The organism is Streptomyces sp. NPDC100445 (assembly GCF_044759735.1).
In the GTDB taxonomy this organism is placed as follows: domain Bacteria; phylum Actinomycetota; class Actinomycetes; order Streptomycetales; family Streptomycetaceae; genus Streptomyces.
Genome location: NZ_JBIVZV010000002.1, coordinates 57672 through 115342, shown reverse-complemented (window position 1 = coordinate 115342; position 57671 = coordinate 57672). Strand labels below are relative to the sequence as shown.

Genomic DNA, 57671 nt, shown 5'->3' with positions numbered 1-57671 from the left:
CGGTTCGGTACGACGCGGGCGATGCGGCCGTCGGGGAGGTACTCGACGTCGTAGAACGCCGGGATGTACACCCCGCCCGTCCTCGCCAGGCGGAGCAGCACCTCCTCGCGCCCGCCGGGGCGGCCCTCCGCCTTCCACTCGCGGACGACGCGGGTCATGTCCAGCACGGCCTGCTCGCCGTCGCCGATCACGGCCGCGTCGATGAAGTCGGCGATCGGCTCGGGGTTGAAGGCGGCGTGGCCGCCGGCCAGGACGATCGGGTCGTCGACGGTGCGGTCCTTGGACTCCAGCGGGATACCCGCCAGGTCGAGGGCGGCGAGCATGTTGGTGTAGCCCAGCTCCGTGGAGAAGCTGATGCCGAACACGTCGAAGGCCTTCACCGGGCGGTGGCTGTCCACCGTGAACTGCGGGACCCGGTGTTCGCGCATCAGCGCCTCCAGGTCCGGCCACACGCTGTAGGTGCGCTCGGCGAGGACGCCCTTCTGCTCGTTGAGGACCTCGTAGAGGATCATGACGCCCTGGTTGGGCAGACCGACCTCGTACGCGTCGGGGTACATGAGCGCCCAGCGGACATCGCACTCGTCCCACGGCTTGACCGTGGAGTTGAGCTCGCCGCCGACGTACTGGATCGGCTTCTGCACGTGCGGGAGCAGAGCTTCGAGCTGCGGGAAAACCGACTCGACAGGCATCTCGCGAACCTTCATGAGCTGACAGGGGGGACCCTTCAGCGTAACCCGCCCGGGCGCCCGGCCCGCACGCTCAGCCGGACGCCCCGGTCCCGGTCCGGCGCCACCGCGCGGGCAGCTCGGCCTCCGCGGCGGCCGCCCGCGCCTCCTCCCCGCCGTACAGCACCCCGTAGGTGAACGCGTTCTCCCCCGCCGCGTGGGCCACCGCGGCCAGTTCGCGCAGGGCGCGACGGGCCATGACGCTGTCGTGGTGGTCGCCGAGGAGGGTGGTGAGGGACTTCATGTCCTTGGCCAGGGTGCGGGCGGGCGCGCCGAGGGCGGCGGTGGCGGCCTCGGCCGCGTAGCGGGTGCGCTTGGCCTTCTTGCGGGCCTCGTGCAGGGCCAGGTCGCGTTCCTCGCCGGGTGGCAGGCGCAGCGCGTCCCGCACGGCCCGGGTCACCTTCTTCTCGTCCTTCGCCACACCCCTGGCGAGGACCTTCGCCGGTTTCCTCCCGGCCGCCTCCAGCAGCGGCGGATCGGCGAGGAGGGCGTCCAGGCGGTCGAGCAGGGCGAGGTGGCGGCGGGAGTCGAGGATGCCGGTCAGGTGGGCGTGGGTGCCGGTGCGGCGCGGGTCCGCCCAGACGGCGAGGCGTTCGGGGACGGGGCCCGCGACCAGGCCGGTCGGCAGGGCGGCGAGGGCGGTCGTCAGGCGGTCGGCCAGCACCTCCTGGTCCCGGCCGGTGCCCAGCTCGTCCGCGAGCCACTTCAGCTCGCCGCCCAGGGGGCCGGTGACCGCGCTGTCCAGCACGTCGCGGAAGGAGCGCAGGGTGCCGCGGGCGCGCCGGGTGGCGACGCGCATCCGGTGCACCGCGTCGGGGAGGCCGCGGCGCACGGCGGGGTCCAGCCCGACCAGGGCGTCCCGCTGGGCGCGGAGGTAGGCGAGGACGTGGTCGCCGGCCGTGCGGGGGGCCGGGGGCGCGCCGGTGTCGTTCCGGTGGCCGCCGGTGCGCTCCAGGGCGTGGGCCAGTTTCGACGGCGAGCCGGAGGGGCGGACGCCGGCCTTGCGGAGCTTCTTGTCCACCCGGTCGAGGAAGGCGGGGTCGCCGCCGTCGGCGAGTTCCACCTCCGTCTCGGTCCAGCGGGCGGTGCCGCCCGCGCCGGTGAGGCGCTCGGCGGTCACGGTGTCGACGCTCGCCTCGGCGAGCAGGGTGCCGTCGGCGTCGACGAGGTGGCGCACGTCGCGGACGGAGCGCAGCCGCACGAGGGGGATGAGCTCCCGGTCGCGGACCCGGGAGCGGACGAGGGCGGCGATCTCCTCGGGGACGGTGTCGGAGAGCGGTGCGCGGATCTCGTCGCGGACGCCGGGGGCGACCGGGAGCTTGAGGTGCCAGCCGGCGTCGGAGCCGCCGGTGCGGCGGCGCAGGGTGATCGAGGCCGCGGCGAGGCGTTCGTCGGCGGTGTCGTAGTAGGTGGCGTCGAGTTCGGCCGGGCCCCGGTCGAGGACGGCCGCCACTCCGGCGACACCGGTCAGGTCGGGCAGGTCGTCGCCGTCGGATTCGTACTTGCGCTCGTTCTCGCGCTTCGTGTCCGCCATGACCCGAATCTAGTGCCCGGGGGCCCCGGCCCGGCAGGGGGCCGGGGCTGCCCTAGGCGGACATCGGCCGTTGCACCTTGATCGACTGCAACAGGCCCAGCGCCACCCACACCGCGAACATCGACGAGCCGCCGTACGACACGAACGGCAGCGGCAGGCCGGTGACCGGCATGATGCCGAGGGTCATCCCGATGTTCTCGAAGGCCTGGAAGGCGAACCAGGCGACGATCCCGGCGGCGACGATCGTGCCGTACAGCTCCGTGGAGTCCCGAGCTATCCGGCAGGCGCGCCACAGGACGACACCGAGCAGGAAGATGATCAGGCCCGCGCCGACGAAGCCCAGCTCCTCCCCCGCGACCGTGAAGACGAAGTCGGTCTGCTGCTCGGGCACGAACTGGCCGGTGGTCTGGGAGCCGTGGAAGAGTCCGGCGCCGGTGAGCCCGCCGGAGCCGATGGCGATGCGGGCCTGGTTGGTGTTGTAGCCGACGCCCGCCGGGTCGAGGTCGGGGTTGGCGAAGGCGGCGAAGCGGTTGATCTGGTACTCGTCCAGGATGTGCAGCTGCCAGATGGCGACGCAGCCGATCGCCCCGGCGATGAGCAGGCCGAAGACCCAGCGGTTGGAGGCGCCGGAGGCGAGCAGTACACCGAGGATGATCGCGACCATGGCGAGCACCGAGCCGAGGTCGGGCATGAGCAGCAGGATCAGGATCGGTACAGCGGCCAGGCACAGGGACTGGAACGCGGTCCGGTGGTCCGGGTAGGGCTTGTCGCCGGCGTCGACCCGGGCGGACAGCAGCATGGCCATGCCCAGGATGATCGCCACTTTGAGGAACTCGGCGGGCTGGAGCGAGAAGCCGCCGATGACGAGCCAGTTGCGCTGGCCGTTGATGGTGGCGCCGAGCGGGGTGAGGACCACCAGGGCGAGGAGCACCGACAGGCCGTAGAGGATCGGCACCGCGTTGCGCAGGGCGCGGTGGCCGAGCCAGACGGTGGCGGTCATCAGGGCGATCCCGATGCCCAGGTTCATCAGGTGGCGGAGCAGGAAGAAGTACGGGTCGCCCTGGTTCAGCTCGGTGCGGTTGCGGGTCGCCGAGTACACCAGCAGGGAGCCCATGAGGGACAGGGCGGTGGCCGCGAACAGGATGGGCCAGTCCAGGCGGCGGACCAGCGAGTCGCGGGCGAGGAACCTGGTCCAGCCGGCCCGCTCGGGGCCGTACCCGGAGACGGAGAAGCTGTTCGTGCCGGTCATGAGCACATCCTCCGGCTTCCCTTGCCGCGGGGCCGCCTGCGGGCCCTGCGGGTGTCGCGGTTGCCCGTGGGGGGCGGGGACGCGGTGCCCGCGGGCTGTTCGTCACCGCCGTTGGTCGGGTTGTTCTTCTGGGCGGCCTCGGCCTCCTTCGCCGGGTCGCCGGTGACCTTGGGGGCGGCGATGGTGCCGTCCGGGCGGACCTTCGGCAGGCCCTTCTGCGGCTCGGACAGCATGGCCCGCTTCTTGTCGATCGTGCCGTCGGCCTGGACGCCGTAGAGGGCGCTGTAGATGTTGCGGACGGCCTCACCGGAGGCTCCGGAACCCGTACCGGCCTGGGCGATCGTCATGATCACCGTGTAGTCCTTGGAGTACGTGGCCAGCCAGGACGTGGTCTGCTTGCCGTAGACCTCGGCCGTACCGGTCTTGCCGTGCAGCGGGATCTTGTCCTGCGGCCAGCCGCCGAACTTCCAGGCGGCCGTACCGCGCGTGATGACGCCGGCGAAGGCGTCGTCCATGCCCTTGAGGGTGGCCTGGCTGACCGGCAGCCTGCCGCGCTTCCTCGGCTTGATCTCCTTGACGGACCTGCCGTCGGCGCTGACGACCGCCTTGCCGATGGTCGGCTGGTACATGGTGCCGCCGTTGGCGACGGCGCCGTAGATCACGGCCTCCTGGATCGGCGTGACGAGGGTGTCGCCCTGGCCGATGGAGTAGTTGATCTCGTCGCCCTCACGCATCTTGTTGCCCTCGAGGCAGTTCTCGTAGGCGATCTTCTCGACGTAGCTGCCGTCCTTCTTGCCGGACTTGCACCAGGCGTCCTTGTTGGCCTTCCAGTAGTTCAGCTTCCACTGGCGGTCCGGGACCCGGCCGGTGACCTCGTTGGGCAGGTCCACGCCGGTCTCGGCGCCGAGGCCGAACTGGTGGGCGGCCTTGAAGAAGTAGTCCTTGGGGCGGCCCTTCGCGGGGTTGATGCCGCCGTCGCGCTTCCACTCCCGGTCGGCGAGTCCGTAGAAGACGGTGTCGCAGGAGACCTCCAGGGCGCGGCCGAGGGAGATCGGCCCGAAGTTCTCGCCCTCGAAGTTCTTGAAGACCTGGCCGCCCACCGAGTAGGAGCTGGTGCAGGGGTAGCGGCCGTCGAACGCGTAACCGGCCTCGACCGCGGCGGCCGTGGAGACCACCTTGAACGTCGAGCCGGGGGCGGCCTGACCCTGTATGGCCCTGTTGAGCAGCGGGTAGTCCGAGCCCTTGCCGGTGAGGGCCTTGTAGTCCTTGCCGGAGATGCCGCCGACCCACACGTTCGGGTCGTAGGTCGGCGCGGAGGCCATGGCGACGATCCGGCCGGTCTTGGCCTCCATCACCACGACGGCGCCGGAGTCGGCCTTGTAGTTCTCGCCGGTGATCTTGTCGTACTGCTGGCGGGCGACCTTCATCGCCTTGTCCAGTTCGTACTCGGCGACCCGCTGGACCCGGGAGTCGATGCTGGTGACCAGGTTCGAACCGGACTCGGCCGCGTCCGACTTGGCCTTGCCGATGACCCGGCCGAGGTTGTCCACCTCGTAGCGGGTGACGCCGGCCTTGCCGCGCAGCACCTTGTCGTACTGGCGCTCCAGGCCGGAGCGGCCGACCATGTCGGAGCGCAGGTAGGGCGAGTCGGTGTGCTGGGCCTGCTGGATCTCGGAGTCGGTGACGGGCGAGAGGTAGCCGAGGACCTGCGCGCTGTTGGACTTGCCCGGCGCCGGGTAGCGGCGGACGGCCTCCGGTTCGGCGGTGATGCCGGGGAAGTCCTCGGAGCGCTCGCGGATCTGGAGGGCCTGCTTGGCGGTGGCCTCGTCGGTGATGGGGATCGGCTGGTAGGGCGAGCCGTTCCAGCAGGGCTGGGGGGTCTTGGCGTCGCACAGCCGGACCTTCTGCATGACCTCGGCGGGCTTGATGCCGAGGACGCCGGCCAGCTTGGTGAGGACGGCCCTGCCGTCGTCCTTCTGCTTGAGCAGGTCGGTGCGGGAGGCGGAGACGACCAGACGGGTCTCGTTGTCCGCGAGGGGCACGCCCCGGGCGTCCAGGATGTCGCCGCGCACGGCGGGGTCGACGACCTGCTGGACGTGGTTGCCGGAGGCCTCCTTCTGGTACGCGGCGCCCTCCCGGATCTGGAGGTACCACAGCCGGCCGCCGAGCGTGCCGAGGAGGGAGAGGACGAGGATCTGGATCACGACGAGCCGGATCTGGACCCGTGGGGTCCGGCCGGTCTCGGGAATGTTGGTCACTGCGGTGTCTCCCCCTCCCCCTGTGCGGACGTGTGCGCGCGAGGCGCCCGGACGCCGGACGCGCGGCCGTGCGACGCGGCCGCGCGGACCGGCCGCGGGCGTACGCACGATGAACGGTCGGCCGGTGCGCCCGCGTTCCGCGCGAGCCGACCCGTTCGGGTGAACTTGCGGGCGGTCACAGGCGCTTGACCCCCTTGATGCGGCCGACCCGGGCGGACCGTGTGCGGGCCTTGGCCTTCAGGGCGCCCACTCCGCCGCGCCGGTCGCCGACGCGCAGGCCGGTGCCGGAGGAGAGCCAGCCCGAGGAGATGTCGCCGGCCGTCGCCGCGGGGCCGGTCTCGGTGAGCGGGTCGTTGTCGGCGCGGCGGGCCAGCCACATCACCCCGGGGACCACGAACGGGGCGAGCAACAGGTCGTACAGGGCGGCCGAGAACAGCAGCCCCGGCAGGCCGACATGGCGGGCGGCGGTGTCCCCCACCAGGGCGCCCACCCCGGCGTACAGCAGGGTGGAGCCGACGGCGGCGGCGACCACGACGGCCATCGGTCCGGTCGCCGACTTCAGCCGGCCGTTCTCCGGCCTGATGAGTCCGGCGGCGTACCCGGTGACGCAGAGCACGAGCGCGTAGCGGCCCGCCGCGTGGTCGGCGGGCGGCGCCAGGTCGGCGAGCAGTCCGGCGCCGAACCCGACGAGGGCGCCGCCGACATGGCCGTACACCATCGCCAGGCCCAGGACGGTGAGCAGCAGCAGGTCGGGGACGGCGCCGGGCAGGTGCAGCCGGGCCAGGACGCTCACCTGGATCACCAGGGCCACCACGACCAGCGCGCTGGAGAGCAGGATCCGGTTGACACGCATGGGATTCAGCTCCTACTGCTGGTCGGTGAGGGGAGCACCGGCGGACGGGGTGACCGTGACGGTCACCGTGGGCGTCGGGTGCGGCTTGGGCCGGGCCGGGAGCACGGTGTCCCGCGGGTCCTTGCGCGGGGCCGACACGACCACACCGACGACGTCGAGCTTGGTGAAGCTCACGTACGGGGTGACGTAGAGGGTGCGGGTGAGGCCGCCGCCGGAGGGGTCGACGCGGGAGACCACGCCGACCGGGACGCCCGGCACGAACGGCTTGTCGGCCTGCGAGCCGAAGGTGACGAGCCGGTCGCCCTTCTTCACCTCCGCCTTGCCGTTGAGCAGTTCCACGCGCAGCGGACGGTCACCCTGCCCGGAGGCGAAGCCGAGTTCGTCGTCGCCCTCCATGCGCGTGCCGACGGTGAAGTCCGGGTCGTTGGCCAGCAGCACGGTGGAGGTGCTGGGCCCGACGGTGGTGACCCGGCCGACCAGGCCGTCGCCGTTGAGGACGGTCATGTCCCGCCTGATGCCGTCGTCGGCGCCGGCGTCGATGGTGATGGTCCAGGAGAAGCCCTGGGCCGAGCCTATGGCGATGACCTGGGCGCCCTTGACGCCGTACTGGCCCTCGCCGGCGGTCTTCAGCAGGCTGTCCAGCTGGCGGAGGCGGCTGCGGTTGCGGTCGTCGCTGCCGAGCTTCGCCTTGAGGGCCGCGTTCTCCTTCTCCAGCAGGGCGAGCCGGTCGTGCCGGCTGCCGGAGTCCCGGATCGCGGAGACGGCGTCGCCGACCGGGTCGACCGCGGAGGACAACCCGTTCTCGACCGGGCCGAACACCGTGGCGGCGCCCTGCCGGGCACCGTCGACCGGGGAGTTCCGGCCCCCCCGGATGTCCACCGTGATCAGCGCGAACGCGATGGCGACCAGCAGGACCAGGAGCAGCCGGCTCTCTTTCGTGTCCCTCACGTGCGGCGGCCGTGCCCTTCCTCAAGTAGGAATGCGGGGGCCCCTGGAGAACGCGTGTGGCGCGGCGTCGGCCCGGGGGGCCCATTCGTCGGAGCTTATGCCTCTATGTCAACGATCCGCCGCACGAGAGGAGAACGTCTCGTACGGCGGACCGAAGGAGTCGCGTCATCTGCGCGGCTGGGCGTCCAGGACCTGCTGGAGCGCCTCGAACTCCTCGACGCACTTGCCGGAGCCGAGCGCCACGCTGTCCAGCGGGTCCTCGGCGATGTGGATCGGCATGCCGGTCTCGCGGCGCAGCCGCTCGTCGAGTCCGCGCAGCAGCGCGCCGCCGCCGGTCAGGACGATGCCCCGGTCCATGATGTCGCCGGACAGCTCCGGCGGGCACTTGTCGAGGGTCGTCTTGACGGCGTCGACGATCGCGTTGACCGGCTCCTCGATCGCCTTGCGGACCTCGGCGGCCGAGATGACGACGGTCTTCGGGAGCCCGGACACCAGGTCCCGGCCGCGGACCTCGGTGTGCTCGTCGGCCTCGAGTTCGTACGCCGAACCGATGGTGATCTTGATCTGTTCCGCCGTCCGCTCACCCAGGAGGAGGCTGTACTCCTTCTTGATGTACTGGATGATGGCGTTGTCCAGTTCGTCGCCGGCGACGCGGATCGACTGGGCGGTGACGATGCCGCCGAGCGAGATGACGGCGACCTCGGTGGTGCCGCCGCCGATGTCCACCACCATGTTGCCGGTGGCCTCGTGGACCGGCAGACCCGAGCCGATGGCGGCGGCCATGGGCTCCTCGATGATGTGCACCTGGCGGGCGCCGGCCTGGGACGACGCCTCGATGACCGCGCGGCGCTCGACGCCCGTGATGCCGGAGGGCACACAGACGACGACCCGCGGCCGGGCCAGGTACCGCCGCTTGTGGATCTTCAGGATGAAGTAGCGGAGCATCCGCTCGGTGATCTCGAAGTCGGCGATGACGCCGTCCTTCAGCGGGCGGACGGCCACGATGTTGCCCGGCGTCCGGCCGATCATCTTCTTCGCTTCGGCACCGACCGCGAGGATCCCGCCCGTATTGGTGTTGATCGCCACGACGGACGGCTCGTTCAGTACGATCCCGCGACCCCTGACGTACACCAGCGTGTTGGCGGTCCCGAGGTCGACAGCCATGTCACGGCCGATGAACGACATTGAGTTCCCCATCCGGATTCATCTGGCCTTCCCGAGCTTTTGAGGGCATGTCAGGAGGGCGAGGCGGGTGCTGTGACGTGAAGGGTTCCATCGTAAACGCGCCTGCGCGAACACTGCGCGAGGGTCTCCGCCATTGTCACCAGATGGCGTGCCGCCCCGCTTGTGGAGACGGGCGTTCGGGGACGCTCGTTCCCTCGATCGCCGGTACCCGGTCCGCGGGTGTTACGCGCGACCCGGGAAGAAGATCTTCACCTCGCGCTCGGCGGACTCCTCGGAGTCGGAGGCGTGGATCAGGTTCTCGCGGACGATCACCCCGAAGTCACCCCGGATGGAGCCGGGCGCGGCGGCGATCGGGTCGGTCGGGCCGGCCAGCTGCCGCACGCCCTCGATGACCCGCTCGCCCTCGACGATCAGGGCGACGACCGGGCCGGAGGCCATGAACTCCACCAGCGGCTCGTAGAACGGCTTGCCCTTGTGCTCACCGTAGTGCTGCTCCAGCGTGTCCTGGTCCAGGGTGCGCAGCTCCAGCGCGGTGATCTGCCAGCCGGCCTTGCGCTCGATTCGGCTGATGATCTCGCCGGTCAGGCCTCGACGGACGGCGTCGGGCTTGAGGAGGACAAGGGTGCGCTGGCTCACGAAGGGCTCCTTACGCGACGGACGGGTGCGGTGGGACGAGGTTACAGGGCGTGTCGGAGCCCCTGTCACGCAGCGTCAGCCCCGGCGGAGACCGACTCGGCCTCCGCCGCGAAACGGGCCTTCGCCTCGTCCACCTTTCTCCCGAAGTGCACCGATGCCCACCACAGGGCGGCGAAGACCGCGCCCATGAAATACATGGTCGGGACGAAGACACCCGAGGCGATCAGGGCGATCTGGAGGGCCCAGCCGAGGGCCACCCCGCCGGGCCGGGTCACCATGCCGCACAGCAGCAGGCACAGCAGCATGGCGATGCCGCTGACCAGCCAGACCGTCGTCATGGACAGGTCCGGGTCCTTCATGGCCACCAGCCCGGCGAAACCGATGATGAAGAACTCGCCGATCAGCGTCGATGCACAGAGCGTACGCACGGGATCCTCAGCCCCTTCCCAGCAGCAGCCGGGCCTCGCCGACCGTGATGACGGAACCGGTGACCAGCACACCGCCGCCGGAGAACTCGCCCTCCTCCTCGGCCAGCGTGATCGCGGCCTCCAGGGCGTCCGGCAGCCGCGGCTCCACCTGGACCCGCTCGTCGCCGAACACCTCGACGGCGATCGCGGCCAGCTCGTCGGCGTCCATGGCCCGGTGGCTGGAGTTCTGCGTGACGACGACCTCGGCGAAGATCGGCTCGAAGGCCTCCAGCAGCCCCCGCACGTTCTTGTCGCCGCTGGCGCCGACCACCCCGATCAGCCGGCTGAAGTCGAACGCCTCGCGCACCGCCTCCGCGGCGGCCTCGGCGCCCGCCGGGTTGTGCGCGGCGTCCAGCACGACCGTCGGGGAGCGCCGTACGACCTCCAGCCGGCCCGGCGAGGACACAGCCGCGAACGCCTTGCGCACGGTGTCGATGTCCAGCGGCTCGGCGCGCTGGGCGCCGACGCCGAAGAACGCCTCGACGGCGGCGAGCGCGACGGACGCGTTGTGCGCCTGGTGGGCGCCGTGCAGCGGGAGGTACACCTCGGGGTACTCGCCGCCCAGGCCGCGCAGCGTGACCAGCTGCCCGCCGACGGCGACCTGCCGGGCGACGATCCCGAACTCCAGTCCCTCGCGGGCGACCGTGGCGTCCACCTCGACGGCCTTCTTCAGCAGGACCTGCGCGGCGTCCACCGGCTGCTGGGCCAGGATGACGGTCGCGCCCTGCTTGACGATGCCGCCCTTCTCCACGGCGATCTCCCCGGGGGTCTCCCCGAGCCGGTCGGTGTGGTCCAGGTCGATCGGGGTGATGACGGCGACATCGCCGTCGATCACGTTCGTCGCGTCCCAGGAGCCGCCCATGCCGACCTCGACCACGGCGACGTCGACGGGCGCGTCGGCGAAGGCGGCGTACGCCATGCCGGTCAGGACCTCGAAGAAGGACAGCCGGTACTCCTGCTGTCCGTCCACCATCTCCACGTACGGCTGGATGTCCCGGTACGTCTCGACGAACCGCTCGGCGGAGACCGGCGCGCCGTCCAGGCTGATCCGCTCGGTGACCGACTGCACGTGCGGGCTGGTGTAACGGCCGGTGCGCAGCTCGAAGGCGCCGAGCAGGGCCTCGATCATGCGGGCGGTGGAGGTCTTGCCGTTGGTGCCGGTGATGTGGATCGAGGGGTACGCCCGCTGCGGCTCCCCCAGCACGTCCATCAGCGCGGCGATCCTGGCGACCGACGGCTCCAGCTTGGTCTCACCCCAGCGGGTGGCCAGCTCCGCCTCGACCTCGCGCAGGGCCTTGTCGACCTCCGGGTCCGCGGGGCGCCCGGGTACGTCGGCCTGCGGGGAGCCGGCGCCCTGGGTGCGCAGGGTGCGGCTGCCGGCCTCGATCACCGCGAGGTCGGGGTCGCGGTCGGTCTCTTCCGCGATCAGCTCCTCGAAGGCGTCGAGGGGATCGGGGGTGTCACTGGTGCCGGGGTGGTCGCTCACGGTGCCAGTCTACGGAGCGGGCGGCGGTTCGCGGCGCCGGTGGGGGGTGGCCCGCCCGTGAGCCGGGGCACGCGAAGGCTCCCGGGCCTCGCGGCCGCGGGAGCCTTCGACGCGCTACCGGTGGCTACGCCTGCGGGAGGCGGTCCAGCTGGGCCCGGAGGCGGGCGATGTCCTCGTCCGCCTTGGCCAGGCGGGCGCGGATCTTGCCGACCACGTTGTCCGGGGCCTTGGCGAGGAACGCCTCGTTGCCGAGCTTGGCCTCGGCCTGCGCCTTCTCCTTCTCGGCCGCGGCGAGGTCCTTCGCGAGGCGCTTGCGCTCCGCGGCGACGTCGATCGTGCCGGACAGGTCGAGGGCGACCTCGGCGCCGGCGACCGGGAGGGTCGCCGTGGCCGTGAAGGCGTCGCCCTCCGGCTGGAGGCGGAGGAGCTGGCGGATGGCGGCCTCGTGCGGGGCGAGGGCCGTACCGTCCAGCGTCAGCCGGGCCGGGACCCGCTGGCCGGGCTGGAGACCCTGGTCGGCGCGGAAGCGGCGGACCTCGGTGATGACGGACTGGAGCGTCTCGATCTCCCGCTCGGCGGCCTCGTCCCGGAAGCCCGAGTCCACGGGCCACTCGGCGATCACGACCGACTCGCCGCCGGTGAGGGTCGTCCACAGGGTCTCCGTGACGAACGGGACGACCGGGTGGAGCAGGCGGAGCGTGACGTCCAGGACCTCGCCCAGGACGCGCTTGCCGGCCTCGGCCGGCTCGCCGCCCGCCTGGAAGACGGTCTTGGACAGCTCGACGTACCAGTCGAAGACCTCGTCCCAGGCGAAGTGGTAGAGGGCGTCGGAGACCTTCGCGAACTGGAAGTCCTCGTAGAACGCGTCGACGGCGGCGACGGTCTCGTTCAGGCGGGACAGGATCCACCGGTCGGTGGCGGACAACCGCCCGGCGTCCGGCAGCGGGCCTTCGACCGTGGCGCCGTTCATCAGCGCGAAGCGGGTGGCGTTCCAGATCTTGTTGGCGAAGTTCCGCGACGCCTGGACCCAGTCCTCGCCGATCGGGACGTCGGTGCCGGGGTTGGCGCCGCGGGCGAGGGTGAAGCGGACGGCGTCGGAGCCGTACTTGTCCATCCAGTCCAGCGGGTCCACGACGTTGCCGAAGGACTTGGACATCTTCTTGCCGCGCTCGTCACGGACCAGGCCGGTCAGGGCGATCGTCTTGAACGGGACCTCGCCGTCCATGGCGTAGAGGCCGAACATCATCATCCTGGCGACCCAGAAGAAGATGATGTCGTGGCCGGTGAGCAGGACGTCCGTCGGGTAGAACTTCCGCAGGTCGTCGGTCCGCTCCGGCCAGCCGAGCGTGGAGAACGGCCACAGGCCGGAGGAGAACCAGGTGTCCAGGACGTCGGTGTCCTGGTGCCAGCCCTCGCCGGTGGGGGGCTCCTCGTCCGGGCCGACGCAGACGACCTCGCCGTCCGGGCCGTACCAGACCGGGATCCGGTGGCCCCACCACAGTTGGCGCGAGATGCACCAGTCGTGCATGTTGTCGACCCAGTCGAAGTACCGCTTCGACATGTCCTCGGGGTGGATGCTCACCCGGCCGTCGCGGACCGCGTCACCGGCGGCCTTGGCCAGCGGGGCGACCTTGACCCACCACTGCATGGACAGGCGCGGCTCGACCGTGGTGCCGCAGCGCGAGCAGTGGCCGACGCTGTGGACGTACGGCCGCTTCTCGGCGACGATCCGGCCCTGCGAGCGCAGCGCGGCCACGATCGCCGAGCGGGCCTCGAAGCGGTCCAGTCCCTGGAAGGGGCCGTGCGCGGTGATGACCGCCCGCTCGTCCATGACCGTGATCGACTCCAGGCCGTGGCGCTGGCCGATCGCGAAGTCGTTGGGGTCGTGGGCCGGGGTCACCTTGACCGCGCCGGTGCCGAACTCCGGGTCGACGTGGGTGTCGGCGACGACCGGGATGGAACGGTCGGTCAGCGGCAGCTTGATGCGCCGGCCGACCAGGTGCCGGTACCGCTCGTCGTCGGGGTGGACGGCGACGGCGGTGTCACCGAGCATCGTCTCGGCGCGGGTGGTGGCGACGACGAGCGTCTCCTCGCCCTCGCCGTAGGTGATGGAGACCAGCTCGCCGTCGTCCTCCTGGTACTCCACCTCGATGTCCGAGATGGCCGTCAGGCAGCGCGGGCACCAGTTGATGATGCGCTCGGCGCGGTAGATCAGCTCGTCGTCGTGGAGCCGCTTGAAGATGGTCTGGACGGCCTTCGACAGACCCTCGTCCATGGTGAAGCGCTCACGCGACCAGTCGACGCCGTCGCCGAGGCGGCGCATCTGCCCGAGGATCCTGCCGCCGTACTCCTCCTTCCACCGCCAGACCCGCTCGACGAACTCCTCACGGCCCAGGTCGTGGCGGGACTTGCCCTCCTCGGCGAGCTGCTGCTCGACCTTGTTCTGGGTGGCGATGCCGGCGTGGTCCATGCCGGGCAGCCACAGGGCCTCGTAGCCCTGCATGCGCCGGCGGCGGGTGAGCGCGTCCATCAGCGTGTGCTGGAAGGCGTGGCCCAGGTGGAGCGATCCAGTGACGTTCGGCGGCGGGATGACGATGGTGTACGGCGGCTTCTCGCTCTTGGCGTCGGCCTCGAAGTAGCCCCGCTCCACCCAGCGCTCGTACAGCGGCCCCTCTACATCGGCCGGCGCGTACTGGGTCGGCAGTTCGGAGTCGGGCGCGGGTGGCTGCTGCTGAGCGTTCTCGGTCACGGGGCTCAGTTTAGGGGTGTCACGGGGCGGTCCCGAAACGCGTTTCTTCTGTAACGGTGCGGCCCCGGTGCCGTGGGTTTCCCGGGCCTGGGCCAGGATGTCGTGAACACATAAGCTCCTGGAGGGGATCCCAGCAATGAGCAACGACCAGCCGGGCCCGTACGGCCAGCCGCCCCAGCAACCGGGCCCGTACGGCCAGCCGGGGCAGCCTGGGCCGTACGGCCAGCCGGGCCCCTACGGCCAGCAGCCGCAGGCTCCGCAGCCCGGCTACGGCTACCCCCAGCAGGCCCCTCCGGCCCCGCAGCCCGGCTACGGCTACCCCCAGCAGGCCCCTCCGGTCCCGCAGCCCGGCTACGGCTACCCCCAGCAGGCCCCTCCGGTCCCGCAGCCCGGCTACGGCTACCCCCAGCAGGGCGCGCCGGCCCCGCAGCCCGGCGCCTACGGCCAGCAGGCCCCCTACGGCCAGCAGCCGACCTACCCCGTGCCCCAGGTCTCGCAGCAGGGCGGCGGCAAGAAGAAGACGGGCCTGATCGTCGGCGCGGTGGCCGTGGTGGCTGCCGTGGCGGTGGGCGCGTACCTCGTGCTGAGCGGCAGCGGTGGCGGCATAACGGACGACGGCCCGCACAAGCTGACGACCCCGCCGACGGTGCTCAGCGAGTACAAGAAGTCCAAGAGCGAGTCGGACAGCATGACGTCGAGCGACCTCAAGGACGCCGAGACATGGGGCGTGCACGACCCCAAGGACGTCTCCGCCGAGTACGAGTCCGGCGACGCGGACAACCCGCTGAGCAAGAAGCAGATCAAGTTCGGTGGCGTGTACGGCTCGATCGACGACCCCGAGAAGGCCGTCGACGCGATGTTCGCGTACATGAAGAAGGAGAGCACCAAGGACGCCGGGAAGGGCGTCGGTCTGGTGGGCGAGCCGAAGGAGTACAAGCCCGCCTCGGCGAAGGGCGCCGTCCTGAAGTGCCAGCAGATCAAGAGCCAGAACCCCAGCAGCTCCTCGGGCGGCCCCAAGGAGATCACGTTCGGTTTCTGCATCTGGGGCGACAAGAGCACGCTCGGCATGGTCATGCCGATGGACATCGCCACCCTCGCGTCGGGCCGGAGCAGTGACCCCGCGGCCGACGCCGAGCTGACGGCCAAGTTCCGCAGCGAGGTCCGCGTCAAGGCCTGACGCCGCCGCACGACACGCGAAGGGGCCCCGGCCGGTCGGCCGGGGCCCCTTCGCGTGTCGGCGGCTACGCCGTCTTCTGCTCCCCCGGGCCTCGGCCGCGGGCGTCGCGGGGGATGAGGGTCGGGTTGACGTTGGAGAGGACCACGTCGGCGGTGATGACGACGCGGGCGACGTCCTTGCGGGACGGGACCTCGTACATCACGCCCTGGAGGACCTCCTCCATGATGGCGCGCAGGCCGCGGGCGCCGGTCTGGCGGAGGATGGCCTGGTCGGCGATGGCCTCCAGCGCCTCACGCTCGAAGTCCAGCTCGACACCGTCGAGTTCGAAGAGCCGCTGGTACTGCTTGACGAGCGCGTTGCGCGGCTCCACCAGGATCTTCAGCAGCGCCTCGCGGTCCAGGTTGTGCACGCTGGTGATCACCGGGAGGCGGCCGATGAACTCGGGGATCATGCCGAACTTGACCAGGTCCTCCGGCATGATGTCCTCGAAGACGTCCTTGGCCTCCAGCTCGCGCTTGGACAGGATCGTCGCGCCGAAGCCGATGCCCTTGGCGCCGGCCCGGGACTCGATGATCTTCTCCAGACCCGCGAAGGCGCCGCCCACGATGAACAGCACGTTCGTGGTGTCGATCTGGATGAACTCCTGGTGCGGGTGCTTGCGGCCGCCCTGCGGCGGGACGGAGGCCGTGGTGCCCTCCAGGATCTTCAGCAGCGCCTGCTGAACGCCCTCGCCGGAGACGTCGCGGGTGATCGACGGGTTCTCGCTCTTGCGGGCGACCTTGTCGATCTCGTCGATGTAGATGATCCCGGTCTCGGCCTTCTTGACGTCGTAGTCCGCCGCCTGGATCAGCTTCAGCAGGATGTTCTCGACGTCCTCGCCGACGTAGCCCGCCTCGGTCAGCGCCGTCGCGTCGGCGATCGCGAAGGGGACGTTGAGCATGCGCGCCAGGGTCTGGGCGAGGAGGGTCTTGCCGGAACCCGTGGGGCCCAGCAGCAGGATGTTGGACTTCGCCAGCTCGATGGCGTCGTCCCGGCCGCTCCCGCCGCCGTTCTCGCCCGCCTGGACCCGCTTGTAGTGGTTGTACACCGCGACGGAGAGGGCTTTCTTGGCGGCCTCCTGGCCGACCACGTAGCCCTCGAGGAACTCGTAGATCTCGCGGGGCTTGGGCAGTTCCTCCCAGCGCACCTCGCTGGTCTCGGCGAGCTCCTCCTCGATGATCTCGTTACAGAGATCGATGCACTCGTCGCAGATGTACACACCGGGCCCTGCGATGAGCTTCTTGACCTGCTTCTGGCTCTTGCCGCAGAACGAGCACTTGAGCAGATCGCCGCCGTCACCGATGCGTGCCACGGTGTGCTTCCCCTTCGCCTGGGAGACGCCTGGACGCTTACGAGTCCAGCGGCTCCTGGTGCTGCCTTATGTCCGACGGTACCTTGCCGGGCCGGGTGTTCGGGCCCCCCTTGGCAGGGTTCACTTTGACGTGCACCGTGCCAAGAGGGGCTCAGAGTGCCGCGTTCCGCTTCAGCGGACGGCGCTGTTGTTCAGCTTGCGGGTGGAGATGATCTGGTCGACGAGGCCGTACTCCAGCGCCTCGTCGGCCGTGAGGATCTTGTCGCGCTCGATGTCCTCGCGGATCTTCTCGATCGGCCGGCTGGTGTGCTTGGCCAGCATGTCCTCCAGTTGCTCACGCATCCGGGTGAACTCGTTGGCGATGATCTCCAGGTCGGAGAGCTGGCCGCGGCCGGTGGAGCCGGCGGGCTGGTGGATCAGCACGCGGGAGTTCGGCAGCGCCATGCGCTTGCCCGGCGTACCGGCGGCGAGCAGGATGGCCGCGGCGGAGGCCGCCTGGCCCATGCAGACCGTCTGGATGTCCGGCTTCACGAACTGCATCGTGTCGTAGATCGCCGTGAGGGCGGTCATGTCGCCGCCGGGGCTGTTGATGTAGATGGAGATGTCGCGGTCCGGGTCCATCGACTCCAGGCACAGCAGCTGCGCCATGACGTCGTTGGCCGAGGCGTCGTCGATCTGGACGCCCAGGAAGATCACGCGCTCCTCGAAGAGCTTCGCGTACGGGTCGTACTCGCGGATGCCCTGGGAGGTGCGCTCGACGAAGCGCGGAATGACGTAGCGGTTGTCGGGGCGGGGCCCTTCGTACATGCCGCTGGCGGCGCCGGGGAAGTTGCTCATGGGGTGTTCACCGTCCTGATGGCGTTCTGGGGGCTGGGGTAACGGCGGTGCGTGGCGTGGCCGGGCCGGTCAGGCACCGGTGCCGCCGCCTCCCGGAACACCCGAGGCGTGCGTGATGATCTCGTCGATGAGACCGTACTCCTTGGCTTCTTCCGGGGTGAACCAGCGGTCGCGGTCGCCGTCACGGATGATCGCCTCGACCGACTGGCCCGAGTGCCGCGCGGTCAGCTCGGCCATGCGCCTCTTGGTGCGCAGCAGGTACTCGGCCTGGATCTTGATGTCGGAGACCGTACCGCCGAGGCCCGCGGAGCCCTGGTGCATCATGATGTCGGCGTGCGGCAGCGCGAAGCGCTTGCCCGCGGCGCCGCCGGTGAGCAGGAACTGGCCCATCGAGGCCGCCATGCCCATCGCGATCGTGACCACGTCGTTCGGGATGTACTGCATGGTGTCGTAGATCGCCATGCCGGCCGTCACCGAGCCACCGGGGCTGTTGATGTAGAGGTAGACGTCCTTCTCCGGGTCGGCGGCCAGGAGCAGCAGCTGTGCGGTGATCTTGTTGGCGATGTCGTCGTCGACCTGCTGGCCGAGGAAGATGATCCGCTCGCCGAGCAGCCGGTTGTAGACCTGGTCGCCGAGGCCACCACCGAAGGAAGGCTCGCCGGCGGCGGAGGGCATCAGATTCGTCACGTATCCACCTGCTCGTCTTACGACGGCGCCGGGCCGTCTCACGTCGTCCTGCCGGAGGCTTGCGGGGGGGGCTTCAGGAGACTCCCCTGCCCCCGTATTCATGGACCCTAACGCTCAGGTCCCCCCGGGGAATCCCGGAGACGGGGGTGTTCGCCGGGGGCGTAGAGGCTCCACCCCGGCGACCGGTGCGGTTCCCGGGCGTGGCGCGGCCGCCGTCGCGGCGCGGGGCCGGACGGCCGCCCCGGTACGCCGACGGGCCCCGGGGAAGCTCCCCGGGGCCCGTCGTGCGTGTGTCAGAGGCGCCGCGGGACTCAGCCCTCGGTCTTCTCGTCCGACTTCTCGTCCGCCTGCTCCTCGGCGGCGGCCTCGGTGGTACCGGCCTCGGCCGGCGCCTCCTCGGTCTCCTCCTCGTCGTCCAGGTCGACGATCTCGCCGTTGGTGTCCTTCACCGTGGCGGACTCGACCACGACGGCCAGGGCCTTGCCGCGGGCGACCTCACCGACGAGGAGCGGAACCTGGCCGCCCTCGACGACGGCCTGGGCGAACTGGTCGGGGGACATGCCGGAGGAGGCGGCGCGCCGCATGAGGTGCTCGGTGAGCTCCTCCTGGTTGACGTTGAGCTGCTCCTTCTTGACCAGCTCGTCCAGGACGAACTGGGTCTTGATGCCCTTGACCGCGGCCTCGCGGGTCTCGGTCTCGAACTCCTCGGCGGTCTTGCCCTGGATCTCCAGGTACTTGTCGAGGGTCAGGCCCATCTGGCCGAGCTGGTGGTGCTCGAGGTTGTGCTTACGGGTGTTGATCTCGTCCTCGAGGAGCTTCTCGGGGACCGGGACCTCCACCAGCTCCAGCAGCTTCTCCAGGACGCGCTCCTGGGCCTGCGTGGCCTGGTCGAACTGCTTCATGTTCGCGAGGCGCTTGCGGCTGTCGGCCCTCAGCTCCTCGAGGGTGTCGAACTCCGAGGCGAGCTGCGCGAACTCGTCGTCCAGCTCGGGCAGTTCGCGGGCGGCGACCTGGGTGACCTTGACGGTGACCTCGGCCTCCTTGCCCGCGGCGGAGCCGCCCTTCAGCTCGGAGGTGAAGGTGGCCTCGCCACCGGCCTCCAGGCCCTTCACGGCGTCGTCGATACCGTCCAGCAGCTCACCGGAGCCGATGGTGTAGGAAACACCGTCGGCGATGCCGTCCTCGAGGACCTCGCCGTCGACCTTGGCCTCCAGGTCGATGGTGACGACGTCACCCTCCTCGGCGGCGCGCTCGACCGGGGAGGTCGAGGCGAAGCGCTCACGGAGCTGCTCGACCGACTTCTCGACGTCCTCGTCGGTGACCTCGACGGCGTCGACCTCGACCTCGATACCGGAGTAGTCCGGGATCTCCAGGGTCGGGCGGATGTCGACCTCGGCGGTGAAGTTCAGCGTCTCGCCGTCCTTCAGCTCCGTGATGTCGACCTCCGGCTGGCCCAGCGGGTTCAGGTCGGCGCCGTTGACCGCCTCGGTGTAGAACTTGGGCAGCGCGTCGTTGACGGCCTCCTCCAGCACCGCACCACGGCCGAACCGCTGGTCGATCACGCGGGCCGGGATCTTGCCCTTGCGGAAGCCCTTCACCGTGACCTGCTGGTTGATCTTCTTGTACGCCGCGTCGAGGCTGTCCTTGAGCTCCTCGAAGGGCACCTCGACAGTGAGCCGAACCCGGGTCGGGTTCAGGGTCTCCACGGCGCTCTTCACGGTTCGGTCTCCTTGTGGCTGACTTCTTGGTTTCTGCCGGAGCCAGACTGGTCCCGGCGGATCTAGCCGCCCGGAGGAGTTCGTAGGCCGACTGGGCCGGGACACACGGGCGCGCAGCTTGCATAGTAACCGCAGCCGGTCAGCGCCCCCAAAAGGCGGGCATCGCGACGTCATGAGCCATTGGTCGGGGTGGCGGGATTTGAACCCACGGCCTTCCGCTCCCAAAGCGGACGCGCTACCAAGCTGCGCCACACCCCGTCTGGTGCGACACGTAGGGTACATGCCCGGGCCCCGCCGGGCGGCCGCATTCGCCCCGCCCGGACGGCGCGCCACCCCGGGCGCGCAACTCGTTGGCCTCGGCGGCGGACGACCCGCTACGATGCCTCCAGTGCCGGGGTCACCGACCCGCGGCGCGCCACTGCGGGCGTAGCTCAATGGTAGAGCCCTAGTCTTCCAAACTAGCTACGCGGGTTCGATTCCCGTCGCCCGCTCTTCATGACTCAGGGCCAGGTCGGAGGATCACTCCTCGACCTGGCCCTGAGTCGTCGGCCCTGACGGTTCGCGGAGCCGTGCCCGGTCCGCCGCGCGCGGTTCCCCGTTCCTCTCCCCGGCGCGGGAGCCGGCCGGACGCGGTGCGGGGATGATCCGCTCATGCGAATGAAGGAGAGGGCCCGCTGGGTCCTGTGGGGGTTGTGGCTCGCCTGCCTGCTGTTCTGCCTCTGGTTCTTCGCGGAGGTGGTCACGCTCTTCCGGCAGGCGGAGTCCTGGTGACCCGCCGGGGCGGGCGGGCGGTCGGCCCGGGGCGGGGCGGAGGTGGAGCCTCCGCCCGGACCCGAGCGCGCCCGGCCCCCGGGGAGGTCCGGGGTCAGAATCTGATCGAGTTGATCGACTCCGCTATCGAGTGCATGAAGCGGTTGATGGACGGCGCCATGCCGGTCGAGGCGAGGAAGAAGCCGAAGAGGATCGCGACGACGGCGGGGCCGGCCTTGATGTTCCCCCCTCGGATCAGCACCACGAGGATGATCGCCAACAGCAGCACCACGGACAGTGAAATGGCCACAACTGATCCCACCCTCGGTCGGTCGCTCTCCCGGCCCGGAGGTACGGCCACGCACCCCCGCCAGGACCATCGTGCCACCAACCCGGCCTCCTTATGCGGCGAGTGACAGAACGTCGGGCGGCGGACCGGCGCGGGCGACGCGCCGCACGGCAATTCGAGTGCTCCCGGGCACCCGACTCCCGCCGTAATTCGACGACTTCGTTTCCGTGTCCACACATCACATGTACAGGTAATTCGAATTGGGGACGCCGGAGCGTCGTATGCCCCAATTAGTCGGCATGAATCGGGACATCACGGGTGAACAACCGGCATCCACAGGACCGTCAGCACGCGGACGCGGGTGGCACGTTCCGCCAATCAGGGGGTACACGGGGGTGATAACCAGGAATGACCGCGGGCGTTTCACGGAATGCCGCGGACGACGCTAGGGTGCCTGAGATGTTTGAAGCCGCCTCGTCCCACGGCCAGAACCGCAGGCCACTCCCCCCGGCACAGCCGCCGGCGGGCGGAGTGCCCGCCCCGCGTACCCCGGTGAACGCGCGGGAGGTGCGGCCAAGGGCGGACAGAGCGGACAGACCCGGGCGGCAGCGGGACGCGTTCTTCGACAACGCCAAGTACCTGGCCATCGTGCTCGTCGCGATGGGGCACGCCTGGGAGCCGCTGAAGGGCGACAGCCGGATCCTGGAGGCCGTGTACACCGTCGTGTACTCCTTCCACATGCCGGCGTTCATCATCATCTCCGGCTTCTTCTCGCGCGGGTTCGACATGCGCCCCGACCGGCTGAAGCGGCTGGTCACCGGGGTCGTCGTGCCGTACGTGCTGTTCGAGTCGGCGTACCCGCTGTTCAAGAACCTCGTCACCGGCTCGCACGAGGAGATCACCCTCCTCGACCCCTGGTACCTCACCTGGTTCCTGGTCGCCCTGTTCGTCTGGCGGCTGACGACGCCCCTGTGGAAGCTCGTGCGCTGGCCGCTCCCGCTGGCCCTCGGCCTCGCCATGCTGGCCACCGTCTCCCCGGCCATCGGCGACGACCTCGACCTCCAGCGCGTCCTCCAGTTCCTGCCCTACTTCGTGCTCGGCCTGTGCATGCGGCCCGAGCACTTCCACCTGGTGCGCCGCCGCTGGGTGCGGGTCGTCTCGGTGCCGGTGTTCGCGGCGGCGCTGGTGGTCGGCTGGTGGGCGGTGCCGCGGATGAACACCGCCTGGTTCTACCACCGGGACGCCGCGCAGGAACTGGGCGCCCCGTGGTGGTGCGGCCCGGTGATGACGCTCGCGCTGATGGGCTGCTCGCTGCTGCTGACGGCCTGCTTCTTCGCGTGGGTACCGGGCCGGAGGACCTGGTTCACCGCCCTCGGCGCGGGCACCCTCTACGGCTATCTGCTGCACGGCTTCCTGGTGAAGCTCGGGGACTACCGCGGCTGGTTCGAGCAGCCCTGGCTGCACCGCCCGCTCGGTGAGATCGCGGTGACCGTGCTCGCCGGTGCCGTCGTCACGGCGCTGTGCACGCGGCCGGTGCGGCGGGTGTTCCGCTTCGCCATGGAGCCGAAGCTGGAGTGGGCGTTCCGGCAGGACCCGGCGGCGCAGGCCCGCGAGCGGCAGAAGCAACGGGAGACGGTCGGCGTCTGACGCGGCGTGCGCGGGCCGGCATGCCCGGGCCGGCGTCCGCTCACCGCTCCGCTTCCGGCTCCGTCCCGCGTTCCGGTTCCGTCCCGGCACCGGCGTCCGGCCCGGTGTCCGTGCCGAGGAGGGCGCGCATCCGGGCGTACTTGGCGGTGAGCCGCGCGCGGGTCGGTCCGTCGAGGGCCGCGAGGCGGCGGGGGTCGGCGTTGTGCGCCAGGTCGGCCTCCTTGACCAACCGCGCGCCCGGCGTGGCGAGGACACGGCGCGCGTAGGCCTCCGGCGGCTCCCCGGGCCGTCGGGTCAGCGCGCGCACGATGAGCTTGGTCCGCGGGGACAGCGGGGCGTGCGCCAGCCACTCCTCGCTCAGCGCGTCGTCCTCCACGGAGTCGTGCAGCCAGGCCGCCGCGACCTGGTCCGGGTCGCCGCCGCGGGCACGGACGCCCTCGGCGACGGCCGCGAGGTGTTCGGCGTACGGCCGTCCCGCCTTGTCGGTCTGGCCCGCGTGGGCGGCGCGCGCGAGGGCCTCGACCTCGGCCTGCGTGAGCTGGGTCATGGCCCCAGTCTCCCCGAGGGCCCGCGCGAGCCGGTGCGGGGGCGGGGTTCAGCCGCTGCTCGTCGCGGCCTCGTGGCAGATGAGCAGCAACGCCCGGTCGTCGTTGACGTCCTTGGCGACCGCCTCGATGAGGTGCCAGGCGGCGCCGTGGAAACCGCCGGCGACATAGCGGTCGGCCTCGCCGGTGAGCCGGTCGATGCCCTCGACGATGTCCCGGTCGGCGGTCTCCACCAGGCCGTCCGTGAACAGCATCAGCACGTCGCCGGGGCGCAGCGAGCCCTTCACGGGGTCGAACCGGGCGGCGTCGTACACCCCGAGCAGGGGGCCCTCGGCGGTCTTCTCCTCCCAGCGTCCGCTGCCCGCGCTGAGCTGGAGCCCCGGCGGGTGGCCGGCGGAGTACAGCTCGTAGTCCCCGGAGTCCAGGTCGAGGACGAGGTGGATGGAGGTGGCGAAGCCCTCCTCCCAGTCCTGGCGCAGGAGGTAGCCGTTGGCGGCCGGGAGGAAGGCGTGCGGGGGCAGCGAGCCGAGGAGGCCGCCGAAGGCGCCGGACAGCAGCAGGGCGCGCGAACCGGCGTCCATGCCCTTGCCGGACACGTCGGTGAGCACGACCTCCAGGGTCCGGCCGCCGTTGGTGCGGGCCGCGACGACGAAGTCTCCGGAGAACGACTGGCCGCCGGCCGGGCGCAGCGCCATCTCGTGGTGCCAGCCCCGGGGCAGTCCGGGCAGCTTGCTCTGTACGCGGATCCGCTCGCGAAGGTCGAACAGCATGGTGCCGCCGCGCCGCCAGGGCACGCCGACCCGGCTGCGGAACTGGGCGGTCAGCAGCCCGAAGAAGCCGCACGCGGCGACCACCAGGACTATGCCCGGGGTGACCCGGGAGGGTCCTTCGGTGTACGGGCCGAGGCGTACCGACTCCACGATCAGCGCGGTGGCCGCCGCCGCGTACAGGCCGAGCAGGCTGGCCGGGCGCAGCAGCAGGCCGCCCGCGACGATGGGCAGCACCAGGGTGGCCGGGGAGCACCACACCGAGTCGACCAGGGTCACGGCCGCGAGGAGGGGGATGGTCAGCAGCAGTCCGGCGAAGGCGATCCAGTCGGAGCCGTCGCCGCGGAAGTAGTCCACGGCGCTCCGGCGCAGCCCGACGCGGGCCCGGTGCCACTGCATCTTGCACCGGGCCGTGAACGTCTCGGCCTTCGCGCGCCGCGCTCGTCCTGCTGCCATTAGTCCGGGACCCTATCCAGCGGACCGGCCGCTTGGCACGGGAGGTCCCACTTGTCCCCCGTGCGGGGCTCCGCTTCGCCGTCGTGCCGTGTGGTGCCTGCCCGGAGGATATTCGCTGGCCCGGCCCCTGACGCCCTGATAGGCATGGTCCATGGGGAACGAGTACGGGACCGGGCCGAGGGTGTTGCGCGAGGACGAGTGGGACCGGTGGCACGACGCCCTGTACCGGTCCTTCGGCGCCGGGCCGGCGCCGGCCGAGGAGCGGGCACTGGACCGGTCCGTCACCGAGTTCGAGCGCTCGCTCGCCGTCTGGGACGGGGACGCGATCGTCGGTACGGCGGGGGCGTTCAGCTTCCGGATGACCGTGCCGGGCGGCGCCGCGGTGCCGGCGGCCGGGGTGACGATGGTGGGGGTCGCGGCCACCCACCGCCGGCGCGGGGTGCTGACCTCGATGATGCGCCGCCAGCTGGACGACGTGCGGGCGCTGGGCGAGCCGCTGGCGGTGCTGACCGCCTCGGAGCCGGCGATCTACGGCCGGTTCGGGTACGGCGCGGCGACCTTCCGGGTCGGTGCCGAGATCGACACCGCCCGGGTGACCCTGGCCGTGCCGCCCGGCACCGACGAGGTGCGGCTGCGGTACGCCGAACCGGCCGACGTCCTGGACGCCTGCGAGGCCGTGTACGCGGCCCTGGTGCCGCTGCGGCCCGGCATGCTGGTCCGGCAGCCCGGCTGGGAGCGGGCCGGGCTGCTCGACCCGGAGAGCGGGCGCGAGGGCGGGTCGGCGCTGCGGTGCGTGGTCGCCGAACGGGACGGTGCGGTCAGCGGTTACGTCCGCTTCCACACCCGTGGCGGCTGGAGCGAGAGCGGTGCCGACGGCACGGTGCACCTGCGGGCGCTCGCCGCGCTGGACCCGGTGACCGAGGCCGCGCTGTGGCGTTTCCTGTTCGGCATCGACCTGATGACGACGCTGTCGGTGCGGTCCCGGCCGGTGGACGACGCCTGGCGGTTCCTGGTCTCCGACACTCGGCGCTGCAAGCCGCGACTGGGTGACGACGCCTATGTGCGGCTGGTGGACGTGGGGGCGGCCCTGTCGGCGCGCACCTATCTGGCGCCGGTGGACGTGGTGTTGGAGGTGGCGGACGCCTTCTGCCCGTGGAACGCGGGGCGTTGGCGGCTGACCGGCGACGCGAAGGGCGCGTCCTGCGAGCGGACGGCGGACGCGGCGGAACTCTCGCTGTCCGTGCGGGAGCTGGGCGCGGCCTACCTCGGCGGGGTGAGCCTGCTGTCGCTGGCGGCGGCCGGGCGGGTGCGGGAGCTGCGGGCGGGGGCGCTGGCGCGGGCGTCGGTGGCGTTCGGTTCGGCGGTGGCCCCGTGGCTGCCGCACGGTTTCTGACGTCAGCGGCGCTGGCAGCCGGGGCACCAGAAGAGGTTGCGGGCGGCCAGTCCGGCGGTGCGGATCTCCGTGCCGCAGACGTGGCAGGGGCGGGCGGCGCGCCGGTAGACGTACACCTCGCCGCCGTGGTCGTCCACGCGGGGCGGGCGGCCCATCGCCTCGGGGGTGTGCTCCGGGCGGACGGTGTCGATCCGGTTGTTCCGGACGCCTTCGCGCATCAGCGCGGCCAGGTCGGCCCAGAGGGCGTCCCACTCGGCCGGGGTGATGTCCCGGCCGGCCCGGTAGGGGTCGATGCCGTGCCGGAAGAGGACCTCGGCGCGGTAGACGTTGCCGACGCCGGCGACCACCGCCTGGTCCATGAGGAGGGCGGCGATCGTCGTACGGCTGCGGGAGATCCGCCGGTGGGCGGCGGCCGGGTCGGCGTCCTCGCGCAGCGGGTCCGGGCCGAGCCGGGCGTGGACGGCCCGCTTCTCGTCGTCCGTGATCAGGGCGCAGGTGGTGGGGCCGCGCAGGTCGGCGTAGGCACTTTCGTGGGCGAGCCGGAGCCGGACGGTGTCCGCCGGCGGGGACGCGGGGCCGTCACCGAAGCCGACCTTGCCGAAGAGGCCGAGGTGGATGTGGACCCAGTCGGCGTCCCGGAAGCCCAGGAAGAGGTGCTTGCCGTGGGCTTCGGTGGCGGTCAGCGCGGTGCGGTCCAGGAGGGCGGCGGCGTCGGAGAACTTGCCCTGGGGGCTGGTGACCCGGGGGGCCGTGCCCGTGAAGCGGGCGGCGTACTCCCGCGCCAGCCGGTGGATCGTGTGCCCCTCTGGCACGGTCGCCGTTCCTTTCCCTGCCGCGCTCTTCCCCGCTGCTCCCGGGCGGTCGCTCAGTCCTGCCGCGGGTGGTGGGCGGGGATCGGCGGGAGGTCGCCCGTGGTCTCGTACGCCGCCAGCATGTCGATCCGGCGGATGTGGCGCTCGTCGCCGGAGAACGGGGTGGCGAGGAAGACCTCGACGAACCTGGTCGCCTCCTCGGTGCTGTGCATGCGGGCGCCGACGGCCACCACGTTGGCGTCGTTGTGCTGGCGGCCGAGCGTGGCCGTCTCCTCGCTCCAGGCCAGCGCGGCGCGCACGCCCTTCACCTTGTTGGCGGCGATCTGCTCGCCGTTGCCGGAACCGCCGATCACGACGCCGAGGGCGTCCGGGTCGGCCGCCGCCTTCTCCGCGGCGCGCAGACAGAACGGCGGGTAGTCGTCCTGGGCGTCGTAGATGTGGGGCCCGCAGTCGACGGGCTCGTGTCCGGCGGCCTTCAGCCACTCGACGAGGTGGTTCTTGAGTTCGTAGCCCGCATGGTCCGAGCCGAGGTACACGCGCATGCCACGAGTGTGACACGCCCGTTCCGGGGCGGCAGCCCCGGGTGCCGGCGCGTGCACGGCGCGTGGACGATGCGTGGATGGTGCCGGAAAGTGTGAGAGAGACCATAGAACCTCAAGGAAACCTCAGGTAACAATCCGGATTCAGAGGTTCCCGAATTGGTTGGCCTCAGATTCACTGGACCGACTCGTACACCGCTCGTACGGGCAGCTCCACCTGGCGCAAAGGAAATCCGTCCATGACCCCTGGTTCGGGCCTCCAAGCAGGACTCAAGAACCGCCACCTGACGATGATCGCGATCGGTGGTGTCATCGGGGCCGGCCTCTTCGTCGGTTCCAGTTCCGGTATCGCCACCGCGGGACCGGGCATTCTCCTGTCCTATGCCCTCGTCGGCACGCTCGTCGTGCTGGTGATGCGCATGCTCGGCGAAATGTCCGCCGCCAATCCGACCTCCGGCTCGTTCTCCGCGCACGCCGACCGTGCGCTGGGCCGCTGGGCCGGGTTCTCCATCGGCTGGCTGTACTGGTTCTTCTGGGTCGTCGTGCTCGCCGTCGAGGCGACCGCCGGCGCGAAGATCCTCGAAGGGTGGGTGCCGAGTGTCCCGCAATGGGGCTGGGCGCTCATCGTGATGACCGTGCTGACCGCGACCAACCTGGTCTCCGTCGGCTCCTACGGCGAGTTCGAGTTCTGGTTCGCCGGTATCAAGGTCGTGGCGATCGGCGCGTTCATCGTCATCGGTCTGCTCGCCGTGTTCGGCGTGCTGCCGGGCGTCCACGCCGACAAGGCCTCCTTCGGCAACCTCACCTCGCACGGCGGTTTCCTGCCGCACGGGCCCGGAGCCATCCTCACCGGTGTCCTGCTCGTCGTCTTCTCCTTCATGGGCAGCGAGATCGCGACCCTGGCGGCCGGCGAGTCCGAGGACCCGCGGCGGGCGGTCACCAAGTCGACCAACAGCATCATCTGGCGGATCGGCGTCTTCTACCTGGGCTCGATCCTCATCGTGGTCGCGCTGCTGCCGTGGGACGACGCCTCCATCGCCAAGGAGGGCTCCTACGTCGCCGCCCTGAACTCGCTGGGCATCGCGCACGCCGGCGAGATCATGAACGTCATCGTGCTGACCTCGGTGCTGTCCTGCCTCAACTCCGGCCTCTACACCGCCTCCCGGATGGCCTTCTCGCTCGGCGAGCGCGGTGACGCCCCGAAGGCGTTCGCCCGGGTCAACGGGCGGGGCGTGCCGATGACGGCGATCCTCGCGTCGGTCGTGTTCGGCTTCGTCGCGGTCTTCTTCAACTACCTGTCCCCGGACAAGATCTTCCTGTTCCTGGTGAACTCCTCCGGTGCGGTGGCCCTGTTCGTGTGGCTGGTCATCTGCTTCTCGCAGCTGCGGATGCGGAAGATCATCGAGCGGGAGGCACCGGAGAAGCTGATCGTCCGGATGTGGCTGTACCCGTACCTGACCTGGGCGACGGCCACGCTGATCGTGGGCGTCCTCGTCTACATGCTGTTCGACACCGAGCACGACGGGCGCGAGACCGTGCTGCTGTCGCTGCTGGTCGCGGCGGTGGTGCTGGTGATCGCCCTGGTGAAGGAGCGGCTCGCGGCGCGCCGCGGGCCCGCGGCGGCCGAGGCGCCGGTCGACAAGGTCTCCATCGGCTGACCCGTCCCCACGAGCGGCAGGGCCGCACCCCCGGCATCCACCGGGCGGTGCGGCCCTGCGGCGTTCCGCGCCCACCCGACGCCCCCGGTGGCGTCGGCCGGGGGGGGCGCCCGCCGGTGACCTCCGCCGGGGGCAGCGGGGTGTGGCCGGCGCGTGTCGGGCGGGGGCGGCAGCGGGGGCCGGAAGTGGCCGGTCGGCCGGCCGCGGGCGGCAGGGCCGCACCTGCCCGGCTTCCGTCCGGGTGGTGCGGTCCCGGAGTTCGGGGTGAGTCGGCACTCACCGGCCGGCTTCCGGGTGGTGGGCAGGGCGCCTGCGGTCAGAGGCTGGGGCTTCGCCGATCAGGGACAGCGGTACGACCCCGACGGCGGCGGCGTGCTGATCGGCGGCCGTGGCAGCGGCGTGTGCGGCGGGGCAACGTCGGCGCCGGGTCGGGGTGTCGGGCAGGCGACAGGGCCACGTGCCCGGCTCCGTCGGGATGCGGCCCTGTGGGGTCGGTGTTCGCCGGTGGGGTTCCGGGCCGTGGGCGGCGTGCCTCACCGGGCATCGGCGCCTCTGTCTTACGCAGCGGGCTGCGGTTAGCGGCGCGGGGGCCTGGGGCCCGTCAGCGTTCGTCGGTGGGTTCCCGACTGCGGGTACGGCGCTCAATGGGAGGCAGTACCCGGCGACGGCCGGGGCAACGGGCTGCGCGGGCGGGGCAGCGCGGCGCCGGGTCGGGGTGTCGGGCAGGCGACAGGGCCGCGTCCCCGGCATCGTCGGGATGCGGCCCTGTGGGGTCGGCGTTCGCCGGTGGATTCCGGGGCGTGGGCGGGGGCGCCTGCCCGGTCGTGCGGCCGGGTCGGGTCAGTGGTCGGTGGTGAGCTTCCAGGCGGTGGGCAGCGCGCCCATGGCCAGGGCCGCCTTGAGGGCGTCGCCGATCAGGAACGGGGTGAGGCCGGCCGCGATCGCCGCGGAGGCGGACAGGTGGGCCGCCAGGGCCAGGTAGGGCACGCCCACGGCGTAGATGACGGCCTCGCCGAGGATCATCGTGCCCGCCATCCGCAGCGGGGAGCGGTCGGCGCCGCGCCGGGCCAGGGCGCCGACGAGGGCGGAGGCCAACACCATGCCGAGGACGTAGCCGAAGGAGACGAGGCCGGTGCCGGAGCCGCCCTGGGCGAACCACGGCACGCCCGCCAGCCCGGCGACGGCGTACAGGGCGAGGGAGAGGAAGCCGCGGCGGGCGCCGAGCGTGGTGCCCACGAGCAGCGCGGCGAAGGTCTGGCCGGTCACCGGCACCGGGGAGCCGGGCACCGGCACCGACAGCTGGGCCGCGAGGCCCGTGAGCGCGGCACCGCCGAGGACGAGGGCGGCGTCGCGGACGCGGGACGCGGGGAGCAGGTCGGCGAGGACTGCGCCGGGGCGGGCGGTGGCGGTGGCGGTGCTCATGGGGACTCCGCGGAGTGGTGTGGACATGTCGGGACACCGCGACGCTATCCCAGCGCCCGGACGGCGATCACCGTCGGCGCTCGACAAAGGGGGGAACGGCCGCTTGGTGCCCTTCGCACAAAGGAGGCCACCGACACCTCCACGGGCGTGATACCGGTCACTGAGGCAGGGACGTTCCGCTCACTCGCCCCCCGCGTCCGGCGACTGTGGGGAACCACCAAAACGCGCTGAGGCGTCCGTCTCGCTGGTCGGTCGCCGTCTGGGCAGGGCGGAGGCGTTTTTGCTAGCTTCGCGGGCATGGTTGCCCAGGCCCGGTACTTCACCTCGCGTCGCTATGTCGACCTGCGACGCCAGGGCACGGCCACCTGTCGCCGTCCCGGGTAGGGGCGGGCCCCGGCACGCCCCTGTCCTCCGCGACGTGTCGGCCCCGTTCCCGAGGACGGTTCTCCATGCCCCGCAGTGCGGCATCCACCCTTCCCTCCCCCGTTCCGCGTGCCGCCGACAGCGACCGGCGGCGCACCAGCGCCAGCGTCGTGCTGCGCTCCGTCCTGGAGCACGGCCCGGTGGCGCGCAGCACCATCGCCCGGTTGACCGGTCTGTCGCCGGCGTCGGTGACCGAGCACTGTGCCCGGCTCACCGGTCTCGGCCTGATTCGTGAGTCGGACGTGCCCCGCCGCTCGGGCGGGGTCGGCCGGCCGCACGTCCCCGTCGACCTGGACGACGCCGGTTTCCTGGTCGCCGGGGTGCACGTGGCCGTCCCGTACACCACGGTCGCCCTGCTGGACCTGCGCGGCCGGGTGGTGGCCCGGCGCGAGCTGAAGCACGAACGCACCGATCCCGGCCGGGTGCTGGCGCGGGCCGCCGAGGGACTGGGGTCGCTGCTCACCGGGGTGCCGGGCCGGCGCCCGCTGGCGGTCGGGGTGGCGATCGGCGGCTGGGTGGACCGGGAGACGGGCACCGTGGTCGAGCACGAGCTGCTGGGCTGGCGGGACGTGCCGGTGCGGGAGCTGCTCGGCGCCCGCACGGGTCTGCCGGTCCACGTGGACGGCCACGCGCGGGCGTTGGTGAACGGGGAGCGGCTGTTCGGGCGGGCCCGGGGCAGCCGCAGCGTGCTGCACCTGTTCGTGGGCAACGTGGTGGACGCGGCGTTCGCCACCAACGACGAGGTGCACCACGGGCCGCGGTCGGCGGCGGGGGCGATCGGCCACCTGCCGGTGCCGGGCGGCGGCGAGCCGTGCGCTTGCGGCGGCACCGGCTGCCTCCAGGCCGAGCTGAGCGAGCGGACGCTGTGCCGGCGGGCGCGGGCGGCCGGGGTGATCGACTCGGCCAATCCGATGCACGTGGTGGCCGCCGCGCGGGCCGGGGACGCGGTGGCCCGGCGGCTGCTGGTGGAGCGGTCCCGGATGACGGGGCGGGCGGCCGGGCTGCTGCTGGACGTACTGAACCCGGAGACGGTCGTGGTGACCGAGGTCGGGGTCATGTACGTCGAGGGCTGCCTCGACGCGTTGCGGGAGGCGGTGGGCACGGCACGGTCGGCGCACGTCCTGCCGACGAGTTTCCCGGAGCACGTACTGGCGACGGCGGGCGGTTCGGTGGCCCTGGACACTTTGTTCCGGGACCCGTTGGGCGCGTCACCTGAGGCTATTTAATTCAGAAACTCGGAATGTTGACAGGGGCCGTCCATGACCGGGAACATCCTGGTCATGGACCCGCACACGAGCTGTCGCACCTTCTGTTGCTGACACGTTGCCGCGCATGAAGCGCGTGTTTCCGTTGCGTGAGTTCTTTTCTTCCGGCTTGCCCTCCCGGAATTCTTCCTGCCTTTCCTTTTTCCCCTCTCAGGGAGTGCTCCCATGCACCGTCGTGTCTTTCTCACCTCCCTGCTCGGCGCGTCCGCCGCCGTCGCGGGTCTCAGCGGCTGCGCCGACGGCGAGGCCACCGCCGCCACCCGGGGCGCGGCCACGAAGCCGCTCGCCCGCAAGGTTCCGGCCGGCACCAGCCTGAAGATCGCCTCGTACCAGAACGTGCAGCAGCTCCAGTTCCGGCTGGCGAAGCTGGCCCCGCTGCCGTTCACGGTGTCGAGCTGGGCGAACATCGGGGCGGGCCCGGACGTGATCAACGCCTTCCGCGCCCACTCCCTGGACGTCGCCGACAACGCGGGCATCCCGCCGATCCAGGCCCACTACCAGGGCTTCGACGCGAAGATCGTCGCGATCGGCATCACCCGCAGGCCCAACTACCTCTTCGCCACCAAGCCGGGCAGCGACGTCCGCACGGTGGCGGACTTCCGGGGCAAGCGGCTCGCCTTCTCCCAGGGGCAGGCGCAGGGCGTCGTACTGCTGCGGGCGCTGAAGCGGGCCGGCCTGAGTTACGACGACGTGAAACTGGTCCCGCTGACCAGCAACCAGTTCCTGACCGCCCTCCAGTCCGGCCAGGTCGACATCGCCCCGCTCGCCAACAACCAGGCGCCGGCGTACCTGAAGCAGTACGGGGGCGAGGGCGCCCGCGCCATCAGGACCGACGTCGTCGACCTGCTCAACCTGCTGTGGGCGCCGCAGTCGGTGCTGAACGATCCGGCGAAGGCCGCCGCGATCGCCGCCTACATCCCCGAGTGGGCCAAGGGCCAGGTGTGGCAGTACGAGCACCCGGACGTGTGGAACGAGGAGTTCTTCGTCAAGACGCAGAACCTCAGCCTCGACCAGGCCAAGTCGATCACCGCCCTCGCCAACAAGCCGCTCTTCCCGCCCAGCTGGGACGAGGCCGTGAAGTGGGAGCAGGAGACCGCCGACCTGCTCGCCGAGGGCGGGTTCGTGAAGAAGTTCGACGTGTCCTCCCTGTTCGACCACCGCTTCGAGTCCATCGCCGCCAAGGCCGTACCCGAGGAGTACCGGAGGTGACCGCCGTGACCACGACGACGACCGCGCCGCCGGCCGCCGCGACCGGGGAGCTCCCCCAGGTCCGCAGGCGCCGCCGCCTCTCCCCCGGCCGCCGGCTGCCCGCCGCCCGGCTGACCGGTCCGCTGGTGGTGCTCGCCCTGTGGGCCGGCGCCTCGGCCGCCGGGCAGCTCGACCCGGGCGCGATCCCCGCACCGTGGACCGTGCTGCGGACCGGCGCCCACCTGTGGACCGACGGGACGCTCCCCACCGATGTGCTGACCTCCCTGGAACGGGCCGCCTACGGCTTCGCGATCGGGCTGACCGCCGGGGTGCTGCTCGCCCTCGCCTCCGGGCTCAGCCGGACCGGGGAAGCGCTGATCGACGGCACCGTGCAGCTCAACCGGGCGATACCCACCCTCGGCCTGATCCCGCTGTTCATCCTCTGGCTGGGCATCGGGGAGACGTTCAAGATCGCCATCATCGCGATCGTCGTCTACGTGCCGATCTACCTCAACACGCACGCCGCGCTGTCCGGCATCGACAGCCGCTTCGTGGAACTCGCCGAGGTGCAGGGCCTCTCGCGGCTCGCCTTCGTCCGCCAGGTGGTCGTCCCCGGCGCGCTGCCCGGGTTCTTCGTGGGCCTCCGGCTCGGCGTGACCGGCTCCTGGCTGGGCCTGGTGGTGCTGGAGCAGATCAACGCCACCAGCGGGCTCGGCTACCTGATGTTCCAGGCGCAGAACTACGGCCAGACCGACGTCATCCTGGTCGGCCTGCTGATCTACGGCGTCTTCGGCCTCGTCTCCGACAGCGTGGTCCGTCTCATCGAACGGAGGGTGCTGTCGTGGCGCCGCACACTGAGCAACTGACCCGTCCCGCCGTCCAGCTGCGCGGCCTGACCCGGTCGTTCGAGGGCCGTACCGTCCTCGACGGCATCGACCTCGACCTGCCCGCCGGCCAGTTCACGGCCCTGCTCGGGCACAGCGGCTCCGGCAAGTCCACGCTGCTGCGGGCGGTGGCCGGCCTGGACCACGGGGTGACGGGCAGCGGGCAGCTCACCGCGCCGGAGCGGGTCTCGGTGGTGTTCCAGGACTCCCGGCTGCTGCCCTGGCGCCGGGTGCTGGACAACGTCCTGCTCGGCCTGGACGGCAAGGACGCCGCCGAACGCGGCCGGGCGGCGCTGGCGGAGGTCGGTCTCAAGGGCCGCGAGCGGGCCTGGCCGGGCCAGCTGTCCGGGGGTGAGGCGCAGCGCGCCGCGCTCGCCCGCTCCCTGGTCCGCGAGCCCGAACTGCTGCTCGCCGACGAGCCGTTCGGCGCCCTGGACGCGCTGACCCGGATCCGGATGCACCACCTGCTGCGCGAGCTGTGGAAGCGCCACCGGCCCTCCGTGCTGCTCGTCACCCACGACGTCGACGAGGCGATCGTGCTCGCCGACCGGGTCCTCGTCCTGGACGGGGGCCGGATCGGCCTCGACCTGACCATCGACCGTCCCCACCCGCGCTCCTACCGGGAGCCGGTGCTGGGCGAGTACCGGGAGCGGCTGCTGGCCGCCCTCGGTGTCACGGAGGACCACCAGTGACCACGCGACAGCTCCACCTCAACGCGTTCCTGATGAACACCGGCCACCACGAGGCGTCGTGGCGGCTGCCGGAGAGCGACCCGTACGCGCACGTCGACCTCGCCCACTACGTCAGGCTGGCGCGGATCGCCGAACGCGGCACTTTCGACTCCCTCTTCCTCGCCGACGGCCCCCAGCTGTGGAGCAACCTCGCCCAGCGGCCGGCCGGCGCCCTGGAACCGCTCACCCTGCTGACCGCGCTGGCGACGGCCACCGAGCACATCGGGCTGATCGCCACCGCCTCCACCTCCTACAACTCCCCCTACAACCTGGCCCGCAAGTTCGCCTCGCTGGACATCATCAGCGGCGGTCGGGCCGGCTGGAACATCGTCACCACCGCCGGCGCGGAGGCCGCCCGCAACTTCGGCCTGGAGCACGAGCCGGCGCACGCCGAGCGGTACGCGCGGGCCGCCGAGTTCCTCGACGTGGCCCTGAAGCTGTGGGACAGCTGGGAGGACGACGCGATCGTCGCCGACAAGACGGCCGGGGTGTGGGGCGACGACAGCCGCATCCACCCGCCCCGGCACCGGGGGACGTACTTCAGCGTGGCCGGCGCCCTCAACGTGCCGCGCTCCCCGCAGGGCTATCCGCTGCTGGTCCAGGCGGGCTCGTCCGAGGACGGCAAGGCGTTCGCCGCCCGGTACGCGGAAGCCGTGTTCACCGCGCAGCAGACCCTCGCCGACGCGCAGGCCTTCTACCGCGACCTCAAGACCCGCACCCGGCGGGCCGGGCGCGACCCCGAGCATGTCAAGGTGCTGCCCGGCATCGTCCCCGTCCTCGGGTCGACGGAGGCCGAGGCCCGGGCGAACGAGCAGGTCCTGGAGGACCACATCGTGTACGACCACGGTGTGGCCCGGCTGGAGAGCCTGCTCCAGCTGGAGCCCGGCACGCTCGAACCGGACGCCGAACTGCCCGCCGACCTGCCGCCCGAGTCGGCCGTCGAGGGCGCCAAGAGCCGCTACACGCTCGTCGTGGAGCTGGCCCGGCGCGAGCGGCTCACCGTCCGCCGGCTGATCGGCCGGCTCGGCGGCGGGCGCGGGCACCTCACCTTCGCCGGGACGCCCGAGCAGGTCGCCGACCAGATCGAGACGTGGTTCACCGAGGGCGCCGCCGACGGCTTCAACATCATGCCGGCCGTGCTGCCCTCCGGGCTGGAGGCGTTCGTCGAGCACGTCGTGCCGATCCTGCGCGCCCGCGGCCTGCTGCGCACCTCCTACGGCCCCCGGCAGACCCTGCGGCAGCGCTACGGCCTGCCCCGTCCCGCCAACCAGTACGTGACCGCCACCACCAGCGCCTCGCCCGCCCCCGCGCTCGTCTGAAAGGACCCGTCATGTCCCTCGAGATCACCAAGGTCACCGCGCGCATCGGCGCCCGGGTCACCGGCCTCGACATCACCCGGCCGCTCTCCGCGGAGCAGGTCACCGCCGTCCGCGAGGCCCTCAACACCCACAAGGCGCTGGTCTTCGACGCCGGGGACCTGGACGACGCGGGCCAACAGGCCTTCGCCCGCCACTTCGGCGACCTGACGAGCGCCCACCCGACGGTCGGCGCGGTCGACGGCGCCCCGAACGTGCTGCCCGTGGACAGCGAACGGGGCCGGGCCAACCACTGGCACACCGACGTCACGTTCGTGCTGAACCCGCCGCAGGCCAGCACCCTGCGCTCGATCACCGTCCCGCCGTACGGCGGCGAGACCCTGATCGCCGACGCGGCCGGCGCCTACCGGGACCTGCCCGAACCGCTGCGCCGCTTCGCCGACACCCTGTGGGCCGAGCACACCAACGACTACGACTACGCGGTGCCGGAGGAGGAGATCGACGAGGAGCGGGCCGCCCAGCGCGCCCAGTTCACCTCCATCCGGTACCGCACCGCCCACCCGGTGGTCCGCGTCCACCCGCTGACCGGGGAACGCGGGCTGTTCGTCGGCGGGTTCGCGCAGCGGATCGTGGGCCTGTCGGCCGGCGAGTCCCGCAAGGTCCTGGACCTGTTCCAGGCCTACGTCACGCGTCCGGAGAACGTGCTGCGCTGGCGCTGGTCGGAGCGGCAGCTGGTGCTGTTCGACAACCGCATCACCCAGCACTACGCCATCGACAACTACGACGGGCAGCCGCGCCGCCTGCACCGGGTGACCGTCGCCGGGGACATCCCGGTCGGCATCGAGGGCAAGGAGAGCTACTCCATCGAGGGCGACGCCTCCCACTACACGTCCGCGGCGGCGTAATCGATCGGACACACTGAGTCGCGTAACTGTCCGCATGCTGGGCAGGCCCTTCGCGTCGGCGGACGGGCCGCCCAGACTGGCGGGGTTTTTGTCCTTCCTTTACAAGGGAGAGCCGCGCCCATGCCCAGCAGCACGCCTACGAAGACGCCGCCGGACCAGCGAACGGACGGTTCCCTCTCCCACGGCCTCAAGCAGCGTCACCTGTCGATGATCGCCCTCGGCGGGGTCATCGGCGCCGGCCTGTTCGTCGGCTCCGGCGCGGGGATCGCCGCGGCCGGGCCGTCCATCGTGATCGCCTACGCCCTCTCCGGCCTGCTGGTGATGCTGGTCATGCGGATGCTCGGCGAGATGTCGGCCGCGTACCCGTCCTCGGGCTCCTTCTCCGCCCACGCCGAGCGGGCGATCGGCCCGTGGGCCGGGTTCGCCGCGGGCTGGTCGTTCTGGGTGCTGCTGTGCACGGCCGTCGGCCTGGAGGGCATCGGCGCCGCGCACATCGTGCAGGGCTGGCTGCCGGGCACCCCGCAGTGGGCCTGGGTCGCGCTGTTCATGGTGGTGTTCTGCGGGGCGAACCTGGCCGCCGTGAAGAACTTCGGCGAGTTCGAGTTCTGGTTCGCCGCGCTGAAGGTCGGCGCGATCAGCCTGTTCCTGATCCTCGGCGTGCTCGCCATCGCGGGCGTGCTGCCGGGCACGGACTCCCCCGGCACCTCGCACCTGTCCGACTTCCTGCCCCACGGCAACGAGGGCCTGCTGGTCGGCCTGCTCGCCTCGGTGTTCGCGTACGGCGGGCTGGAGACGGTCACCATCGCGGCGGCGGAGTCGGAGGACCCGGTGCGGGGCGTGGCGTCCGCCGTGCGCACGGCGATGTGGCGCATCGCCCTCTTCTACATCGGCTCCATGGCGGTCGTCGTCACCCTCGTCCCGTGGGACTCCAAGGAGGTCGTGGAGAAGGGCCCGTACGTCGCCACCCTCGACCACCTGGGCATCCCCGGCGCCGGCCAGCTGATGAACGTCGTCGTCCTCGTCGCGCTGCTGTCCGCGATGAACGCCAACATCTACGGCTCCTCGCGCATCGCCTACTCGCTGGTCGGGCGCGGCCAGGGACCGAAGGCGCTGGCGAAGCTCTCCGGCGGGGTCCCGCGGATCGCGGTGCTCACCTCCTGCGTCCTCGGTTTCGTCTGCGTGATGCTCAACTACTGGCGCCCGGACGACATCTTCCGCTGGTTGCTGAACATGATCGGCGCGGTCATCCTCGTCGTCTGGATCTTCATCGCGGTCTCCCAGCTGCTGCTGCGCCGCCGGATCGAGCGCGAGGCGCCGGATCGGCTGGTCGTGCGCATGTGGGCGTTCCCGTGGCTGACCTGGGCCGCGCTGGCCGGCATGGCCGCGATCTTCGTGCTGATGGCGCGGGAGCCGGACACCCGGGTGCAGCTGTACTCCACGGGCGCGATGACGCTGGTCCTGGCGGCGGCCGGTTACGCGCGGCAGCGGGTGCGCGCCCGGCGCTGAGCCGTCGCGCGGGTCAGGCGCAGGGCACGTTCAGCGAGAGCAGCGCGGTGCGGTCGCCGTCGACGTGGATCTCGGACACGGCGGCGTTGCGCAACCGCGGGAAGACCCTGCGGTACTCCCCCAGGGGGATGCCCAGCAGGGAGCACAGGACGAGCCGCAGCAGGGTGTTGTGGGCGACGACCAGGACCCGGCCGCCGGGGTGCGCGGCGGCGGCGCGGCGCAGGGCGGCGGTGCCGCGACCGGCGGCCGCGCGGGGGTCCTCGGCGCCGGGGAACGGGTGCGCCACCGGGTCCCGGCGGAACGCCTCCGCCGCCCGCGGGTCCTCGGCCGCGAACTCGGCGAGCGTGCGGCCCTCCACCACCCCGAAGTCGCACTCCCCGAGGTCCGGTTCGCGGTGCGGGGTGACACCCAGCGTCCGGCAGGCGGGGTCGGCGGTGGCGGTCGCCCGGGACAGCGGCGAGGTCCACACCGCGTCCACCGGGTGCGCGGCGGCCCACCGCCCCAGCGCCTCGGCCTGGGCACGGCCGGTGCCGGTGAGGGCCACGTCACTGACCCCGGCGTACCGGTTCTCGGCGTGCCAGACGGTCTCGCCGTGCCGGCAGAGCAGGAGCGTGGTGGGCGTCATGCCGACCAGTATCCCGGCCACACCCACCACCCCACCGCCCCGCCCGCCGGCTCCCCCGACCCGCCCGGCCGGCTGCTCCGCGGCCCGGCCGCCGGCTCCCCCGCCCTGCCCGCCGGCTCCCCCGCCCGGCCGGTCGGCTGAACCCGGCGGGCCGCTCTGCGGACCCCGGGTCATCCGCCGTTCCGGTGTCGCGGTCGTTCCGGTGGGCCGGTGTCATAGGCGGGACCTCGCGTGGGTGGCCAGGGGGTGGGGCAGCCAGCCTCGGGTCTCCAGTTCGGTGACCAGCCGGGCGTAGGGCTCGGTGAAGCGGTCGGTGCGGTCGGGGCGTGGTTCGACCGTGGTGCCCGGTCGCACCATGCGTTCCGCCGCCTCGGCGAGGGTCGGCGCCGCTCCCGTGCCGTACGCGGCCAGCGCCGCCATGCCGAGCGCGGGTTCGGTGCGGGCCGGTACCCGTACCGGCCGGCCCAGGACGTCGGCGCGCAACTGGGTCCAGTAGGCGCTGCGGGCGCCGCCGCCGGTGAGGGTGAGGGTGCCGTCCAGGGGGGCGCCCAGGTGGTCCAGGTGGTCCAGGCAGAGGCGTTCGGTGAAGGCGACGCCCTGGAGGAGGGCCGCCCACAGGTCGGCGTCCGACTCCGGGTCGCCGAGGAGCAGCGACGTGGCGTGCGGGGCGTCGAAGGGGAAGCGTTCGCCGGGCGAGACGAGGGGGTAGGCGACGGCACCCGAGGGCTCGAACGCGGCGGCGCGGGCGTCCAGCGCGGCGGGGTCGGCGGCCGGGAAGCGGGCGGTGAGGACGCCCGCGCCGACGCTGGAGGCGCCGCCGGGCAGCCAGGTGCCGTCGGGGCCGCGGTGGTTGTAGACGACGCCGGCCGGGTCGGAGACGGGTTCCGCCGCGGCGCCCTTGAGGACGAGGGTCGTGCCCAGCACCGAGTTCCAGGCGCCGGGGCGCAGCGCGCCGGCGGCGATCTGGGCGGCGCAGCCGTCGGTCATGCCGGCGATGACGGGCGTGCCGGCGGGGATGCCGGTGGCGTCGGCGGCGGCCGGGCCGACCTCGCCGAGCCGGGTGCCGGGGGGCACCACGGGCGGGAGGGTGCCCGGGGGCAGGCCGGTGAGGTCCGGCCAGGCGCCGCGCCGCAGGTCGTACGCGGTCTTCAGGGTGTGGCTGGAGTCGCTGGGCACCGGGTGGCCGACCAGCCGGGCCGTGATCACGTCCGGCTGGTGCGCGACCCGGCCGGGACCGTGCCGGGCGGCCAGCCAGCGGGCCTTGGGCAGCGCCCAGGTGTCCTGGACGGCGAGTCCGGCCGACCGCAGCCGGGCGCCCTCGGCCGCGGCCCGCCGGTCGTCGTACATCAGCGCGGGTCCCAGCGGGCGGCCCGCGTCGTCGGTGAGCAGCACGGTCCCGGACGTGCCGCACACCGCGACCCCGGCCACCGGCGTCCGTACCCCGTCGAACGCGGCTCGCGCGGCCGTGGCGACCGCCTCCCACCACTCCCCGGGGTCCTGTTCGTGCCGTGTCCCCTCGCGGCGGCCCCGCACGAGCGGCGCGGAACCGCCGCCGAGCACCCGGCCGTCGGCGGTCACGAGCAGGGCCCGTACGCCCTGGGTACCGAGGTCGATCCCGAGCCACGCCAACGCCATGCCCGCCTCCCGCACTTAGCGACCGGCCGTGTGAACTTCCCACGCTCCTTCGAGATTTCCCCCTGTTCTCACCGTGCGCAAGGGATTGACGACCTTCCGTCCCCGTTACACGCTCTGTTGTCGAGCCGACTCGCACGGTTGACCGCCCGACCCCACCGCCCCCACCGACGGAGGTCCCGGATGGACAGGCACGTGCACGACCGCCGACGTTTCCTCGCGCTGACCGGCACCCTCGCCGCGGCCCCGCTGCTCGCCGCCTGCGGCACCGGGTTCGGCGACGGCGAGCGGGACGAGGGCGGCGGTTCGGCCGCGGACGACGTCACCGGGCCGTTCGACTGGAGACGGGAGAAGGGCACCACCGTCCGGGCGCTGCTGAACAAGCACCCCTACACGGACGCCCTGATCGCCGACCTGAGGTCGTTCACCGAGAAGACCGGCGTCGAGGTGACGTACGACGTCTTCCCCGAGGACAACTACTTCGACAAGCTCACCGTCGACCTGTCCAGCGGGCGCGCCTCCTACGACGTGTTCATGCTCGGCGCCTACATGGTGTGGCAGTACGGGCCGCCGGGCTGGCTGGAGGACCTGGGCCCGTGGATGCGCAACTCCTCGGCGACCGACGCCGCATGGGACGAGTCCGACTTCTTCCCCCAGCTCCTGCGGTCCGGCCGGTGGTCGCTGCGGGCGGGCGAGCCGCTCGGCCGGGGCGGCCAGTACGCGCTGCCGTGGGGGTGGGAGACCAACGTGGTCGCCTACCACACCGGGGTCTTCCGCGCGCTGGGACTCAGACCGGCCGAGACCTTCGAGGAACTGCGCGAACTGGCCGCGGTGATCAAGCGGAAGGCGCCCGGCGCCGGGTACGACGGGATGTACGGCATCGCGGTGCGCGGGTCGCGGAGCTGGGCCACCATCCACCCCGGGTTCATGACCATGTACGCCCGCCACGGCCTGCGCGACTTCACCGTCGAGGGCGGCAGGCTCACGCCCGCCATGAACTCCGACCGGGCCGTGGCCTTCACGGCGGACTGGGCGGACATGGTGCGCCGGGGCGGGCCGCCGTCCTGGACGTCGTACACCTGGTACCAGTGCTCCAGCGACCTCGGGGCGCAGAAGGCCGGGATGCTGTTCGACGCCGACACGGCCGCCTACTTCCAGGCCGTGCGGGGGGCGAGCCCCGCCTCCGGGAAGATCGCCTTCCACCCGGGGCCGAAGGGGCCGGACGGCTCGCTCGCCACCAACATGTGGGTGTGGTCGCTCGGCATGAACGCCCGGAGCCGGCGCAAGAGCGCCGCCTGGCTGTTCCTCCAGTGGGCCACGGGCCGGGAACACCTGCGCCGGGCCGCCCTGACCGGCCACCACATCGACCCGGTGCGCAGGTCGGTCAGCCAGGACGGCGCCTACAAGGACCGGATGCGGCACCTGCCCGGCTTCCTGGACACCTTCGAGACGGTCGCCGACCGGACCCGCATCCAGTTCACCCCGCAGGCGCAGTTCTTCGACACGACCACCAGCTGGGCGGCGGCCCTCCAGGAGATCTACGGCGGGAAGGGCGCCCGGTCCGCGCTGGACGGGCTGGCCGGCGACCTGAAGGCGAAGGCCGGCTGATGCGGCGGCGCACCGCGCTGCGGCCTTACCTGCTGCTCCTGCCGGCGCTGCTGCTGACCTGCGGCATCCTGTACCCGTTCGGGCTCGGCCTGTACTACACCCTGTTCGACTTCTCGGCGGCGAAACCGCGGCCGGACCTGGTGCGGCTGCACAACTACGGGACGCTCCTCACTCAGGACGCCTTCTGGAACTCGGCCTGGGTGACCGTGCTGTACGCGGTCGGCGCGGCCGGCGCGGAGACGGTGCTCGGAGTGGGTGTCGCCCTGCTGCTGCACCGCTCCTCGCCGGTGGGCCGGGTCCTGGAGAAGATCCTGATCCTGCCGCTGATGATCGCGCCGGTGATCGCGGCGATCATCTGGAAGCTGATGCTCCAGCCGTCCGTGGGGGTGGTCAACCACCTGCTGCGGCCGTTCGGCCTGGGCGGGGTGCAGTGGACGGACACGCCGGCGGGGGCGCTGCTGTCGTCGATCGCCGTGGACGTGTGGGTGTACACCCCGTTCGTGGCGGTCCTGGCGCTGGCGGGGCTGCGGTCGCTGCCCGGTTCCCCGTTCGAGGCGGCCGCGGTGGACGGGGCCGGGTGGTGGTACACCCTGCGGCGGCTGACCCTGCCGATGCTGTGGCCGTACGTGCTGGTCGCGGTGATCTTCAGGTTCATGGACTCGCTGAAGGTCTTCGACATCATCTACGCCCTCACCGAGGGCGGCCCCGGGGACTCCACCATGGTGCTCCAGATCCGGGCCTACCTGGAGGCGATCCGGTTCCAGCGGTACTCGTTCGGCATCAGCTACACGATCGTGCTGTGGGCGGTGGTGTACCTGGCGGCGACGGTGCTGGTGCGGCGGCTCGGGCGGATCCAGCGCGGGGCGGCGGAGGTGCCGGTGTGAGAAGACGCCTGCCGGGGTGGCTCGCGGACGCCGCCCTCATCCTCTACTTCGTCTTCGCGCTGTTCCCGGTCGCCTGGATGGTGGTGCTGTCCCTGAAACCGGCCGACCAGTTGTTCAGCACCTACTTCTCCTTCACGCCCACCCTGGAGTCGTACCGGACGGTGCTGGGCGACAGCGAGGGCATCCCCTTCACCCGGTTCTTCGTCAACAGCCTGGTGGTGTCGGTGGGCGCGGTCGCGCTGTCGCTGGTGGTCGGGCTGCCGGCCGCCTACGCCTCGGCGCGCTGGCGGTTCAGGGGCTCGGAGCACCTGATGTTCACGCTGCTGTCGTTCCGCTTCGCCCCCGAGCTCACCGTCATCATTCCCCTGTTCGTGCTGTACCAGAAGCTGGGGCTGTTCGACACGTACGTCGGCATGGTGTGGGTGCTCCAGCTGGTCACGCTGCCGCTGGTGGTGTGGATCATGCGGTCGTACTTCGCCGACCTGACCCCGGAGCTGGAGCAGGCGGCCCTGCTGGACGGGTACACGCGCCGCCAGGCGTTCCTGCGGGTCGCGCTGCCGCTGGTCAGGCCGGGCGTCGCCGCGGTGTCGCTGCTGGCGTTCATCTTCGCCTGGAACAACTTCGTCTTCCCGCTGATCCTCACCTCGCACGAGGCGCAGACGGTGACCGTGGGCGCGCTGTCCTTCCTCGGCGGCGACCGCCCCCGCTACAACCTCACGGCCGCCGCCGCCCTCGTCTCCGTCGTCCCGCCGCTGCTGCTGGCGCTGACCATCCAGCGCTACCTGGTGCGCGGGCTGTCCTTCGGGGCGGTGAAGTCGTGAGCATCACGCTGCGCGGCGTACGCAAGACCTACGGCCGGACCACCGCCCTGGACGGTCTCGGTCTCGACGTGCGGGAGGGCGAGTTCTTCTGCCTGCTCGGGCCGTCGGGGGCCGGTAAGACGACCACCCTGAAGACGGTGGCCGGGCTGGAGCGGCCGGACGCCGGCACGGTCGAGATCGGTGGCCGGGACATGCGGGACGTGGAGCCGTACGACCGGGGCGTGGCCATGTGCTTCGAGAGCTACGCCCTGTACCCGCACCGGTCCGTGTACGACAACCTGGTCTCGCCGCTGCGCTCCCCGCGCCACCGGCTGCCGGCCGCCGAGGCCCGCGACCGGGTCGGTGCCGTCGCCGAACTGCTCGGCATCAGCGGCCTGCTGGACCGTTCGCCCGGACAGCTGTCCAACGGGCAGCGGCAGCGGGTCGCGCTCGGCCGGGTGCTGGTCCGCCCGGCCCGCGCGTTCCTGCTGGACGAGCCGCTGTCCCACCTGGACGCCAAGCTGCGTCAGCGGATGCGGGCGGAGCTGAAGGCGCTCGGCGCCGTGCGGCGCACCACCACCCTGTACGTCACCCACGACTCGGTGGAGGCGCTGGCGCTGGGCGACCGGATCGGGGTCATCCGCGACGGCCGGATCGTGCAGAGCGGCACCCGGGAGGACATCTGGTACCGGCCGCGGGACACCGAGGTCGCGCGGGCCTTCGGCCGGCCCCGGATCAATCTGCTGCCGGGAGTGGTCACCGGGGCCGGGGAGTTCCGGTCGGCCGACGGGGCGCTGACCCTGCCGCTGCCGGTGCGGGTCGCGGCCGGCACCGAGGTGCTGGTCGGGGTGCGGCCCCGGGACGTGTCGCTGACCGGCGGCGGCCACCCGATCGCCGGGACCGTGTACGTCACCGAGGTGCTCGGCCGGTCCGTGGAGGTGACCGTGCGGATCGGCGGCCTCGGCCTGTCGTTCGTCGCGGCGCGGGGCGAGGCGGCCGGGCTGCGTCCCGACGACCCGGTCCGCGCCGTCGTCCGCCCGGCGGACCTGCTGGTGTTCGAGGCCGACCGGCCGGGGTGCCCGGGACGACGACTGGAGGGCGGATGAGCGGCACCGGTGCGCGGCGGGGACCCGCGGCCCGGCAGGCCGCCCTGGCCGGACACGTCCTCGCCGAGGGTTCGGCGTCCGCGGCCGACCTGGCCGAACGGTTCGGGGTGAGTCTGATGACCATCCACCGTGACCTCGACGAACTCGAACGGCAGGGCATCGTACGGAAGTTCCGCGGCGGGGTGACCGCGCAGCCCTCCGGGGTGTTCGAGTCGAACGTGCAGTACCGGCTGAAGACGATGCGGGCGCAGAAGGCCGCGCTCGCCCGGCACGCGCTGCGGCACGTCGAGCCCGGCATGGCGGTCCTGCTCGACGACTCCACCACCACCCTGGAGCTGGCCCGGCTGCTGCGGTCCGGGGAGATCACGCCGCTGACGGTCGTCACCAACTTCCTGGAGGCCGTCAACCTGCTCGCCGGCCGGCGGGGCATCCACCTGGTGGCGCTCGGCGGCGACTACGACCGGCTGCACGCGTCGTTCCTCGGGGTGTCCTGCGTGGACGCGGTGCGGCAGTTGCGCGTCGACGTCGGGTTCGTGTCCACCTCCGGTGTGCACCGCGGCCACGCCTACCACCAGGAGCAGCACATCGTCTCCGTGAAGCGGGCCATGCTCGACTCGGCGGCCCGCACCCTGCTGCTCGCCGACCACACCAAGCTGGGCCGGGTCGCCCTGCACCGGGTCGCCCCGCTGTCCCGTTTCGACCTGCTCCTGGTGGACGACGGCGCCACCCCCGAGGCACTGCGCGACCTGGCCGAGCACGACGTGCGCTACGAGGTGTGCCCCACCGGCCCGAGGGAGGGCGATGACCGCGCTGGAACTGCGTGAGCTGCGCAAGACCTACCGGCCGCGGGGCCGCCCCCCGGTGGAGGCGGTCCGGGGCATCGGCCTGCGCCTGGACTCCGGGGAACTCCTCGGCCTGCTGGGCCCGTCGGGCTGCGGCAAGTCCACCACGCTGCGGATGATCGCCGGCCTGGAGACGGTGACCGGCGGTGACATCCTGGTCGGCGGCGCCTCGGTGACGGACCGGCCGGCGCGGCGGCGCAACATCGGGGTCGCCTTCGAGAACTACGCCCTGTACCCGCCGCTCACCGTCGCGGAGAACCTGGCCTTCGGGCTGCGGGCGCGCCGCGGGAGCGACCGGGCCGCCGTGCGGCGCCGGGTCGCCCGGATCGCCGAACGGGTCGGCCTCACCGACGTCCTGGACGCCCGCCCGGCCGGCCTGTCCAGCGGGCAGAAGCAGCGGGTGTCCCTGGCCCGCGCGCTGATCCGGGAACCGGACGTCCTCCTGCTGGACGAGCCGCTGTCCCACCTGGACGCCGCCCAGCGCGACACCACCCGCCGCGAACTCAAGCGCATCCAGCGGGACCTGGGCCACACCACGATCCTCGTCACCCACGACCAGGAGGAGGCGCTGTCCCTGGCCGACCGGATCGCGGTCATGCGGGACGGCGTCGTCCAGCAGGTCGGCACCCCGTACGAGATCTACGACCGTCCCGCCACCACCTTCGTGGCGGACTTCGTCGGCGAACCGGCGATCAACCTGCTGCCCGGCGTCGCCGGCGCCGACGGACACGCGCGGCTGTCCGACGGGGTGCGGATACCGCTGCCGGTCCCGGTGCCGGCGGGCCGGCCCGTGGTGATCGGCGTCCGCCCCGAGGACCTGGCCCTGACCGGCGCCGACGGTGTCCCCGCCCGGGTCGTGGCCCACGAACCCCTGCTGGAGTCCGGCATCGCCACCCTCGCCCTCGCCGGGGTGGAACGGCACCTGGTGGTCCTCACCGGCCCCGGGGTGCGCCTCGCCCACGACGAGCGGGTCCGGGTGGCGGCCGGACTCGTCCATGTCTTCGACGCCGAGACGGGAGACTCCCTGCGATGACCTCCGGTGCTGTACGCGTGGTGGCCGCCGGCGACCACTTCGTCCTGCCGTCCCTGATCACCCGCGCCCTGGTGGAGGAGACCGACTGCGAGACGCGGGAGCTGACGCTCGGCTGGCCGCTGGAGCCGTTCGGGCCGGTCGCCGAGGTGAGCGAGGCCAGTGACGCCGAGGAGGAGCTGATCGGCGCGCTCGCCGGCGCGCAGGTCCTGGTGACCCAGATGGGACCGGTCACCGAACGGGTCCTGGCGGCCCGCCCGGAGCTGCGGCTGGTCGTGGTCTGCCGCGGCGGACCGGTGAACGTCAACCTGGACGCGGCCCGGCGGCACGGGGTGCGGGTGTGCTTCGCGCCCGGCCGCAACGCCGCTGCCACCGCCGAGTTCACCGTGGGGCTGCTGCTCGCCGCCCTGCGCCGCGTACCGCAGGCCCACGACCTGCTGGCCCGCCAGGGAAGCTGGGCGGGCGCGACGTACTACACCTACGAGCACAGCGGCATGGAGCTGGAGGACCTGCCCGTCGGACTCGTCGGCTACGGCGCGGTCGGCAGCCGGGTCGCCCGGGTGCTGTGCGCGTTCGGGGCGCGGGTGATGGTGTACGACCCGTACGTGCGCGGCGAGGTGCACGGGCTGCGGACGACGTCCCTGGACGACCTGCTGCGCCGCTCGACGGTGATCAGCCTGCACGCTCGGCTCACCGAGGAGACCCGCGGGCTGATCGGCGCCCGCGAGCTGGCGCTGCTGCCGCCGGGCGCGGTGGTGGTCAACGCGGCCCGGGGCCCGCTGCTGGACGAGGAGGCGCTGTGCGACGCGCTGGACGAGGGGCGGCTGTCGGCGGCGGCCCTGGACACCTTCGCCCGCGAACCGCTCCCGCCCGGGTCGCGGCTGCGCCGGCTCGCCGACCGGGTGGTGCTCACCCCGCACCTGGGCGGGGCGAGCCGGGCGGTGGCCGAGAAGGCGGCGCGGATCGCGGCGGCCGAGGTGGGCCGCTGGGTGCGCGGGGAGCCGCTCGCGCACTGCCTGACCTGAACGGACCCGGCGGCGGGGACCGCCCGAGGGATGAGGGGTGAGGGTGTCATGTTCGTGGGGATCGATGTGGGCACGTCCCTGGTGAAGGCCGCGGCGTTCGACCGTTCCGGCCGCACGCTGGCCGTGGAGTCCCGCCCGGTGGGCCTCGACCTGCGCGGCGGGGCGGTGGAGCAGGACGCGGACGAGGTGTACGCGGCCGTCACCGCCGTGCTGGAGGCGCTGACCGCGCGGGTACCGGAGCCCGTGGAGCTGGCCGGGCTGACCGGGCAGGGCGACGGGGTGTGGCTGGTGGACGCGGCGGGCCGGCCGGCGCGCAGGGCGATCTCCTGGATGGACGGCCGGGCGCACGGGCTGGTCGACCGCTGGCTGGCCGACGGCACCGTGGCGGCCGTCTTCCGGCGCACCGGCGGCGCCCTGTTCCCGGGCAGCCCCGGCCCGCTGCTGGCCTGGCTGGACCGGCACGAGCCGGCCTGCCTGGACCGGGCGGCGGCGGCCGTGTACTGCAAGGACATGGTGTTCCAGCGGCTGACCGGCGCCGGACGGGCGGTGACCGACGTGTCCGACGCGTCGATGCCGTTCCTGGACCCGCGCACCCGGACCTACGACGACGGAGTGCTGGAGCTGCTCGGCCTCACGGGCCGGCGGCGGCTGCTGCCGGACATCGGCGACCCGGTCGCCACCGGCGGGGCGGCCGGCGCGGGGCTGCCGGCCGGGACCCCGCTGGCGAACGGACCGTACGACCTGGCCGCGTGCGCGCTCGGCGCGGGCGTCACCGCGCCCGGCGACGGGCTGCTGATCGTCGGCACCTGTCTGGCGAGCCTCGTCGTCACCACCGGGCTGGATCTGGGCGGCGAGCCGGCCGGCCTGTACATCTCCACCGACCGGCCGGGCCACCGGCTGCGCGCGATGCCCGCGATGGTCGGTACGGCGGCCCTGGACTGGGTGCTGGCCACCACGGGTGCCCACCACCGGGAGCTGGACGACCTGCTCGCCGGGAGCCCGCCCGGCGCGGCCGGGGTGCGCGTGCTGCCGTACTTCGCGCCCTCCGGGGAGCGGGCGCCGTTCGTGGAGCCCGGGCTGCGCGCCATGCTGCTCGGGGTGTCGCTGGAGACGCGCCCCGCCGACCTGGTCCGGGCCACCTGCGAGGGCATCGGCTACGCGGCCCGGCACTGCCTGGCGGCGGCCGGCCTGACCGGGACGCTCGCGGTGTGCGGCGGCGGCACCCGCAGCCCGGCCTGGACGCGGCTGCTGGCCGACGTGCTGGGCCGGCCGCTGCGGGTGGTGGAGGGCGAGGTCGGCGCGCGGGGCGCGGTGCTGGCGGCGGCCGGCCGGTACGGCGTGCCCCTGGACACCGGGGCGTGGACGCGGCCCACCCGGCTGGTCGAACCGGACCCGGAGCGGGCGGCGTACTACGCGCGGGGGTACGCCGAGCACCTGGAGCTGCTGGCCGGGGCGCGGGAACGGGCCCGGCTCGGCGCCGGGCCCGTCGGGCGGGTCAGAGGTTGCTGAAGTCGGGGCCCTGGGTGCGGGTCCGCTTGATCTCGTAGAAACCGGGCACGGAGGCCACGGCGAGGGTGCCGTCCCACAGGCGGGCCGCCTCCTCGCCCTGCGGGGTGGGGGTGACGACCGGGCCGAAGAAGGCGATCTGCTCGCCGTCGGGGCCGGGGACCGCGATGACCGGGGTGCCGACGTCCTGGCCGACCTTGTCGATGCCCTCCTTGTGGGAGGCGCGCAGCTCGGCGTCGAACTCGAAGTCGTCCTGGCCGGCGTAGTCGATCAGGTCGGCGGGCAGGCCGACGTCGGCGAGCGCGCCGGCGATCGCCTCCAGGGTGGGGCCCTCGCCGTTGTTGTGGATGCGGGTGCCGAGCGCGGTGTAGAGCGGGCCGAGGACGTCGGCGCCGTGCTTCTGCCAGGCCGCGGTGACCACGCGCACCGGCGGCCACGCCTTCGTCTGAAGCAGCTCGCGGTACTCCTCGGGCAGCTCGTCGAGGCGGGACTCGTTGAGGACACCGAGGCTCATGATGTGCCAGCGGACCTCGATGTCGCGGACCTTCTCCACCTCGAGCACCCACCGGGAGGTCATCCAGGCCCACGGGCACAGGGGGTCGAACCAGAAGTCGACGGGGGTCTTGCCGGACGGGGCGGCGGTCTCGGACACGGGCGGTCTCCTCGGGGCAGACGTCGTTTGCCACGACAACGAGGGCATCGCCCGTCGCATTCCCCGCTGTCCGCCGTCAGGACCGCATGGCAGGATCGGTCCTGTTCCGCCACCATCACGCGATCACAAGGGAGTGCCGTCCGTGCCCGGTGAGAATCTGTCCCGCGACGAGGCCCGGGAGCGGGCCGCCCTGCTGTCCGTCGACGGGTACGACGTGTTCCTCGACATCCGGTCCGCCGTCGGTGACGGCGGCGGCGAGCCGCGCACGTTCCGTTCGGTGACCACCGTCCGCTTCCGCTGCGCCGAACCCGGTGCCTCCGGTTTCGCCGACCTGATCGCGCCGGAGGTGACGTCGGTGTCGCTCAACGGCCGGGACCTGGACCCGGGCGAGGTCTTCGACGGCTCCCGGATCGTGCTGGAGGACCTGGCCGCGGAGAACGAGCTGGTGGTGGACGCCCGCTGCGCCTACTCGCGCACCGGTGAGGGCCTGCACCGCTTCGTCGACCCGGAGGACGGCGAGGTCTACCTGTACACGCAGTACGAGCCGGCCGACGCCCGCCGGGTGTTCGCCAACTTCGAGCAGCCGGACCTGAAGGCGCCGTACCGCTTCGAGGTGCGGGCGCCCGAGGGCTGGACGGTGTGGAGCAACGGCGCCGGTGAACTCACCGACGGGGTGTGGCGGTTCGCGGAGACCAAGCCGATCTCGACGTACATCACGTGCGTGGTGGCGGGCCCGTACCACTACGTGACGGACTCCTACACCCGCACCTTCGAGGACGGCACCGAGCTGGAGATCCCGCTCGGCGCGATGTGCCGCAAGGGCCTGGCGCCGCACTTCGACGCGGACGACGTCTTCCTGGTGACCAAGCAGGGCCTGGACTTCTTCCACGACCACTTCGACTTCCCGTACCCGTTCGGCAAGTACGACCAGGCGTTCGTGCCCGAGTACAACCTCGGCGCGATGGAGAACCCGGGCCTGGTGACCTTCCGGGAGGAGTACATCTTCCGCGGGAAGGTGACGCGGGCGTCGTACGAGGCGCGGGCCAACGTCATCCTGCACGAGATGGCGCACATGTGGTTCGGCGACCTGGTCACCATGGTGTGGTGGGACGACCTGTGGCTGAAGGAGTCCTTCGCCGACTTCATGGGCACCTTCGCCAACGTGGGCGCGACCCGCTTCCAGGACGCCTGGGTCACCTTCGCCAACCGCCGCAAGGCCTGGGCCTACCGCGCGGACCAGCTGCCGTCCACGCACCCGGTGACCGCCGACATCCGGGACCTCCAGGACGCCAAGCTGAACTTCGACGGCATCACCTACGCCAAGGGCGCCTCGGTGCTCAAGCAGCTGGTGGCGTACGTCGGGCAGGACGCGTTCCTGGAGGGCGCCCGCCGCTACTTCAAGCGCAACGCCTACGGCAACACGCGCCTGGGCGACCTGCTGTCGGTGCTGGCCGAGACGAGCGGCCGCGACATGTCGGGCTGGGCACGGTCCTGGCTCCAGACGGCCGGCGTGAACGCGCTGACCCCGCAGGTGCTGCTGGACACCGAGGGCGGCCGGATCGCCGAGCTGGCGGTGGTGCAGGAGGCGGCCGAGTCGCATCCCGAGCTGCGGCCGCACCGGGTCGCGGTGGGCCTGTACCGGAGCACGCCCGAGGGCGCGCTGGAGCGGTACGCGCGGGTGGAGACGGACGTGGAGGGCCCGCGGACGGTCGTGGCGGAGCTGGCGGGCGAGCAGGCGCCCGACCTGGTGCTGGTCAACGACGACGACCTCACCTACTGCAAGATCCGGTTCGACGAGACGTCGCTGGCCACCCTGCGCGACCGGCTGGGCGCGCTCACCGACCCGCTGGCCCGTGCCCTGTGCTGGTCGGCGCTGTGGAACCTGACCCGGGACGGGCTGCTGCCGGCCCGGGAGTTCATCGCGCTGGTGCTGCGGTTCGCGGGCCGCGAGTCCGACATCGGCGTGCTCCAGATGCTGCACGCCTGGGCCGACACCGCGCTGGTGCACTACGCGGCGCCGCGCTGGCGGGAGACCGGCGGCCGGCTGCTGGCGGAGGGCGCGCTGCGGGAGCTGCGGGCGGCCGGGCCGGGCAGTGAGCAGCAGCTGGCGTGGGCGCGGTTCTTCGCGGCCGTGGCGAACTCCGAGGGCGACCTCGGCCTGCTGCGCGACCTGCTGGACGGCACCACCGGGATCGACGGCCTGGTCGTCGACCAGGAGCTGCGCTGGGCGTTCCTGGAGCCGCTGGCGGCGCACGGGGTGGCCGGTGAGCGGGAGCTGGCGGCCGAACTGGCCCGGGACGACACGGCGTCGGGCAAGCGGCACCAGGTGCGCTGCCTGGCCGCCCGCCCCTCCGCGGCGGTCAAGGCGCAGGCGTGGGCGCAGGTGGTGGAGTCCGAGGCGCTGTCGAACGCGCACGTGGAGGCGATGATCGCGGGGTTCGCCCGACCGTCGCAGCGGGAGCTGACCGCGCCGTACGCGCAGCTGTACTTCGCGGCGATCGAGCGGGTGTGGCGGGAGCGGTCGATCCAGATCGGCATGGACGTGGTGCGGGGCCTGTTCCCGTCCTACCAGGACCGCCCGGAGACGCTGGAGGCGACGGACGCGTGGCTGCGGGCGCACGCGGACGCGGCACCGGCGCTGCGCCGGCTGGTGCTGGAGGCGCGGGACGACCTGGCGCGCGCGCTGCGGGCACAGGAGTGCGACGCGGCGGCCGTCGACCGGGAAGCCGTGGCCTGAGCCTGCCCCGTGGGTGACCGTTACGAAATTCGGTCGATCATCCCCGTGACCCCTGGTCCGCACCTGATCGGACCAGGGGTTTCCCGTCCCTACTCGGCACCCGAACACTTGACCTTTAGTCCCGTCATGTCCGCATTTCTCGACGGCTGTGCAACAGCGGTTAGCGGAGGGACCCGGCGCGGGAATCCCCCCGCCATGACGCACGAAGCCCCCCTCTCCCCCCGCCCGCTCAGCCACCTCGCCGACGTCCACCGCCGCGTCCTGACGGCCAATCAGCTGCGCGCCCACGGTGTGACGCCGGCCGAGCAGGCCGAGCGGTGCCGCCCCGGCGGCCCCTGGCGGGAACTGCTGCCGAACGTCGTCCTGTTGCACACCGGCCCGCCGACCGACGAGGAACGGCTGCACGGGGCCCTGCTGTACGCGGCCCGCGCGACGGCGCCGGGCGTCCCCGCCCAGCCCACCGCCGGGTCCCCGCACCTGCCCCGGTACGCGGAGGCGGTACTCACCGGCCTGGCGGCGCTCGCCCTGCACGGCTTCTCCCCCACCCCGGCGGCGCCCGCCCCGGGCGGGGTGGACGTCCTGGTCCCACGACTGCGCCGGCTGCGTTCCACGGGCTACGTCCGCGTGCTGCGCACCGCCGCCCTGCCCGTGCCGCAGGTCGTGTCGGGCCTGCCGGTGGCGCCGGTGCCGCGGGCCCTGGCGGACGCGGTGGCGGAACTGTCGGACGCGGAGACCGTGCGGCGGCTGCTGACCGAGGCGGTGCGCGGGGGGCACTGCGCACCGGCCGCGGTGGTGGCGGAGCTGACCCGGGCGCGACTGCTGGGGCGGGCGCACGTGGTGGCCGCGGTGGACTCGCTGGTGGCCGAGTGCCGTTCGGCCGCCGAGGACCGGCTGTACCGGATGGTCCGCGACCACGGGCTGCCCGACCCGGTGTGGAACGTCGACCTGCGTCTGCCGGGCGGACCGCACCTGGGCGGCCTGGACGCCTACTGGCCGGACCAGGCGGTCGCCGTCGAACTGGACACCCGCGCCCCCCGGCAGGGCGGCCCGGACGACGAGGACGGGCTGTGGTCGGAGTACGCCCGCAAGCGCGAGCACCTGGAGCGGCTGGGGATCACGGTCGTGCACACCACGCCGAAGAAGCTCCGGGACTGCCCGGAACAGCAGGCGGCGGTGGTGCGGACGGCGCTGATGGCGTCGGGCGACCGCGATCCGGCCGCGTACGTCGTGGTGCTGCCCCGGTGACCCCCGGCCCGGGGGCGGCCGGGGGTCCGTCAGGGTTCGATCAGGGGGTCCGGGCGGTGGTCAGCAGAACTCCGCCCGCACCACCGCGTCCGGGTCGCCGGTCCAGTCCGCGTTCAGGTTCAGCGCCAGGGAGTGCCGGCCGTCCTCGGTCGTCACGGCGGCGGACAGGGAGCCGGGGATGCCGCCGTCATGGCCCCAGACCTGCACCCCGCAGTCCAGCACGGTCTTCTGGAGGCCGAGGCCGTAACCGGCGCGGGGCGTCTCGCCGCTCTTCACGGTGGTCTTCATCTCCGCCAGCTGCCGCGGTGGCAGGAGGTCGCCGCGCAGCAGGGCGCCGTAGAAGCGGTCCAGGTCGGCGGAGTCGGAGATCATCTCGCCGGCGGAGGAGGCGAGGGAGGGGTTGAGCTCCGTGACGTCGTACACCGGGCCCGTCGCCGTCTCGGCGAGTTTGCCGTAGGCCCGGCCGCTCGGCCGGGGCACGGTGACCCGCGTACCGGGGACGGAGGTGCCGGTCAGGTGCAGGGGCTCGATGACGCGGCGGCGGATCTCCGTGGCGTAGGGGTGGCCCGTCACCTTCTCGATGACCATGCCGGCCAGGACGTAGTTGGTGTTGGAGTAGTGCCAGGACGTGCCCGGCGCGAAGTACGGGGTGTGCCGCATCGCGATGGCCACCAGGTCGCGCGGGGCGAGGGTGTCGTAGCGGTGCCGCAGGAAGCCGTCCGCGAGGAAGTAGGTGCGGGCGAAGTCCTCGTCCTCGGTGTAGTTGCTGATGCCGCTGGTGTGGTTGAGCAGCTGCCGGACGGTGATCGCGCGGCCGTCGTGGCCGTGGCCGCGGACGACGCCCGGCAGCCATCGGTCCACCGTGTCGTCCAGCGACAGTCTGCCCTCCGCCTCCAGCTGGAGCAGGACGGTGGCGACGAAGGTCTTGGTGATGCTGCCGACGCGGTAGCGGTCGGCGGCCGAACGCGGCCGTCCGGTACGGGTGTCACCCACGCCGGCGGTCGCCGACCAGGTGCCGCGGGCGTCCTCGACGGTGGCGGTCACGCCGGGCACACCTTCGCGGACGACCGCCTCGACGGCCTCCCGGGTCGCGGTGCGGCCGGGCCCGTGTCCGCCCGAGCGGACGGGTGCGGGTGCCGCCAGGGCCGGGGCCGCGAGGGCCGTGGAGAGGAGCAGGGCGGCCGCGCCCGCCAGAGTCGTCCGTACGCGCATGTCTTCCCCCAGGATACGGATCCGGTGTGGTCACCGGCGTGAACCGGGTCGGGGGGCCTGAGGTTGCGCGGGGCGGGGACGGTTGAGCGGGTCTCAGCCCTTTTTGAGCAGCAGCTCCGTGTTCCGGTCGGCGGCGCCGCCCGCGAGGGCCTTGTTGGCGCCGGGGGCGTTGTAGGACAGCTCGCGGTAGAGCGCGGCGAGACCGGTCTGGGAGAGGTCGGCGTAGTCGGTGCGGTGCGGGGCGGCGGCCTCGATCAGGGTGGTGAACAGGGAGATCGTGCCGTCCTTGTTGTCGGTCAGCTCGATGACCCGGGCGAGCTGGGGGAAGTCGACGTGCGACGCGGTGGACACCTCCCAGAAGGACCGGCCGCCGGAGGCCCGGTGCGGGGTGACGACGTTCTTGTGGATGTGACCGTTCACCCAGGCCACCACGTTGGCGTGGGCGGACAGCACGGAGAGCACCTCGGCGCCGCCGTGCCGCTTCTCGCCCGGACGGGCCGGGTCGGGGCGGGTGTTGGTCATCGTCGCGCTGGTGTGGTGGCTGAAGACGACGGCGTACGCGTCCTTGTGCTCCGTCAGCGTCCTGTCGAGCCACTTCAGCTGCGCGGTGCCGATCGAACCCTCGTAGTGGCCGCCGGCGTCGGTGGTGTCCAGGCTGATGCCGATGACGTCCTCGGAGACGCGGAAGGCGTAGTACTGGGTGCCCGCGTCCAGATTGGCCGAGGAGTACCCGTGCCCGACCGGTCCGGCGCCCTGGTGGGCGGGGTCGAGGTGGGCCTTGAGGTAGTCCGCCTGGGTGTACGGGGCCCGCTTCTCGTCCGGGGTGACCGGGCGCATGGCGCGGGCGTGGGCCTTGAGGAAGTCCCGGTAGCCGGTGCCCCGGGGGTCCTTGGCGTGCTTGATGGCGTCCTGGAGCTTCTGCGCGTCGGCGGCGGTGACGCTCATCAGCTTCCGGCCGCCGATGGCCGCCTCGGTGAGGTACGGGTCGCCGTGGGAGCCGTAGCAGCCGAGCGGGAGGGCGTCGTGGTTGCCGGCGGTCGAGTACCAGGGCAGGTTCAGGCCGGGGCTGCGGACCTCGCGGACCGCGGCGGCCAGGAACCCCTTCAGGTGGGGGAAGCCGAGCGCCTTGTCGTGGTCGCGGGCCGTGGACCCGGGCTGCCAGTACAGCGGGAGGCCGCTGTTCTGCACGCCCTCGTAGTGCTTCGGGTCACCGGAGTTGGGGGTGATGCGGCCGCCGCTCATCACCTTCATGAACCATTCGAGTTCGGTGTGCGCGTTGTTGTCGGTGTTGTCGCCGGTGGTCATCACGAAGTGCAGCGGGGACCCGGTCACGGGCGCGCCCCGCAGCGCGTTGACCCGCTCCACGAGCGAGACCGCGCCGGGCACGGTGAGGGCCTCGTGCGGGCGCCAGGCGTGCACGTCGTGGGAGCGCAGGTACTCCAGGCGCAGCGGGTGCTGCACGTCCATCAGGTGCAGGTCGGTGAACTGCACGAACGCGGCGAGGGCCGTGCGGCGGCCGGCGCGGCCGGATCCGGGCGCGGCCAGCTCGGAGCGCACGACCCGCTGCCAGCCGGGTCCGTCGCCGAGGCGGCGGTAGCCGGAGCTGTTGCGCGGGGCGGCGACGGAGGCGACGGTGGTGCCCTTGGTGAAGGGGGCGAGCGGGGCGGTGGCCGCGGGCCGGGAGTGCGCGACGGACGCTCCCGCGCCCGCCCCGGCGGTGGTGGTGATGGGGTGGAGGGCCTGGCCGGCGCTCGCGGAGAGCGGGACCGCTCCGGCGGCGGCGAGGACGGTACGGCGGCTGACCCCCGCGGTGGAGGCTGCGACAGAGCGTGTGCGCGACATGGCGCGATCTCCCCGGGTGCGAACGCGTCGGCAGTGGTCGCGGGGCGCCAAGGACGCGAACGCCCCGCTCACCATGGATCGTTGGCAGCGGGGATGACCTGGGCGTGAACGCGGTGGCAACGCGTGACGCCGATCACCGTACGTGGATCACGAGCCCCCACCCACGGCCACGGACCGGATCACCCCCGGCCGGGGGGCGGTCATTCCCCGTTCATCTGCCGGGGTAGACGGGGAGTTCGGGGCGGGGCGGGGCGGGGCGGGGCGGGGCGGGGCGGGGCGGGGCGGGGCGGGGCGGGAGGCCGGGGCGGGAGGCCGGGGCGGGGCGGGAGGCCGGGGCGGGGCGGGAGGCCGGGGCGGGGCGGGAGGCCGGGGCGGGGGCGTGACCGGTGCGGCCGACGGTGAAGGGGACGGGGGCCAAGGCGGGCGGCTCCGGTGGGGGTGAACGGGGCCGACTCCGACGGCACGGGGCGGCGGAGCGGGGGCGACGGTGACCCGGGCCGGGGCCGGAGGGCCGCGAGCCTGGGCTCCGGCGCGGTCGACGAGGGCGGGGCAGCGAGACGGGGGCACGG

General features: G+C 72.5%; 47 protein-coding genes and 2 tRNA genes (1 of these 49 only partly in view). 22 read left to right on the top strand and 27 right to left on the bottom strand.

All coding sequences use genetic code 11. The features are described from left to right. The 11 genes from ACIQVT_RS05895 to ACIQVT_RS05845 form a co-directional block, all read right to left on the bottom strand. Positions 1-689, bottom strand: partial view of a TIGR03960 family B12-binding radical SAM protein gene (locus ACIQVT_RS05895; protein WP_403748204.1) — the beginning only. 1273 nt of this gene lie to the left of the window's left edge; 689 of the gene's 1962 nt are visible here — the first part of the coding sequence; the start codon lies at positions 687-689; its stop codon lies beyond the left edge, outside the window. A 70-nt stretch (positions 690-759) separates the two neighbouring features. Continuing rightward, the gene (locus tag ACIQVT_RS05890) at positions 760-2259 is read right to left on the bottom strand and encodes a CHAD domain-containing protein (RefSeq protein WP_403748202.1); all 1500 of its coding nucleotides are present in this window, start codon (positions 2257-2259) and stop codon (positions 760-762) included. A gap of 52 nt (positions 2260-2311) precedes the next feature. Next, positions 2312-3508 (bottom strand): rod shape-determining protein RodA, encoded by a 1197-nt coding sequence (rodA, locus tag ACIQVT_RS05885; RefSeq protein WP_403748200.1) that lies wholly within the window; start codon positions 3506-3508, stop codon positions 2312-2314. Then, the gene (mrdA, locus tag ACIQVT_RS05880) at positions 3505-5766 is read right to left on the bottom strand and encodes a penicillin-binding protein 2 (RefSeq protein ID WP_403748198.1); all 2262 of its coding nucleotides are present in this window, start codon (positions 5764-5766) and stop codon (positions 3505-3507) included. Before mrdA ends, rodA begins: the two co-directional genes overlap by 4 nt. 175 nt (positions 5767-5941) lie before the next feature. After that, on the bottom strand, positions 5942-6619 hold the full coding sequence (gene mreD / locus ACIQVT_RS05875; RefSeq protein WP_403748196.1) for a rod shape-determining protein MreD: 678 nt from the start codon (positions 6617-6619) through the stop codon (positions 5942-5944). Between the two features lie 12 nt (positions 6620-6631). Next, the gene (gene mreC, locus ACIQVT_RS05870; RefSeq protein WP_403748193.1) at positions 6632-7567 is read right to left on the bottom strand and encodes a rod shape-determining protein MreC; all 936 of its coding nucleotides are present in this window, start codon (positions 7565-7567) and stop codon (positions 6632-6634) included. A 165-nt stretch (positions 7568-7732) separates the two neighbouring features. Further along, positions 7733-8752: a rod shape-determining protein gene (locus ACIQVT_RS05865; protein WP_358688792.1), complete on the bottom strand. Its 1020-nt coding sequence runs from the start codon at positions 8750-8752 to the stop codon at positions 7733-7735. 222 nt (positions 8753-8974) lie between these two features. After that, on the bottom strand, positions 8975-9388 hold the full coding sequence (ndk, locus tag ACIQVT_RS05860) for a nucleoside-diphosphate kinase (protein WP_007382017.1): 414 nt from the start codon (positions 9386-9388) through the stop codon (positions 8975-8977). 65 nt (positions 9389-9453) lie between these two features. Beyond that, on the bottom strand, positions 9454-9816 hold the full coding sequence (locus tag ACIQVT_RS05855; protein ID WP_403748191.1) for a DUF4233 domain-containing protein: 363 nt from the start codon (positions 9814-9816) through the stop codon (positions 9454-9456). 7 nt (positions 9817-9823) lie between these two features. Further along, positions 9824-11341 carry a bifunctional folylpolyglutamate synthase/dihydrofolate synthase gene (locus tag ACIQVT_RS05850; RefSeq protein ID WP_403748187.1) on the bottom strand — a complete coding sequence of 506 codons (1518 nt, stop codon included), beginning with the start codon at positions 11339-11341 and terminating at the stop codon, positions 9824-9826. A gap of 124 nt (positions 11342-11465) precedes the next feature. Beyond that, entirely contained in the window at positions 11466-14090 is a 2625-nt protein-coding gene (locus tag ACIQVT_RS05845) for a valine--tRNA ligase (RefSeq protein ID WP_403748185.1), read from the bottom strand. Positions 14091-14226: 136 nt separating this feature from the next. On the opposite strand from ACIQVT_RS05845, the gene ACIQVT_RS05840 reads away from it, so the two are divergent. Further along, complete coding sequence (locus ACIQVT_RS05840) at positions 14227-15267, top strand: hypothetical protein (protein WP_403748183.1); 1041 nt, start codon at positions 14227-14229, stop codon at positions 15265-15267. A 64-nt stretch (positions 15268-15331) separates the two neighbouring features. On the opposite strand, the gene clpX is transcribed toward ACIQVT_RS05840, so the two are convergent. From clpX to ACIQVT_RS05815, 5 genes are all read right to left on the bottom strand, one after another. After that, positions 15332-16618, bottom strand: a complete 1287-nt coding sequence (gene clpX / locus ACIQVT_RS05835; protein WP_121788813.1) for an ATP-dependent Clp protease ATP-binding subunit ClpX — start codon at positions 16616-16618, stop codon at positions 15332-15334. Positions 16619-16789: 171 nt separating this feature from the next. Further along, entirely contained in the window at positions 16790-17455 is a 666-nt protein-coding gene (locus ACIQVT_RS05830; protein ID WP_403748181.1) for an ATP-dependent Clp protease proteolytic subunit, read from the bottom strand. 69 nt (positions 17456-17524) lie between these two features. Beyond that, positions 17525-18130, bottom strand: a complete 606-nt coding sequence (locus ACIQVT_RS05825; protein WP_361996904.1) for an ATP-dependent Clp protease proteolytic subunit — start codon at positions 18128-18130, stop codon at positions 17525-17527. 323 nt (positions 18131-18453) lie between these two features. Then, the gene (gene tig, locus ACIQVT_RS05820) at positions 18454-19860 is read right to left on the bottom strand and encodes a trigger factor (protein ID WP_403748179.1); all 1407 of its coding nucleotides are present in this window, start codon (positions 19858-19860) and stop codon (positions 18454-18456) included. Positions 19861-20041: 181 nt separating this feature from the next. Then, positions 20042-20118 (bottom strand) — tRNA-Pro (locus ACIQVT_RS05815). Positions 20119-20280: 162 nt separating this feature from the next. On the opposite strand from ACIQVT_RS05815, the gene ACIQVT_RS05810 reads away from it, so the two are divergent. After that, positions 20281-20351, top strand: a tRNA-Gly gene (locus tag ACIQVT_RS05810). Between the two features lie 374 nt (positions 20352-20725). Here ACIQVT_RS05810 and ACIQVT_RS05805 read toward each other — a convergent pair. Further along, entirely contained in the window at positions 20726-20920 is a 195-nt protein-coding gene (locus tag ACIQVT_RS05805) for a hypothetical protein (RefSeq protein WP_361996760.1), read from the bottom strand. Positions 20921-21358: 438 nt separating this feature from the next. Between ACIQVT_RS05805 and ACIQVT_RS05800 the strand changes: the two genes are divergently transcribed. Next, positions 21359-22546 (top strand): acyltransferase family protein, encoded by a 1188-nt coding sequence (locus ACIQVT_RS05800; RefSeq protein ID WP_403748176.1) that lies wholly within the window; start codon positions 21359-21361, stop codon positions 22544-22546. A gap of 40 nt (positions 22547-22586) precedes the next feature. Here ACIQVT_RS05800 and ACIQVT_RS05795 read toward each other — a convergent pair whose 3' ends face one another. Beyond that, entirely contained in the window at positions 22587-23093 is a 507-nt protein-coding gene (locus ACIQVT_RS05795) for an HD domain-containing protein (protein WP_403748173.1), read from the bottom strand. Positions 23094-23141: 48 nt separating this feature from the next. Further along, positions 23142-24314, bottom strand: a complete 1173-nt coding sequence (locus tag ACIQVT_RS05790) for a PP2C family protein-serine/threonine phosphatase (RefSeq protein ID WP_403748171.1) — start codon at positions 24312-24314, stop codon at positions 23142-23144. A 151-nt stretch (positions 24315-24465) separates the two neighbouring features. Here ACIQVT_RS05790 and ACIQVT_RS05785 point away from each other — a divergent pair, with 151 nt between their 5' ends. Further along, complete coding sequence (locus ACIQVT_RS05785; RefSeq protein ID WP_403748169.1) at positions 24466-25707, top strand: GNAT family N-acetyltransferase; 1242 nt, start codon at positions 24466-24468, stop codon at positions 25705-25707. A 2-nt stretch (positions 25708-25709) separates the two neighbouring features. Here ACIQVT_RS05785 and ACIQVT_RS05780 read toward each other — a convergent pair whose 3' ends face one another. Beyond that, entirely contained in the window at positions 25710-26519 is an 810-nt protein-coding gene (locus tag ACIQVT_RS05780; RefSeq protein WP_403748167.1) for an Fpg/Nei family DNA glycosylase, read from the bottom strand. 53 nt (positions 26520-26572) lie between these two features. Continuing rightward, positions 26573-27061, bottom strand: a complete 489-nt coding sequence (locus tag ACIQVT_RS05775) for a ribose-5-phosphate isomerase (RefSeq protein ID WP_403748164.1) — start codon at positions 27059-27061, stop codon at positions 26573-26575. Between the two features lie 236 nt (positions 27062-27297). Between ACIQVT_RS05775 and ACIQVT_RS05770 the strand changes: the two genes are divergently transcribed. Continuing rightward, positions 27298-28716, top strand: a complete 1419-nt coding sequence (locus ACIQVT_RS05770) for an amino acid permease (protein ID WP_403748162.1) — start codon at positions 27298-27300, stop codon at positions 28714-28716. Between the two features lie 840 nt (positions 28717-29556). Here ACIQVT_RS05770 and ACIQVT_RS05765 read toward each other — a convergent pair. Further along, positions 29557-30138: a biotin transporter BioY gene (locus ACIQVT_RS05765; RefSeq protein WP_403748157.1), complete on the bottom strand. Its 582-nt coding sequence runs from the start codon at positions 30136-30138 to the stop codon at positions 29557-29559. 449 nt (positions 30139-30587) lie between these two features. Here ACIQVT_RS05765 and ACIQVT_RS05760 point away from each other — a divergent pair, with 449 nt between their 5' ends. The 7 genes from ACIQVT_RS05760 to ACIQVT_RS05730 all read left to right on the top strand — a co-directional run bounded on the left by ACIQVT_RS05760 (position 30588) and on the right by ACIQVT_RS05730 (position 38356). Then, complete coding sequence (locus ACIQVT_RS05760; protein WP_403748154.1) at positions 30588-31787, top strand: ROK family protein; 1200 nt, start codon at positions 30588-30590, stop codon at positions 31785-31787. Between the two features lie 204 nt (positions 31788-31991). Then, positions 31992-33035 (top strand): ABC transporter substrate-binding protein, encoded by a 1044-nt coding sequence (locus ACIQVT_RS05755; RefSeq protein WP_403748152.1) that lies wholly within the window; start codon positions 31992-31994, stop codon positions 33033-33035. Further along, positions 33032-33880, top strand: coding sequence for an ABC transporter permease (locus ACIQVT_RS05750; RefSeq protein WP_403748149.1), 849 nt, complete (start codon positions 33032-33034; stop codon positions 33878-33880). Before ACIQVT_RS05755 ends, ACIQVT_RS05750 begins: the two co-directional genes overlap by 4 nt. Further along, positions 33856-34590: an ABC transporter ATP-binding protein gene (locus ACIQVT_RS05745; RefSeq protein ID WP_403748147.1), complete on the top strand. Its 735-nt coding sequence runs from the start codon at positions 33856-33858 to the stop codon at positions 34588-34590. Before ACIQVT_RS05750 ends, ACIQVT_RS05745 begins: the two co-directional genes overlap by 25 nt. After that, on the top strand, positions 34587-35948 hold the full coding sequence (locus ACIQVT_RS05740; protein ID WP_403748144.1) for an LLM class flavin-dependent oxidoreductase: 1362 nt from the start codon (positions 34587-34589) through the stop codon (positions 35946-35948). Before ACIQVT_RS05745 ends, ACIQVT_RS05740 begins: the two co-directional genes overlap by 4 nt. An 11-nt stretch (positions 35949-35959) precedes the next feature. Next, a complete protein-coding gene (locus ACIQVT_RS05735; protein WP_403748142.1) occupies positions 35960-36850 on the top strand; it encodes a TauD/TfdA dioxygenase family protein in 891 nt (296 codons plus the stop codon). Between the two features lie 120 nt (positions 36851-36970). Beyond that, positions 36971-38356 carry an amino acid permease gene (locus ACIQVT_RS05730; protein WP_403748139.1) on the top strand — a complete coding sequence of 462 codons (1386 nt, stop codon included), beginning with the start codon at positions 36971-36973 and terminating at the stop codon, positions 38354-38356. 13 nt (positions 38357-38369) lie between these two features. Here ACIQVT_RS05730 and ACIQVT_RS05725 read toward each other — a convergent pair whose 3' ends face one another. Next, complete coding sequence (locus ACIQVT_RS05725) at positions 38370-38981, bottom strand: histidine phosphatase family protein (protein ID WP_403748135.1); 612 nt, start codon at positions 38979-38981, stop codon at positions 38370-38372. Between the two features lie 213 nt (positions 38982-39194). Beyond that, on the bottom strand, positions 39195-40616 hold the full coding sequence (locus ACIQVT_RS05720; RefSeq protein ID WP_403748133.1) for an FGGY-family carbohydrate kinase: 1422 nt from the start codon (positions 40614-40616) through the stop codon (positions 39195-39197). 180 nt (positions 40617-40796) lie between these two features. On the opposite strand from ACIQVT_RS05720, the gene ACIQVT_RS05715 reads away from it, so the two are divergent. Genes ACIQVT_RS05715 through ACIQVT_RS05680 form a run of 8 tightly spaced genes read left to right on the top strand, consistent with a single transcriptional unit; the run spans position 40797 to position 49417 of the window. Next, positions 40797-42221: an extracellular solute-binding protein gene (locus ACIQVT_RS05715; protein ID WP_403748130.1), complete on the top strand. Its 1425-nt coding sequence runs from the start codon at positions 40797-40799 to the stop codon at positions 42219-42221. Continuing rightward, positions 42221-43105 (top strand): carbohydrate ABC transporter permease, encoded by an 885-nt coding sequence (locus ACIQVT_RS05710; protein WP_403748127.1) that lies wholly within the window; start codon positions 42221-42223, stop codon positions 43103-43105. Before ACIQVT_RS05715 ends, ACIQVT_RS05710 begins: the two co-directional genes overlap by 1 nt. After that, positions 43102-43926, top strand: a complete 825-nt coding sequence (locus ACIQVT_RS05705; RefSeq protein ID WP_403748123.1) for a carbohydrate ABC transporter permease — start codon at positions 43102-43104, stop codon at positions 43924-43926. The genes ACIQVT_RS05710 and ACIQVT_RS05705 overlap by 4 nt, the downstream gene beginning before the upstream one ends. Further along, the gene (locus ACIQVT_RS05700) at positions 43923-45011 is read left to right on the top strand and encodes an ABC transporter ATP-binding protein (protein ID WP_403748120.1); all 1089 of its coding nucleotides are present in this window, start codon (positions 43923-43925) and stop codon (positions 45009-45011) included. The genes ACIQVT_RS05705 and ACIQVT_RS05700 overlap by 4 nt, the downstream gene beginning before the upstream one ends. Continuing rightward, positions 45008-45835 (top strand): DeoR/GlpR family DNA-binding transcription regulator, encoded by an 828-nt coding sequence (locus tag ACIQVT_RS05695; protein WP_403748117.1) that lies wholly within the window; start codon positions 45008-45010, stop codon positions 45833-45835. Before ACIQVT_RS05700 ends, ACIQVT_RS05695 begins: the two co-directional genes overlap by 4 nt. After that, positions 45813-46886, top strand: a complete 1074-nt coding sequence (locus tag ACIQVT_RS05690; protein WP_403748114.1) for an ABC transporter ATP-binding protein — start codon at positions 45813-45815, stop codon at positions 46884-46886. Before ACIQVT_RS05695 ends, ACIQVT_RS05690 begins: the two co-directional genes overlap by 23 nt. Beyond that, on the top strand, positions 46883-47908 hold the full coding sequence (locus ACIQVT_RS05685) for a 2-hydroxyacid dehydrogenase (protein ID WP_403748112.1): 1026 nt from the start codon (positions 46883-46885) through the stop codon (positions 47906-47908). The genes ACIQVT_RS05690 and ACIQVT_RS05685 overlap by 4 nt, the downstream gene beginning before the upstream one ends. A 48-nt stretch (positions 47909-47956) precedes the next feature. After that, positions 47957-49417: an FGGY family carbohydrate kinase gene (locus ACIQVT_RS05680; protein ID WP_403748109.1), complete on the top strand. Its 1461-nt coding sequence runs from the start codon at positions 47957-47959 to the stop codon at positions 49415-49417. Here ACIQVT_RS05680 and ACIQVT_RS05675 read toward each other — a convergent pair. Next, positions 49404-50066, bottom strand: coding sequence for a disulfide bond formation protein DsbA (locus ACIQVT_RS05675; RefSeq protein ID WP_403748106.1), 663 nt, complete (start codon positions 50064-50066; stop codon positions 49404-49406). The genes ACIQVT_RS05680 and ACIQVT_RS05675 overlap by 14 nt on opposite strands. A 142-nt stretch (positions 50067-50208) precedes the next feature. Here ACIQVT_RS05675 and pepN point away from each other — a divergent pair, with 142 nt between their 5' ends. Next, the gene (gene pepN, locus ACIQVT_RS05670) at positions 50209-52803 is read left to right on the top strand and encodes an aminopeptidase N (RefSeq protein ID WP_403748104.1); all 2595 of its coding nucleotides are present in this window, start codon (positions 50209-50211) and stop codon (positions 52801-52803) included. A 195-nt stretch (positions 52804-52998) separates the two neighbouring features. Beyond that, positions 52999-54048 (top strand): hypothetical protein, encoded by a 1050-nt coding sequence (locus ACIQVT_RS05665; RefSeq protein ID WP_403748102.1) that lies wholly within the window; start codon positions 52999-53001, stop codon positions 54046-54048. Positions 54049-54108: 60 nt separating this feature from the next. Here ACIQVT_RS05665 and ACIQVT_RS05660 read toward each other — a convergent pair whose 3' ends face one another. Then, entirely contained in the window at positions 54109-55260 is a 1152-nt protein-coding gene (locus ACIQVT_RS05660) for a serine hydrolase domain-containing protein (RefSeq protein WP_403748098.1), read from the bottom strand. Positions 55261-55353: 93 nt separating this feature from the next. After that, positions 55354-57102, bottom strand: a complete 1749-nt coding sequence (locus ACIQVT_RS05655) for a TIGR03767 family metallophosphoesterase (RefSeq protein ID WP_403748096.1) — start codon at positions 57100-57102, stop codon at positions 55354-55356. Between the last annotated feature and the right edge of the window lie 569 nt (positions 57103-57671).

What these genes read in the sequence shown, in the direction of transcription:
- ACIQVT_RS05890 (WP_403748202.1), bottom strand. Translation starts at nt 2,259, where the DNA reads ATGGCGGACACGAAGCGCGAGAACGAGCGCAAGTACGAATCCGACGGC.
- rodA (WP_403748200.1), bottom strand. Translation starts at nt 3,508, where the DNA reads ATGACCGGCACGAACAGCTTCTCCGTCTCCGGGTACGGCCCCGAGCGG.
- mreD (WP_403748196.1), bottom strand. Translation starts at nt 6,619, where the DNA reads ATGCGTGTCAACCGGATCCTGCTCTCCAGCGCGCTGGTCGTGGTGGCC.
- ACIQVT_RS05865 (WP_358688792.1), bottom strand. Translation starts at nt 8,752, where the DNA reads ATGTCGTTCATCGGCCGTGACATGGCTGTCGACCTCGGGACCGCCAAC.
- ACIQVT_RS05840 (WP_403748183.1), top strand. Translation starts at nt 14,227, where the DNA reads ATGAGCAACGACCAGCCGGGCCCGTACGGCCAGCCGCCCCAGCAACCG.
- ACIQVT_RS05830 (WP_403748181.1), bottom strand. Translation starts at nt 17,455, where the DNA reads ATGAGCAACTTCCCCGGCGCCGCCAGCGGCATGTACGAAGGGCCCCGC.
- ACIQVT_RS05825 (WP_361996904.1), bottom strand. Translation starts at nt 18,130, where the DNA reads ATGCCCTCCGCCGCCGGCGAGCCTTCCTTCGGTGGTGGCCTCGGCGAC.
- ACIQVT_RS05800 (WP_403748176.1), top strand. Translation starts at nt 21,359, where the DNA reads ATGTTTGAAGCCGCCTCGTCCCACGGCCAGAACCGCAGGCCACTCCCC.
- ACIQVT_RS05795 (WP_403748173.1), bottom strand. Translation starts at nt 23,093, where the DNA reads ATGACCCAGCTCACGCAGGCCGAGGTCGAGGCCCTCGCGCGCGCCGCC.
- ACIQVT_RS05790 (WP_403748171.1), bottom strand. Translation starts at nt 24,314, where the DNA reads ATGGCAGCAGGACGAGCGCGGCGCGCGAAGGCCGAGACGTTCACGGCC.
- ACIQVT_RS05785 (WP_403748169.1), top strand. Translation starts at nt 24,466, where the DNA reads ATGGGGAACGAGTACGGGACCGGGCCGAGGGTGTTGCGCGAGGACGAG.
- ACIQVT_RS05775 (WP_403748164.1), bottom strand. Translation starts at nt 27,061, where the DNA reads ATGCGCGTGTACCTCGGCTCGGACCATGCGGGCTACGAACTCAAGAAC.
- ACIQVT_RS05770 (WP_403748162.1), top strand. Translation starts at nt 27,298, where the DNA reads ATGACCCCTGGTTCGGGCCTCCAAGCAGGACTCAAGAACCGCCACCTG.
- ACIQVT_RS05765 (WP_403748157.1), bottom strand. Translation starts at nt 30,138, where the DNA reads ATGAGCACCGCCACCGCCACCGCCCGCCCCGGCGCAGTCCTCGCCGAC.
- ACIQVT_RS05760 (WP_403748154.1), top strand. Translation starts at nt 30,588, where the DNA reads ATGCCCCGCAGTGCGGCATCCACCCTTCCCTCCCCCGTTCCGCGTGCC.
- ACIQVT_RS05755 (WP_403748152.1), top strand. Translation starts at nt 31,992, where the DNA reads ATGCACCGTCGTGTCTTTCTCACCTCCCTGCTCGGCGCGTCCGCCGCC.
- ACIQVT_RS05735 (WP_403748142.1), top strand. Translation starts at nt 35,960, where the DNA reads ATGTCCCTCGAGATCACCAAGGTCACCGCGCGCATCGGCGCCCGGGTC.
- ACIQVT_RS05730 (WP_403748139.1), top strand. Translation starts at nt 36,971, where the DNA reads ATGCCCAGCAGCACGCCTACGAAGACGCCGCCGGACCAGCGAACGGAC.
- ACIQVT_RS05725 (WP_403748135.1), bottom strand. Translation starts at nt 38,981, where the DNA reads ATGACGCCCACCACGCTCCTGCTCTGCCGGCACGGCGAGACCGTCTGG.
- ACIQVT_RS05720 (WP_403748133.1), bottom strand. Translation starts at nt 40,616, where the DNA reads ATGGCGTTGGCGTGGCTCGGGATCGACCTCGGTACCCAGGGCGTACGG.
- ACIQVT_RS05715 (WP_403748130.1), top strand. Translation starts at nt 40,797, where the DNA reads ATGGACAGGCACGTGCACGACCGCCGACGTTTCCTCGCGCTGACCGGC.
- ACIQVT_RS05710 (WP_403748127.1), top strand. Translation starts at nt 42,221, where the DNA reads ATGCGGCGGCGCACCGCGCTGCGGCCTTACCTGCTGCTCCTGCCGGCG.
- ACIQVT_RS05695 (WP_403748117.1), top strand. Translation starts at nt 45,008, where the DNA reads ATGAGCGGCACCGGTGCGCGGCGGGGACCCGCGGCCCGGCAGGCCGCC.
- ACIQVT_RS05690 (WP_403748114.1), top strand. Translation starts at nt 45,813, where the DNA reads ATGACCGCGCTGGAACTGCGTGAGCTGCGCAAGACCTACCGGCCGCGG.
- ACIQVT_RS05685 (WP_403748112.1), top strand. Translation starts at nt 46,883, where the DNA reads ATGACCTCCGGTGCTGTACGCGTGGTGGCCGCCGGCGACCACTTCGTC.
- ACIQVT_RS05680 (WP_403748109.1), top strand. Translation starts at nt 47,957, where the DNA reads ATGTTCGTGGGGATCGATGTGGGCACGTCCCTGGTGAAGGCCGCGGCG.
- ACIQVT_RS05665 (WP_403748102.1), top strand. Translation starts at nt 52,999, where the DNA reads ATGACGCACGAAGCCCCCCTCTCCCCCCGCCCGCTCAGCCACCTCGCC.
- ACIQVT_RS05660 (WP_403748098.1), bottom strand. Translation starts at nt 55,260, where the DNA reads ATGCGCGTACGGACGACTCTGGCGGGCGCGGCCGCCCTGCTCCTCTCC.
- ACIQVT_RS05655 (WP_403748096.1), bottom strand. Translation starts at nt 57,102, where the DNA reads ATGTCGCGCACACGCTCTGTCGCAGCCTCCACCGCGGGGGTCAGCCGC.